Origin of the sequence: Collinsella aerofaciens, assembly GCF_001405375.1 — a bacterium.
GTDB classification, from domain to species: domain Bacteria; phylum Actinomycetota; class Coriobacteriia; order Coriobacteriales; family Coriobacteriaceae; genus Collinsella; species Collinsella aerofaciens_F.
In genome coordinates, this window is the sequence record NZ_CYYP01000010.1 from 1 (window position 1) to 57,313 (window position 57,313).

Genomic DNA, 57,313 nt, shown 5'->3' on the forward strand with positions numbered 1-57,313 from the left:
GCCACCACGGCCACCACGATCGCCAAAGCCGCCGCGACCGCCACGGTCGCCGCCACGGCCACCGCGATCGTCACGACCGCCGCGAGGACCGCGATCCTCGTCCAGACCCATGGCGACGAGCGGAGCGATAACCTTATCGAGAGCGGCCATCAGCTCGGTGGCCTCCTCGTAAGAAAGCTCGGGCAGGAGCTTCTCCTTCTTGTTGGCAAGCTCAACCAGGCCCTCAGCGGCATCCTCGGCGGCGAAGACAACAATCTTGCGCATATCGCCCTCGGCGTCGTCGATGCGGCCGACCAGATCGGCGGCCTCGGCCTCGGCCATCAGGCCATCGAGCTCACGAAGGCGCATGCCCAGCAGGTCGGACATTTCCTTCTGCTCCATCTTGGGCTTGAGGTCAAGAAGCTTGATGGCGCGCTCGATGTTCGCCATGCGCTCGGCCTTGGCCTCCTCCTCCTTGGAAATAGCAAAGCGACGGCTACGCAGCAGACGGGCGGCCTTCTGCATCTTGTCCATCAGCTCTTCGTCATCGTAATCAACGGCGGCCTCGACAACCTCGGCCTCCTCCTCGGCGGAAACCTCGTCAGCAGCCTCAACCTCGGCAGCTTCGGTCTCCACGGTCTCGACTGCCTCGACCTCGGCAGTCATGGTCTCGTTCTCGGTCTCGTTCATGATCTCTTCGTTCTCGGACATGAGACTCCTTCTTGGCCCTCTCGGGCATCATCGCCCCATTCGCGGGGCCCGTCGCGCACTCTTTGCGCTTTAAACATTCATGCCTCTCGGCAAAACGTCCATTAGTTTATGGTGTCGCCATCCAATCTAGCTGCAGAATCTATGTGCACACATTAATGCGACATGTCGCGGTATCATGGCCTGAACCAAACGTGTCCACCTTAAGGAGCCCGCCATGATTAAGCCCATCATGAAATCCGAGTTCTTTTTACGCCTGCCTTCCGAAGACGCGGGACCCGACGATGCCGCGACCGGGCAGGACCTCCTGGATACGCTCCACGAGCATGAGCACGAGTGCGTGGGCCTCGCCGCCAACATGATCGGCGTGCGCAAACGCATCATCTGCGTAAAGGACGGCAACAGGACACTCCTGATGTACAACCCGCAAATTCTTGAGCAGGTCAATGCCTATCAGACGAGCGAAGGATGCCTCTCGCTGATCGGCGAGCGTCCCTGTACCCGCTATCGCCGCATTAAGGTTGAGTATTTGGACGAGAACTTCGTCCACCGCATCAAAAACTTCTCGGGCTACACCGCCGAGATCATCCAACACGAAATCGACCACTGCAACGGCATCGTGATCTAGTTCCGCGAACCAAGGAAAATGATCTGTTTTCCTCCGTCCCTAATGGACCATGGTAACGCCGCAGGCTGAGCACACGACAGACACTATGACCCAATCCGAGGGCACGGAAACGACAGGAGCCCCCGCTCGTGACCGCGGGTCGGGGCTGCGACAATGTTGTTGAAGTGCCAGAGGCGCAGCCGCGCCGCAACGAGGTTGGGAGGCTCCCGTGCCTAGATATTCTACCGCCTTCGGAATGGACGTACACCTCAGGTCCACCACCGTCTGCGCGCTCGACGCGAAGACGGGCGAGGCCGTGGCGAGGAGGTTCCGCGGCAACCCGTGGGGCGAGGTCGCGGAGTGGATGTCGGGCTTCCCGGGCCCGTCGCTCGCCGCCTACGAGAGCGGCTACCTCGGCTTCGCGCCGCAGAGGGAGCTGTCGGCCCTCGGCGTCGACTGCGTCGTCGCGGCCGTCTCCAAGGTCCCGAGGTCGGCGGCAGACCTCTCGTCCAAGAACGACCGCAACGACGCGGCCAGGATGGCCAAGGCGATACTGTCGCACGACGTCACCCCGGTATGGGTGCCGTCCCCCGAGATCGAGGGGCTCAGGGACCTCGCCGCCGCCCACGACGCCGCGACCGCCAGGCTCGCGGCGGCGAAGCAGCGGCTCCTGGCGTTCCTGGCCCGCCGCGGCTACGTCTACGGAGGCACGACGCCGGCCGGCAACCCCCGGAAGTACTGGACGTACGGCTTCCTCAGGTGGCTCGACGGCATACGCCCCGCCGACGACGGCGGCATCCGGGCGCTCGCGGCGCTGAGGAACGAGGTCGAGGCGGCCGACGAGACGAGGGAGGCCGTCCTCGCCGAATACAGGGCCGCCGTCGCGGCGGGCCCCCTCTCGGCCGAGGTCGAGGCGCTCCAGTCCATCAAGGGGTGCGGGTTCGTGCTCGCCGCCGCCTTCGCGGCCGAGGTCGGCGACTTCTCGAGGTTCCGCTCCGGCAGGCAGGTGACGGCCTACTTCGGCCTCGCCCCGAAGCAGAGGTCGAGCGCCGACTCCGTGCGACTCGGCGGGATCAGCGGGGCCGGCAACGCGCTCGTCAGGAGGCTGGCGGTCGAGGGGTCCTGGCGCTACGCCCAGGCCGGGCACCAGCCCAAGCTGATGCCCAAGGGCTCCGGAGTCCCGCTCGAGATAAGGATGCACGGGAGGAAGGGGTCCGAGCGCCTGCTCCGGCGACGCGAGGAGATGCTCGAGAGGGGCATGCCCCAGGCGAAGGCGAACGCCGCCACCGCCGCCGAGCTCGTGAGGTGGCTGTGGGCCCTCGGCATGATGTGCCGGGAGGCCGGCGAATAGACATAGCCCCCGTCCCGGCGAGCCGGGCAGCCTTCGGGGATACCCCCGTTCTCGCTGTGCGCGCGGCGGTCGCCGCATTCGCGTCGACAGACTTGGGGAACCCCCGCCGAAGGAGAGGATTGCGGGCCGCCAGAGCGGTATCCGCGGATATGAGACTGAGCCGAAGGCGTCGACGACATGCCGGGGGCGGACCGGGACGGGTTCAACGGCAGGCCCCGCCGACCGATTGCAAGCGGTCGGCGGGGCCATTGTGGCTCTTGACAGCGGATTGGGTCATATGAGCGAGCGAGCCGCATTTGCGCCAAGGTGACGTGAAATGAGAGGGCGCTGACCTTCTGGTCGCGCCCTCGAAATTGAACGTCAGATTGGCGTGAATGCGGCTCGCGCAGCGTCAAGCGGTCCGCCGTTCGGTAGAACGGCGGAACTAATTAGCTCTGGCGGTAATGGTCGAAGAAGTCGGCGAGATCTTCGAGCGACTCTTTGAGCACTTCCATGCGCGGCAGGTACACGATGCGGAAGTGGTCGGGCTCAGCCCAGTTAAAGCCGCCGCCGCGCGTGATGAGGATCTTCTTCTCGTGCAGCAGGTCAAGGGCAAACTGCTCGTCATCGGTGATGTTGAACTTCTTCACATCCATCTTGGGGAAGATATAGAACGCCGCACGCGGCTTGACCACCGAGATGCCATCGATCTTGCTGAGCGCCTCATACACAAAGTTGCGCTGCTCGTAGACACGACCGCCGGGGCGGATGTAGTCGTTAACCGACTGATGGCCGCCGAGCGCCGTCTGGACGATCGACTGAGCCGGCACGTTGGAGCACAGGCGCATGTTAGAGAGCATGTTGATGCCCATGATGAAGTCGCTCATGCAGCGCTGGTTGCCCGAAAGCACCATCCAGCCAATACGATAGCCCGCAATCATGTGCGACTTGGACAGACCGCTAAAGGTAACGCAGGGCAGGTCGGGGGCGAGCGAGGCAATCGAGACGTGCTCGTAGCCGTCCATGCACAGGCGGTCGTAGATCTCATCGGCAAAGATCATCAGCTGATGCCTGCGTGCAATCTCGACGATGCCCTCGAGCACCTCGCGCGGATAGACAGAACCCGTGGGGTTGTTGGGGTTGATGATGACGAGGGCTTTGGTCGCGCTCGTAATCTTGGACTCCATATCCTCCAGGTCGGGATACCAATCCGCCTGCTCATCGCACAGATAATGTACGGGATGACCGCCAGCAAGGGTTGCGCACGCCGTCCAGAGCGGATAGTCGGGGCTGGGGATCAGAATCTCGTCGCCATTGTCGAGCAGCGCGTTCATCGAAAGCTGAATGAGCTCGGACACGCCGTTGCCCGTGTAGATATGCTCCATCTGAACGTTGGGCAGGCCCTTGATCTGCGAATACTGCATGATCGCCTTGCGCGCGGAGAACAGGCCACGCGAGTTGGAATAGCCTTCGCAGTCGGGCAGCTGCTGGCGCATGTCCTTGATGACCTCATCGGGCGTGCGGAAACCGAAGGGCGCCGGATTGCCGATATTGAGCTTGAGGATGCGCTCGCCCTCGTCCTCCATGCGGGCAGCCTCGTCGACGACGGGACCGCGCACGTCATACAGGACGTTATCAAGCTTGGTGGATTTAGAAAAAGTACGCATGGTGGTGCTCCTTGGAATTTGAGCTGAGGGATGGGGTTCGGGCTTGGAATCGTTGCGAGGCGATGATGTCTCGCCTTGATCGGCGTCACCGGCAAGCAGCCAGGAAACATCGACCTCCAAAATGCGGGCGAGCAGCTCTGCCACATCGCGCCGCGGAATCGTCTTGCCACTCACATATTGGCTCATCTGACTCTTGCCGAGTTTTTTGCCGAGCATCTCCGATGCGCGGATTACGTCCGACTGGCGAACGTCGCGATCGGACATGGTCTGTCGCAGGCGATCGCTAAACGTCTCTTGGGCCACAGGAACCTCCTTGCTGGCAAAGTTCAATTTATAGAACACGAATTGAACCAAGGTTCAATTTAGCAAGCAGTATAGCGCGGCGCATTATCTGGAAGTTCAATTTCACAAGAAAATGTACCGAACCCCGAGAATCGTCCCGAGGTGGACAACGGGCACGCGCTTTTAGAGATATTCGAGGAAACGAGCCGCCGCGAGCGAAACGTCGGCGGTGCGGTATATGGCGTTGATCTGCCGATGAGGATGTCCCTCGAGCGGGCGCACGGCAACATCGAACTGGCAGCGGCGCAAGATGAGCGCGGGAAGAATGCTCACGCCCAGGCCGTCCTCGACCATGGCCATAATCGCATAGTCATCCCAGGTCGACAGCTTGGAGCGCACCGTCAGCCCCGCCCGACGGAACAGCGGCGTAATCTCGTCGTCGCTACCGCGTTCCAGCAGAATAAACTGCTCGTTGGCCAAATCGGCAAGGGAAACGACCTCCGCGGTGGCAAGCGAGGAGCCCGCTGGCACCACGGCCATCAGCTCGTCTTGTACCAACGGCCGCGACGCCATGCCGGCGCCGCGTGGCTCGCGCGGAATAAAGCCCAGGTCGCAGCGGCCTTCCGCCACCCATTGCTCAATCTCGGAGTAATCGCCCATCAGCAACTCATAATCGACGTCCGGATGATCGGCGCGAAACCGCGCGATCACCGGCGGCAGTACATGGGTCGCCACACTCGAAAACGTACCGATACAGATCTTGCCACGCATGAGCCCTCGCATCTCGTCCACGCGTCGCTGCAGGCGGCCAAACTCTTCGCATAACGCCTCGACTGCCGGCATGACCTGCCGCCCGTCGGCAGAAAGCACCACGCCCTCGCGGCTGCGATCAAGCACCTTAAAACCCCAGTCTGCCTCAAGGTCGCCCACCATGCGGCTCACGCCCGACTGCGAATAGCTCAGCCGCTCTGCAGCACGCGTAAAGCTGCCGGCACGCACCGTCTCAAGCAGCACTTGCATCTTTTGGATATTGGTCTCCACGGCACGTCCCCACCCTTGCATGAGTTTTTGTCATGTTTGCCATGCATTATATTCGCTTTTCTTCTAAAGCCAGTTCACCCATAGTGAACATGTTCGGATATAGAGGGGATGTCAGCGCATGAACAACGGACTGTTTACGTACTTAGCAGCATTGCTATTGTTTGGCTCAAACGGCATCATCGCCGCTGCCATCGCGCTGCCGAGCTCTGATATCGTGCTCCTGCGCACGTTTTTGGGCGCACTCTCGCTTGTCACCATCCTCGCCATCACTCAACGCCATAAACTGCAGGCGCCATCTCGCCCCCGCGAAGCCGCAGCCCTTCTCCTCTCGGGAGCCGCGCTGGGCGCCAGCTGGATTTTTCTGTTCCGCGCCTACCAGACGATCGGCGTCGGCGTATCCTCGCTGCTGTATTACTGCGGTCCCATCATCGTTATGGCCCTCTCCCCGCTCATTTTTGGCGAGAAGCTGACCGGCGGTAAAATTACCGGCTTCATAGCCGTCGCCTGCGGCGCCTTCCTCATCGCAGCCCAAGGTCTCGGCGGCAATATGCCCATCGCGGGCATCGTGTGCGGCATCGCCTCGGCCTTCTGCTACGCGTTGATGGTCATTGCCAGCAAGGGAGCGCCACATATCGAAGGTCTCGAGAACTCCACGCTCCAGGTGAGCGCCGCCTTTGTAACCGCGTTGATCCTTACGCTCTTCACGCAAGGTGCCCCCTCGTTCCTCTCCCCCAGCATTGCCGCTGGCATCGATTGGCGCGCCGTTGCCATGCTCGGCATTGTCAACACCGGACTCGGTTGCCTGCTCTACTTTAGCGCCGTCGCCAAACTGCCCGTGCAGACCGTCGCCGTCGTCGGCTACCTTGAGCCGCTTTCGGCCGTCGTGTTCTCGGCCGTCCTTTTGGGCGAAGCCATAACACCGGTCCGCCTGATGGGTGCCGCGCTTATCATCGGCGGCGCGATTTTTTGCGAACTCGCCGGCAAACGCGCAAGCGCCAAGGCTGGCATAGCCCAGACAGCACGTGCTTAAAAGCCCCTGTTTTGAAATGCTACCTCCGTACATAAATAATCCCCAGCTGGGGATTATTGTCTAAAATAACCTGATGTGCCAAACTGCTCTTGTATGTATAAAGACGGCATAAAGATTATCTGTCCTAGACAGATAACCGGATGTCTAAGGGAGTCCACGTGGCACACAACAAACTGGAGGCAAGCCCCCAAGACCAGCGTGGTCAAGGCGGGCACGGAGCCATCCCCCTCTCCGCTGGCATGCTGCTCGTAACGCTCGGCGTCGTCTATGGCGACATCGGCACGAGCCCCATGTACACCATGAAATCAATCGTCGCCAACAACGGCGGCATCGGTACCGTCAGCGAGGACATGATTCTGGGCGCGCTTTCGCTCGTCATCTGGACCATGACGCTCGTGACCACGGTCAAGTACGTGGTAATCGCCATGAAGGCCGACAACCACAACGAAGGCGGCATCTTCGCCCTGTTTAGCCTGGTGCGAAAAGTGGCACCATGGCTGATCCTACCTGCCATGATCGGCGGCGCGGCGCTGCTCGCCGACGGCATCCTCACCCCCGCGGTCACGGTCACCACAGCCATCGAGGGCCTGCGTACCATCGAGTGGGGCCACGCGCTGCTGGGCGACGGCCAGACCAACGTCATCATCATCACCATCATCATTATCTGCGGCCTATTTGCCATGCAGCGCGCCGGTACCTCGTCGATCGGTAAGCTGTTCGGCCCGCTCATGACGTTGTGGTTCCTGTTCCTGGCAGGCGCCGGCCTGTTCAACATGCTCGGCAACCTGTCCATCCTGCGCGCGCTCAACCCCATCCGCGGCATCATGTTCCTGTTCTCGCCCATCAACCACTCGGGCATCATGGTGCTCGGCTTTGTCTTTCTGTCGACAACCGGTGCCGAGGCGCTCTACTCGGACATGGGCCACGTGGGCAAGGCAAACATCTATGCATCCTGGCCGTTTGTTAAAGCGGCCCTCATCCTCAACTATCTGGGTCAAGGCGCTTGGCTGCTCGCCAATAACTCCAACCCCCAGATGCTCGCAATGGATATCGTCAACCCGTTCTATATGATGCTCCCCGAGCCCCTGCGCCCCTTTGCCATCGTGCTTTCGGCCGTGGCGGCCATCATCGCCTCGCAGGCGCTCATCACCGGCTCGTTCTCGCTGGTATCCGAGGCAACGCGCCTCAACCTTATGCCGCACCTGCGCATCCACTACCCCAGCGACACCAAGGGCCAGCTCTATATTCCGCTCGTCAACAACATCATGTGGGTCGGCTGCATCTTCATCGTGCTGCTATTCCAAAACTCTGAGCGCATGGAAAGCGCCTATGGCCTCGCCATCACCGTGACCATGCTCATGACCACCACACTGCTGACGAGCTATATCGCCGGCATCCTCAAGCACAAGCTGGGTGCCTGCGTCTTCGCCCTGCTCTTTGGTGCCATTGAGCTGTGCTTCTTCGCCTCGTGCCTCACTATGTTCTTTGACGGCGGCTACGTCATGATCTTCCTGGCCGCGCTGCTGTTCGGCCTTATGTATGTGTGGCGCCGCGGCACCGCCATCGAGCGCACGCAAACGATCCTGCTGCCCGTCTCCAAGTACATCGATCAGCTCAACCGCCTGCGCAACGACGAGACCTATCCCGTGCTCGCCGACAATCTGGTATTTCTCACCAACAGCCCCGACCCGCTCACGCTCGACCGCGACGTGCTTTATTCCATCCTGGACAAGCACCCCAAGCGCGCCAAGGCATATTGGTTCATCAACGTGCACGTTACCGACGAGCCCTATACGCATGAGTATTCCGTTGAGACCTTTGGCACAGACTTCCTGTTCCGCGTGCGCTTGGACCTGGGCTTTAAGGTCAACCAGCGCATCAACGCCTACCTGCGCCAGATCGTCGGCGACCTGATGGCATCGGGTGAGTTGCCGCCGCAGCATCACACCTACTCTATCTACGAGACACGCGGCAACGTGGGCGACTTCCGTTTTTGCATGCTGCGCAAGATGCTTGCCCCCGAAACGGACATCAACCGCAACGACCACCGTGTGATGGCCATCAAGTACGCCGTCCGCCGCGCCTGCGGAAGCCCGGCGCGCTGGTACGGTCTCGAGAACTCTGCCATCATCATCGAGTACGTGCCGTTGTTTGCCCGCATGCGCCCGGCCGTTAAGCTCGTGCGCACCCAGGTGCCGCTCGAGGTTCAGATTGAAGAGGCCGAGGAAATGGAAGTCGACATCTTCTCGGACGACCTGGTCAACGGCAACGAGGCCGGCAAGAGCATGAACGTCGATCCCACCGAGCTGCTCGAGAGCGTCGCCGATACGCCCGAGCAACAGCAACTCGACGGACTCGAGAGCACCCAGTTCAACGACGCCAACTTCTAACACGCCACCAGCCATTGACGACAACGGCCTCGCATCTCATAAGAGGTGCGAGGCCGTTTTATGTCGCAACGGACCAGTGAGCTACGAACGGCGCGGCTCGGGAACCACGAGCCTATCGGGGCTCGCGCCCTCGGCATCCATCAGGCTCACGTAGCGAATCGACGGATCCCCATACATCGCGTAGTAATAATTGCCCGTGCGCGCGCTAAAGCATCCGGTGTAGATAGTCTTCTCGAACTTGCCATCGCCCATCCTGGACGCCCCCTCGATCATCACCACGCCCTCGAGCGAGCGGAACATGCGAACGACGTTTTCGGTCTCGCTCTCCTTTTGCGGGTAATTGGCATTGAGGTACGCCGCCTTTACAAAACGGCTCGGAGAATAACAATCGCCCGGAATGCCGCGCATGCCGGCACCGGCTCCATAGGGCTTGAGCTCGGCGCCACGCCACGTCGCCGTTTGCGGAAAATCGCTTGTGGCGGTGATATAGGTGCGTAGGTTTTCCATATGCCACGGGAAGGTCGGCTGATTGGCAAGGGTGTCGACCGGATCGTCGTATACATGCAGGCCGTCAGCCATCATCTCGACCACGATGCTGCGCTGGCTGTCGCCGATAATCCAATGGAGCAGCGACACGCCCAGCCCCTCTCCGGCAGATTTGGCGACAATCACCGTATCGCGCAGCGCAGCCTCGACCTCGTCGACCGTCGAGAACGTCGCTGCCACCCACAGGGGAAACTCATAGGCCGCGATATTGGTCTTGCCGTCGACAGGGTCCTCGGCATACTCGGCATAACCTGGGAAATTGAGACCCGCCACAGCCAGACCTGCATCGTTGCCGCAGTCGAAAAACATGGGATAGTTCTCGTAATCGATGCACATGCCGATTACCGCGTGTGCTGCCGACGCATCGTCGATAAACGAATACGGAATGTGGAACCCGCGAGGCATCACGCGAACCTGTTGGCCGTAGTCAAAGCTCCAGTCGAGGTTGCGGCCTAGATACATGTGGCCAGAATTATCGGTAAATCGAATACTCGTACACATAGCGCCTCCTAGCTTTACGTTCTTGCTAATTTCATTGTCTCCAAACAAAAAGGCGCTAAACACAAAAGCCCGGACATGACAACAATGTCACGCCCGGACCAAAAGAGACGAAGTGCGGTGCTTTGGTCCCCTTAGACCAACTTTCCAAGACAGTGATCGATCATATGCTGGATCATCTGTGCCTCAAAGCCCACGTAGTCGCGGCGGCACTCCTTCATCTTGCCGTCGACGATCTGGTCAAAGGCAACCTTGCACTTGATATAGCGCGTGGACTTGGTGATCTCGTCGTGCGTCAGGCAGCTCTCCTCCATCTTGCTGGCGCCCAGACCAAACACCAGACGGGGGTTGTAGAGCACGTGGGGCTCGCCGGCGTCGTCCAGGTAGACGCAGACCTTCTTGGTGACACCGATCTGGTTGGCGGCCAAGCAGCCGGCATCATCGAGCGACTTGATGGTATCAATCAGATCCTGAGCGACCGACTCGTCCTCGACAGTCGCAACCTCGCAACGCTGAGACAGGATAGCCTCGTCGCGGCAGAGCTCTTTAATCATACGTTCCTCCATAGGGGTCGTTGTAGCCGCTTAAGTATACGGTACCCACACATTTTCATGCGAAAAATACCGTCCGTCTGCTACAAAGCGCCGAACATCAACATGCGAGGAACATCAACCTTTCAAAGGCGATATAGTAGTTGAGTTCGTGTCAATCGGCCTAAACTCGGGGCCGAACAAGGAAAGGGTATGCATGGACGAACTTTTTCACGTCAGTGAGCGCAAGTCCACAATCGGGACCGAACTTCGCGCTGGACTGACAACATTCCTGGCGATGGCCTACATCATCGCCGTCAACCCTGCGGTGCTCTCGGGCGCCGGCATCGATGCGGGAGCGCTCGCCTGCGCCACCTGCCTGGGCGCCGGCATCATGACCATCTGCATGGGCATCTTCGCCAACCGCCCGCTCGCCTGCGCGTCGGGCTTAGGCGTCAACGCGATGATCGCTGGAATCACCACCACCGTCTGCGGCGGTGACTGGCACGTGGCCATGAGCGTCATCTTCCTTGAGGGCGTCGTCATCTTGCTGCTCGTGCTTTGTGGCCTGCGCGAGGCCATCATGGACGCCATCCCGGTTGTCCTGCGTCACGCTATCTCGGTGGGTCTGGGCCTGTTCATCGCCATGATTGGCCTGTGCGATGCCGGCATTATCACCGCTGGCGCCGGTACACTCGTCGGTCTGGGCGACATCACCTCCCCCACCTTCATCGTCGGCATCATCTCCATCCTGGTGACGGTCTCCCTCGCCTGCCGCAACGTCCCCGGCTCGCTGCTCATCGGCATCGTCGTCGCCGTCATCGCCGGTATCCCCCTAGGTGTGACCCAGGCTCCGACCGGTATCATCGCCCCGCTCGATTTCTCGAGCATCGGTGGCCCCATCGCCGACGCCGGCGGCGTGCCTGCCATCGTCAAGGTCCTTACCGACCCCGCGCTCCTCGTCATCTCGTTCTCGCTGCTCATGAGTGACTTCTTCGACACCATGGGCACCGCGATGGCCGTGGCCAAGCAGGGCGAGTTCCTCACCGACGACGGCAACGTCGAGAATATCAAGGAGATTCTGATCGTCGACTCCGCCGCCGCTGCTGTGGGCGGTTTCATGGGCGTCTCCTCCATCACCACCTTCGTCGAGTCCACCTCTGGTGCTGCCGACGGTGGCCGCACGGGCCTCACCTCCGTCACCACCGGCGTGCTGTTCATTCTCGCCGCGTTCTTCTCCCCCATCGTCACCATCGTTTCCAGCGCCGCCACCTGCGGTGCTCTGGTCTACGTCGGCTACCTCATGATGAGCGAGGCCTCCGAGATTGACTGGTCCGACGTGTCGCAGGGTTTCCCGGCGTTCATGATTGTCGCCGGCGTGCCCTTCACCTACTCCATCTCTGCCGGCATCGGTCTGGGCTTTATCGCCTACGTAGTCGTCGCGCTCTTTAAGGGCGAGGCTTCCAAGATCAAGCCGCTCATGTGGATCGCAGCCCTCGCCTTCCTCGTCTACTTCTTTGTAGCGTAGCGGCATAGTCTGCTAAAGCAAAACAACAAGGCGCGGAATCGCATCGAGCGGCTCCGCGCCTTTCTTTTAGCGTCTGTCCCCGTGCCAGCGTGCGACAATTGAGGCTGTCAATATCACAACACCGAGAGAAGCCTGCCTTGGAAGCGCATCATAAGCAGATAACCGTTTATTCAGAGTGTGTGGAAGGCGCGCCCGTCATCTACCTCCCCGTGGTTATGGGCGACGGTAGTGAAGTCTACGAGCGCTGCCGAGAGCTCGACTGCCCGCCATTCACCCTTGTCGCCATTGGAGGGCTCGATTGGAATCGCGAGCTGAGCCCCTGGGAATGTGAGGGAACTATACGAGATGCCGAGTCCTTTGGCGGACAGGCGTCTGAGTTTCTCGATGAACTGCTGAATCAGATAATCCCAGAGGCCGAATCATCACTTCCCTGCCCGCCCACCTGGCGCGGCATTGCCGGCTACTCGTTGGCGGGTCTTTTTTCCCTGTGGGCACTTTGGCAAACAGATGTCTTTGAGCGCGCGGCAAGTGCATCGGGGTCGCTGTGGTTCCCCGGCTTTATCGACTACGCGCGAGAGCGCACGATGACAGCCACGCCCGACGCCGCCTATCTGTCGCTCGGTAAAAAGGAAACCAAGACGCCCAACCGCATGATGCGGCACGTACTCGACGATACGCGTGCGATGGAAGAGCTGTTTATCGAGCATGACATTCCAACAACGCTGGAGCTCAACCCCGGCAATCACTTTGCCCAAACTGACCTGCGCATGGCGCGCGGCATCCACTGGATACTGACGCATTAAAAATGGCGTCCACGCGTACATACGCATGGACGCCATTTTTAATTTGGCTGAACGCAGCTACTATTCGGCAGTCTCCTCGAGTTCAGATACGGCGGGCGTCGAGGATTGGGACATGGATGTCCTTTCATGATGGAAGGGCGATCAGGCATATCGGATAACCTGCCCGAACGATACGATCCGAACCATTGTACGTGATACGCCATGTCTCGCACGCGCCGTCACCTGCGAACGGTAACGTTACTTCCAAACGCGCTCGGCAATGCGCTTGACCAGCGCGATCTTTGCCCACTGCTCGTCCTCGGTCAGCTTGTTGCCAATCTCGCAGCTGGCAAAGCCGCACTGGGGCGACAGGTACAGATTCTCGAGCGGCACGTACTTTGCGGCTTCGCGGATGCGCTCGACGATAACATCCTCGTTCTCGAGCTCTGCCGCCTTGGTGGTTACCAAGCCCAGCACGACCTTCTTGCCGGGAGCAACATACTTGAGCGGCTCAAAGCCACCGGCGCGCGGCGTATCGAACTCAAGGTAGAACGCGTCGACATCCTCGTGCGCAAACAGGTACGGTGCAATGGGATCGTAACCACCCTCGAAGGCATACGTGGAGTGATAGTTGCCGCGGCACACGTGCGTGTTGATGACCAGATCGTCGGGCTTGCCCTCGATGGCGGCGTTGTTGAGTGCCACGCCCAGCTCGCTTACCTTTTGCAGGTCGACCGGGCTCATGCCGGTTTTGGCGACAAAATCGGTATCGCAGTAGATGCCCCAGGTGCAGTCATCAAACTGGATGTTGCGGCAGCCTGCTGCGTACAGGTCGGCGATCACCGTGCGATAAGCGGCTGCAATGGCGTCGGCAAGTTCCTCGTCGGTCTTATAGACGGCACGCAGGCTCTCCTGCTGGCCGTCGCAGCGATCGAGCGTAACCTCAGAGAACGTCTGAATAGGCGCCGGGATGGTCTGGCGTGCAACGTGGCCCTCTCCCTCAAGCGCCTTGACGAACTTAAAATGCTCGACGAACGGGTGGTTCTCGCCGCTAATGGGACCGGTAACCACGGCGGTGTCCGCCGTCGTCTCCTCGTCATGGAACATATAACCCGTGCGTGAGGTGCGGCGCTCAATGCCGTTAAGGCCCCACATAAAATCGAGGTGCCAGTAGCTGCGGCGGAACTCGCCATCGGTGATCACCTGCAGGCCGGCGGCCTTCTGCTTGGCCACCAAATCGCGAATGGCATCGTCCTCGACGGCCTTAAGGCCGGAAGCGTCGAGTTTACCCGCGACATAGGCGGCACGGGCGTCCTTTACAGCCTGCGGACGAAGAAAGCTGCCGACGATATCGGCGCGAAACGGCGCGTTCGGTTGAATCGAAGTGCTCATAGATATCTCCCTTTGCATTGGTTGCTTTACTGGGACAGAGTATGAGCGCTCATATGACCATCGTAAAATATACGTTTATAACAGTTTGATATAGATGTTTCCTATATCAGTCTGGACTGTCATAAAGAGACTTGAACCGTGCGGAGCACAGCAGCCTAGATATGCTGACGAATCGCGTCGATATAGGCCCGACCGTAGCGCGTAAGCGTCGTGTTCTTGCGCGTGATGATGCCAATCTCCATGTACTCGTCCACGTCGAGCGGAATCGAGATAATGCCGGGGCCGTTGAGCTCGTGGCTGATCACGCCCGAGCATACCGTGTAGCCGTTGAGGCCCATGGCCAAATTGAACAACGTCGCACGGTCGCGCACGCGGATATTTTTGCGACGCTCGAACGTCGAGGTCAGCTCCTCGGAATAGTAAAACGAGTTGTAGCTGCCCTGCTCGTAGGACAGGAACGGGTAGTCTTCCAGATCCTCGAGCGTCACGCTGGAGCGGTCCGCCAGCGGATGGTCGGCGCAGACGAAGACATGCGGCGTGGCGCAGAAGAGTCCTTCGAACACGAGCTCGTTGGCCACCAGCATGCGCTCGATGACCTCGCGGTTGTGCTCGGACAGATATAGGATGCCCAGCTCGCTTTTCATGTGCGCGACATCCTCGATAATCTCGTGGGTCTGTTCCTCGCGCAGGGTAAAGTCGTAGCGCGCGGCATCGAACTCGCGGATCACGTCGACAAACGCGTTGACGGCAAAGGAATAATGCTGGCAGCTCACACTAAAGTGCGGCACCTGCTCGGATGCGCCCTTGTACTTGCCCTCGAGCAGGTCGGCCTGGTCGAGTACCTGGCGCGCATAGCCCAAGAAGGTCTCGCCTTCCTCGGACACAATGACGCCCTTGTTGGTGCGCTCAAAGATGTGCACACCCATCTCGTTTTCGAGATCGCGAATCGACGCGGTAATCGAAGGCTGCGACACAAAGAGCCGGCGCGAGGCCTCGGTAATGCTGCCGCATTCGGCAACTTTGACGACATATCTGAGCTGCTGGAGCTTCATGGCTGTCTCCTTAGCTGTTAGTGAGATTCGCGTCGGCAGTACCCGGCAGGCGCATAAACGGCGGCATCTCCCCCGTCGCGGCGCAGGCGGCAATCTGATGCAGGACTCCGGCGACCGCATCATCCACCGCGGCGCCGATATGCCAGCGCGCGGCAGCCGTGACGGCCTCGTTGGCATTGGCGACTGCAACGGAGTTGGGAACGGCATCGATCATGGGCAGATCGTTATCGGAATCGCCAAATACGGCCACCTCGTCGGGCGTCAGGCTCAAGGCGCGCGCCAGCTCCAGCGCAGCGCAGCCCTTGTCCCAACCATCCGGAAGGATGTCGAACAGGCGCACTCGGTTGTTGGGAAACACAAGCGAGAGTTCCGGCACCTCAACGGCAACGCGCTCGCGTAGCTCCGCGAGCTCCTCACGCGAACGGGCACTCCAGATATTCGCCTTAAACACCGGCGCGCCATCGACGACGGGACGACACGGGGCCTCTTCGCCTTTGAGCCACGCATTGCCGCCCGACTCCATAGCGCGACGCACACGCTCGGGATTGCTCGTCACGCAATAGGCATCGTTGCCCCAAAAGTCATCGCCCAGGCTGTAGACTTTTAGAAATGTATCGTCGGTCTCTTGCTCCAGATAGTCAGCCAAACGCATCAGAGCATCGTTGTCGATTGCGCGCGAAGCGACTACTTCGCCGTCGACAAACATCACCTGGCCGTTACAGAACGCACCGGTCGAAAAACACTCGGAACGGTTTTTGAACATCCAGCCCATCGCGGACGGCTGACGACCCGAAACCGGCCCAAAGTGCAGACCCGCCGCCTGCATGGCATGAATACCCTCAATGGCGTAGTCGCTGGCGCCGTCATGCCCGGCTGGAATCAGCGTATCGTCCATATCGGTCAGCACAAGTTTAATCATAAGGCCCCCATTCGTATCGGTCCTACCTATTGTAACGACCTGCCAAAATAAACCTGTCCCTTTTTGGCAGGTGCGCTAGTATAGGGAACAACAGATTCGATGCGGGAGTGCCGGCGGTGCAAACCACAAGGCTGAGAGGGCATGGGGCCCAATCCTTTGAACCTGTCAGTTAATGCTGGCGTAGGGAGCATGCCGCCTTTACAGGGGCGCTGTCTATGCACAGCGCCCCTTTTCTATGCCAAGGAGGCATGTGCAGTGATTGATTCGGAACAGCTTAAGCAACATATGGTCAAGGCCGTAGAGGAAATTCGCGCCACCAATCCGATGGCCGGCTCCATCACCAACACGGTGACGATCGACTTTGTCGCCAACGCACAGCTCGCCGTGGGCGGATCGGCCGCCATGGTCTATCTGCCCGACGAGGGCGAAGCGCTCGTTGCCGGCGGCGGCGCCATCTATCTCAACATGGGCACGCTCTTCCCCATCTACGAGCAGACAATTCCCCGCGCGGCCAAGGCGGCACACGACGCCGGCAAGCCCTGGGTGCTCGATCCGGTGGGCCTGGGCATCGGCAGCCTGCGCACCCAGCTGGTAAACGAGCTCAAGCAGTACAAGCCCGCCATCGTACGCGGCAACGCCTCCGAGATCATCGCGCTCGCCGGCCTGTGGGGCCTTGAGGGCGAGGCGGCTGATCTGAGCCGCGTGCGCGGTGTCGATACCACCGACACGGTCGACGCCGCCCGCGATGCTGCCGTGGCGCTCGCTCGCTACACCGGCGGCGCCGTAGTGGTTTCGGGCGAAGTCGACCTGATCACCGACGGCACGACGGTGGCCAAGTCCCACGGCGGCAGCCCGCTTATGTCCAAGATCACCGGCTGCGGTTGTTCGCAGGGCGGCGTGCTGGCCGTGTACGCCTGCGTCACCGATCCGTTTACGGCGGCAGTCTGCGGCACCGCGGTCTACAACGTTGCCGGCACGCGTGCCGCCGCTGTCGCCGATGCCCCGGCAAGCTTTAAGGTCGCCTTTATCGACGAGCTCTACCGCGCGACCGCCCAAGACATCGCCGATAACCAACTCGAGCTCGAGGAGGCATAAGCCATGTCCGAGCCTGCAACCAATACCGGCATGAACACGCTCGTCGCTGTGGCCATCGCCCCGTGCGGCACCGGCGATGAGCTGTCCGCCGAGGTCGCCGAGGTCGTGCGCGTCATTCGCGAGAGCGGCCTTCCCAACCGCACCACCTCGATGTTCACCGAGATCGAGGGCGACTGGGACGAGGTCATGCAGGTCGTGCGCGACGCAACCTTTGTGTTGGCGAGCAAGGGCATCCGCACCGAAGTCGTGCTCAAAGCCGATATTCGGCCCGGATTTACCGACACCATGACCGGCAAGCTCGAGCGCATGGAAGCGCAGATCAAAAAGCAGGAGGAAGCACGATGAGCATCCGCGACAACCTTGATATCTCGGCCTATCTGGTACTCGGCCCCGAAAACACGCTGGGGCGCCCCGTGGGCGATGTGGTGGCCCAGGCGCTCGACGCAGGCTTTACCTGCATTCAGGTGCGCTCCAAGGTGGCAAGCGCCCGCGAGATCATCGCGCTGACTGGCGACGCCGCGCAGGCAATCGCACAGGCCGGCAAGACCGGTCAGGTCGCCTTGCTGATCGACGACCGCCTGGACTGCGTACTCGCCGCGCGCGAGCAGGGCATTGCCGTCGACGGCGTGCACGTAGGCCAGAGCGACATTCCCGTCGAGGTCTGCCGCAAGCTGCTGGGCCCCGATGCCATTGTGGGCCTTTCGGCCCGTTGCGAGGAGATGCTCGAGTACGTCAAGACCGCCGACATGAGCCTGGTCGACTACCTGGGCATCGGCCCGCTCCACGAGACCGAGACCAAGCGCGACTGCGGACGCGCGGCCGACGGCTCTATCATCACCAAGAGCTTTGAGGACCTGGACGCACTCCACGCGGCAAGCCCCGTGCCCATCGTGGTGGGCGGCGGCGTCAAGACGGCCGACCTGCCGCAGCTTAAGGCCACCGGTGTCGACGGCTTCTTTGTGGTGAGTGCCGTCTGCAGCGCCGATGACCCCTACGCCGCGGCCAAGGAGCTCGTCGACACTTGGCAGCAGGCATAGGCATAAGCCGAGCAGCTGATCCGCAGCCTCACATCTTCAGCAATGGAAAGCGCATCCCAGTTTGGACCTCCATTCCGGGATGCGCTTTCCGCCGAGATGGCGGCAGCGGCCTCTACCCTGCCAGATATGTCTCCAGTGCCGGCAAGGTCGCCTCAGCATCGCGACGACCAATCTGATAGATGCGCTCGAGCTCATCGGGCTCGCGGCACAGCGACGGCACTTTCACCGATTCGCTCGGACGCACCACAAAGATATCGCCGGCGGCCTCACGACGTGCCAAATCATCGAGCGTGGCATTGTAGACCTCATGCCGATGCTCAAGCGCTGCGACAAACTCCGGATAGTGACGGAACACGCGACGCAGCATAGGCATCACGCTGTTGGGCTGCTTCACAAAGCCCGCCGGCTGCGTGAGCACCACGATATTGCGGTCATACCCCTGCGCAAACAGCCATGCACTGGGAATAGAATCAGCCACGCCGCCATCCAGGTACTTGCGGCCCTCAATGGCGACAGGACGCGTCGCCACGGGAATTGCCGACGACGCCCGGATCCACTCGATATCGCGCTCGTCGCCATACGGCAGATCGTGATAGACAGCCTTGCCCGTCTCGATATCGGTACACACGCACGTAAATCGCATGGGGCAGGCGCGATACGCCTCCAAGTCGATGGGATCGCGCTCGATAGGCACCTCGTGATAAGCAAAGTCGGCATTGAACATATCGCCGGTTCGCAGCCAGCTGGTCACGCTCGCATAGCGCTTGTCGGCGCAATAGGCCTTGTTATAGCGAATGGCGCGGCCGATCTGGCGCGATTTAAAGTTGTAGCCAAATGCCGCGCCCGCCGAGACGCCCACCATATGGTCGCAGGTCAAACCGTGCTCCATCCAAACGTCGAGCACGCCCGCCGTATACATACCGCGGTAGCCGCCTCCCTCGAGCGCCAGCCCCACCGTGCGCGTCATATTTGACTGTGCCATGCGACCATCTCCGTTCCTGCGTTTTAAACCGGGACAAGTATACCCGTCAACATATATCGTCCCAGTCGCATTTTTATCGAACATCGCATCGTCGCGCTACCGCCTGTCGAATAATAGCCGCCCACAGCATGTGCACCCATATCCCCGCACTCGAGGAAAGCGGCTTTATGGTGACGCTCGACAAGCACATTTGGCAGATTGCGCCCGTCGACGGCGATCATGGCCGCAGCACGCAAATCATTTCATCAATGCTCGAGATGGCGCATTCGCTCCATCTGCCCGTCGTGGTCGAAGGCGTCGAGACAAATGAGCAGGCGAACATGCTGCGCCACATGGGCGCCCGATACGCTCAGGGCTTCCTCTACTACCGCCCCATGCCGGCGAAGGATTTTGAGGCATTGCTCGATGGTGACAATAACAACTGATACGCTCGCGCGCAAAACGCCACCGTCGAAGGGGTCATTTGTCTCCATTAGCTAACTTATATCCCCAATTCAAACCGAATTGGGGATATAATACAAACCGCTGTTCCGCCCAAGGAGGTTATCCATCACGAACGAATCATATCGCCTGGGCGAGCAATCGATTATTGCCTATCTTCAGCGACTTGCGAATGGCATCTCGACCGCCGAACTCGATGTTGCCGCGCTGCCTGCTGAGCTACGCGCCGTTGGCGAGCAACTGCAAAAAACGCACGCCATCCTGCAGCAAGAGCGCCGGCTGCTTGAGAGCAACGCCTATATCGACCCGCTCACCAACTTGGGCAACCGCAACGGATTCGACCGTCACGTCGAGCAACTCTGGCACAAAGGTGACCCCTTCACCTGCGCCTATATTGACATCGACCATCTCAAACATTGCAATGATAGGTTTGGCCACGCCGAAGGCAATCGCTATATTCTGGGCATCTGCCGCACGCTCTCCGAAACCATGGAGCACGATGAGATGCTGTTCCGTATCGGTGGAGACGAGTTTGTGCTTATCTCGCTCTCCGCAAACGAGACTGAACTCGAGCAGCGCTTGGAGCAGGTACGTGCCGGGCTGATCGAGGCGAGCTCAGGTGGCAAGGCGCCCATGATCGGCAGCTTTAGCTTTGGCTGCTCGCGCGTCGATCCACTTGCCGGCGACACGCGTCGCCAGATGACGATGGATGCCGATCGCAAGATGTATCGCTATAAGCTTATGCATCGTGTGCAGCAACCGAAAGACGATGACGCGCCGCAACGCCCAATCGTCGATCAGCTTCCCTGCAACGACCGGGTGTTCCAAGCGATCTCCATGAGCTCCGAGACGCGCTATCCGTTTATCCTCAATCTCGATACGGGCGAATCGCAATGGTCGGTTAACGCCGTGCGCGATTTTGACCTGCCCTCCCAGCACCCTTTTAACTCACTCGGCATGTGGCTCGCCCGCGTTCATCCCGAGGACCGCGACAACGTACGTGCCGAGCTCGACATGGTGATAAACGGCACGTGGCACTTCCACTACATGCAGTATCGCGTAATGGATGCCACCGGAAAATACGTGCTTTGCGACTGCACGGGCTACCGCTTGGACGGCACCGATACCGAGCCCAGCATGTATGTGGGCATTATCATCAACCGAAGCCTAGCGGATACGACCGACTCGGTAACGGGCCTGGGCGATATCCACGCGCTGGTCAACGCTATTGGAGAGATGCGCCGCGTGGCGCGCGAGGCAGGCTTTATTGCCATTAAGGTCGACGGTATCGCCGAGGTCAATGCCCGCTTTGGATTCGATGCAGGCGACCGCGTGCTCGCCGAAAGCGCCGCCTGCCTCATGGATTGTTCGCGCGGCAAGGGCCGCCTGTTCCGCTCGACGGGACCAACGTTCGTGGCACTCTTCGATGAGCTCGGCCCCGAGGCAATCGACGAGATCGCAAACGACATCGAACGGTTCCTGGGCTCTCCCGTGCTCATCGGCTCACTTGAATATCAGCCGCCCATTCGCGTGGCCACGCTCCATCTGGACGGCGTCGACCGTCAGCCCGTTTCCATTTTGAACGAGCTCAAAGCGTTGCTCGGGAAAGCCGTGCAGGTGCCAGGTACCAAACTGGATTAACGCCGCGCCCGCGCCGCCTCCCCCATCGTGCGATAATCCTCTGCAGAAGTCACCGAAAGCAGAGGGAGTTTGTGATGAAGGTTCTTTTGGTCAATGGCAGCCCCAAGGCAAACGGCAACACCGCTCGCGCGCTTGCCGAAGTCGCCGAGCAATTGCATGCCGAGGGTATCGATACCGAGGTGTTCCAGCTGGGCGCCAAGCCCATTCGCGACTGCATTGGCTGTGGTCAGTGCGGCAAGCTCGATTGCCGCTGCACCTTTGACGACGACGTGGTCAACGAGCTCATCGCTGCAGCCGAGCAGGCAGATGGCTTTGTCTTTGGCTCGCCTGTCTACTACGCGCACCCCAGCGGCCGCATTCTCTCGGCACTCGATCGCGCATTCTATGCCGGTAGCAAGGCTTTTGAACACAAGCCGGGCGCTGCCGTCGCCGTCGCCCGTCGCGGCGGTACGTCGACGACCTTCGACGTGCTCAATAAGTACTTCACCATCAACCAGATGCCTGTGGTAGCGTCCACGTACTGGAACAACGTGTTTGGTGCCATGCCGGGCGAGGCCACCCAGGACGCCGAGGGCCTGGCCACCATGCGAAACATCGGCAAGAACATGGCCTGGCTCCTTCGCTGTATCGAGGCAGGACAGGCCGCCGGCATCGAAGCCCCCGAAGCCGATCGCGAGCGCACCAACTTTATCAGGTAGAACGGCGGAACATACTATGAACGTGCAAATCTTCGGCACCAAAAAGTCGTTCGACACCAAGAAGGCCCAGCGCTATTTTAAGGAGCGCCGCATTAAGGTGCAGTTTATTGACCTTAAGGAAAAGGAGATGAGCAAGGGCGAGCTCACGAGCGTGATGCAGGCGGTCGGCGGCATCGACAAGTTGCTCAACCCCAAAGCCAAGGACGAGGAGACGCTCGCACTCATCCAGCACCTCACCCCCAGTCAGCGCTTCGACAAGCTGCTCGAGAACCAGCAGGTCTTGGCCGAGCCCATCGTGCGTAACGGCAAAAAAGCCACCGTCGGTTATTGCCCCGATGTATGGGGAGCCTGGGAGTAGCTTGTGTTATTTGCCGGCGCGCGGGTATAAGAGCAGGCGTTTGGCATAAGATTCAACTGTAAGCCATGTCTAACAAAGGAGGGCACATGCCCAACAAACCCGTGAAGATCATCATGCTTACCGGCTACCTCGGTGCCGGCAAGACCACGCTGCTCAACCACATCCTCGCTAACGACGGCGGCATCCGCGCCGCCGTGATCGTCAACGATATCGGCGAGATCAACGTCGACGCCAGCCTTATCGCCGACGGCGGCCTTTCCGAGACCGACGACCTCATCCCGCTCACCAACGGCTGCATCTGCTGCACGCTTTCGGATGACCTGGCCAACCAGCTGCAGGGCATCGCCGATTCGGGCAAGTTCGACTACATCATCATCGAGGCATCGGGTATTTGTGAGCCTATCCCCATCGCCTACACCATCTCGAGCTTCTGCGACGAGGCCAAGGTGGGCGGCGAGCCCAAGCTCGCGCTCGACAACATCGTGGCCGTGGTCGACTGCGCCCGCATGTACGACGAGTTCAACGGCGGCCGCGACCTGCTGGCTGAGGATATCGACGAGGACGACATCGAGAGCCTGCTCATCCAGCAGATTGAGTTTTGCTCCACGCTGATCCTCAACAAGACCGATACCGTGAGCCCCGAGCAGATCGCCGAGCTCAAGGCCATCGTGCGCAGCCTGCAGAAAGACGCCGTGATCGTCGAGGCCCAAAACGGCGAGGTCCCCATGGAGGAGCTGCTCGATACCGACCGCTTCGACTTTATGCGCGCCTACAACTCCGCCGCCTGGATCGAGGCCATGGAGCATCCCGAAGAGCACGACGACCCCGAGGTGCTCGAGTACGACATCGAGACCTTTGTGTACTCGCGCCGCAAGCCGTTTGACCTGCAGAAGTTCACCGATTTTGTTGAGCAGGAGTGGCCCGACGAGGTCATCCGCGTCAAGGGTCCGCTGTGGCAGACCGGCAATCCGGACATGTGTTACATGTTTGAGCAGGCGGGCCACCAGATGCGCCTGATGGAGAACGGCCTGTTTGTCGATTCGGCGCCCGAGGGCGAGAAGCAGAAGATCATCGACGAGAACCCCGAGATCATGCAGATTTGGGACGACGAGACGGGCGACCGCATGACGAGCCTGTGCATCATCGGCCGTCACATGGACAAGGATGCACTCATCGCCTCCCTTGATGCCTGTCTGACCGACTGGCACCGCGCCTAGGTTTATCCAAGCGGGCATTTTTCCGCCTACGTAACCGCCAAACCACCACGAAGGTGCCCTTCGTGGTGGTTTTTCGTTCTGAGCCAAGGAGATTCATGTTCAACATCGTGCTGTACGCGCCCGAGATTCCGGCCAATACGGGCAATATCGGCCGCACCTGCGTGGTTACCGGTGCCCGCCTGCATCTGGTGGAGCCCCTGGGCTTTTCGCTCGACGACAAGACAGTGCGCCGCGCCGGCCTGGGCTACTGGCAAAACTTGGACGTGACGACTTATGCCGGCTGGGAGGATTTTCTTGCGCGCAACGACCTCTCCCCTGCCGATGGTAGCCTGCATCTGCTGACCAAAAAGGCACGCCGCACCTATGCGCAGAGTACCTACCGCGATGGAGACTACTTGGTCTTTGGCAGCGAGAGCTCGGGCATTCCCGAGCCACTGCTTGCCGCGGCGTCCGAGCGTTGCGAGCGCATCCCGATGCTGCGCGATTGCGACTCACTCGATAACGCCGAGGCCTGGGAAGCCCACGAGGAATCGCTGGGGCATATCGAGGACGGCCATGAGGCCATCCTTCGGCAGGATATCTGCGGCAACTTCGTCAATCCGGACGACTACCGCATCAGCGCACTCAACCTCTCCAACAGCGCCGCCATCGTCCTCTACGAGGCCCTACGCCAAACAGGCTTTCCGGGAATGTGACAAAGGAACTGCCCCTTTGTCACATTCAGGCGCCACGCCGATGGCACACACGCCCAATTGATGCTCTAGATAAAGAGCCTCACTTTTAATCAGAATTAACTAAAGTAAAATGAAGTTAAACGGCGGTGTGAAAGGAGAGCCTTGTGGAATATCTCGAGAACCCGTTTACCCCCAGTTTTGGTGAGGTTCCCGCCCATCTCGCTGGCAGACAACAGATTATTCGGGATTTGGACCGTGCCTTCTTGAGCCAGCGCAGGCGCCCAGAATTGACCTCGATCTTCTCAGGCGCGCGTGGAACCGGTAAAACCGCTCTCATGTCGTCGCTCGCGACAAGGGCGGAATCCCACGGCTGGATAGCCGTAAAGACGACCGCGCTCCCGGGAATGCTTGAGGAACTCGAGTTCGGGGCGAAACGCGCCGCAGCCCATCTCATCGACCCGTCCAACCACTTCGAAGTCACCGGCCTCGGAATTGCACCGCTCGGCAGCATCGAGGTCAATCGTGTCCACGATGCCTCAACCTGGCGTTATCGCATGAGCGACATCATCGACCAGCTCAACGAGGCGGGCACCGGTCTGCTCGTCACGGTTGACGAGGTGGACCCGACACTCGACGAGATGATTCAGCTCGCAGCGACGTATCAGCACTTTGTGACCGATGGGAAACGCGTCGCCCTGCTCATGGCGGGACTTCCCAACAACGTCTCGACGTTGCTGAACCACAAGACGGTCTCGTTCCTTCGCCGCGCCCAACAATATCATCTGGGTCGCATTGCCGACTATGACGTACGCGAGGCCTTGATTCGCACGATCCAGGAAAACGATCGCTTGGCAGATGCCGAGGGAATCGATAGAGCCGTTCGCTCGATCTCTGGTTTTCCCTTCCTATTGCAACTCGTAGGCTACCGTGCCTGGGATCTCACAAGCGATTCGAAGGAGATCTCGTCACGCGACTTTGACCTGGGAATCAAAATCGCGCGCGACGAGATGGACGACCGAATCCTCGCGGCAACCTATCGGGAACTCACTGCAGAGGACAAGCGATTCCTCATCGCCATGCTCGATGACGAGGAAGAGTCCACCACCGCTGACCTTGTCGAGCGCCTTAGGCGTTCGCCGCAGCAGGTCTCCCGCTACCGACGCCGCATGATAGACGCCGGCATCATCGGGGAGCGAGGACGAGGGCTCGTCGCATTTGAATTGCCATTCTTCCGCGACTATCTCTCCGCTCAGTGCGTGAAATAGGCATCAATGAGGCAAAGGGACTGTCCCTTTGCCTCATTGTCTATAGGTAGCGGCCGGTGATGCTTGCGGAGCAAACTGCGATGTCGCCCGGAGTGCCGGCGCAGACGATTTGCCCGCCGGCGTCGCCACCGCCCGGGCCCATGTCGATCACGTAATCGGCGTTGCGGATAAGGTCGAGGTCATGCTCGATCACGACAACTGTGGCGCCCTTGGCAACGAGTCCGTCGAACACACTCAGCAACACCTGAACATCGAGCGGATGTAGTCCGATCGTGGGCTCGTCAAATACGAATACGGCATCATCCTGCACGCGGCCCATCTCACTCGCGAGCTTAAGGCGCTGTGCCTCACCGCCCGAAAGCGCCGGTGTGGGCTCGCCAAGCGTGAGATAACCCAGGCCCAGGTCGTGCAAGGTCTGCAAGCGCACCTGAACTTTCTTGAGTCCCACCGTAGCGTCGAGTGCCTCGTCCACGCTCATATCCATAAGCTGCGGCAACGTAAGCAGACTGCCATCCTTGCCTTCGCGATGGATATGCGAGGCGGCCTCGGCGTAGCGCGAGCCACGGCATGCCGGGCAGACGATCTCGACGTCGGGCAGAAACTGCACGTCAAGCGATATCGAGCCCGTGCCGTCGCACGTAGGGCAGCGCAGGGCACCGGTGTTGTAGCTAAAGGCGCCCGCCTTATATCCCGCCGCCTTGGCCTCGGGCGTACGTGCAAAGGCGCGGCGCAGCTCGTCATGAATGTCGGCATAGGTCGCTACCGTCGAGCGCACGTTGGCACCGATGGGCGTGGCGTCAATCAGGTTGGCACGGGCAATGCCCTCGGCATCGACCCAACGCACGTGCCCCGGCAAGCGTTCGCCGGCTGCCTGCGCCTTGAGCGCCGGGATGAGCGTCTCGAGCACCAACGTCGTCTTGCCCGAACCCGAAACGCCCGTCACCGCGACAAGGCGGCCGCGCGGGATATCGACTTCGAGCGGTTTGACGGTATGGATGGCCTCGGTTGCCATGCGGATATGGCCCTGGTCGAACATTTCCTCATCAGTCACCTGCGGACGCAAGCGCTTGGACTCTGAGCGCAAAAACGGCGCGATGCGACTGCCCTGCGATTGCTCGACCTCGTCTACCGTACCAGCGGCGATCACATTGCCGCCGCCTGCTCCGGCAACGGGACCCATCTCGACCAGATAGTCGGCATCCGCCAGTACGCGCGTATCGTGGTCGACAACAACCACGGTGTTACCGTCATCCACCAGATCTCGCATCACGCCTACCAGGCCGTCGACATTGGCAGGATGCAAGCCGATCGAAGGCTCGTCCAGCACATAAAGCACGCCCGTCGATCGGTTGCGCACCACACGGGCGAGCTGCACACGCTGGCGCTCACCCGTGGAGAGCGTGGCACCGGCGCGGTCGAGTGAAAGGTAATCGAGACCCAGGTCGACCAGACGACGGGCCGTGCTCAAAAATGAATCGCAGATATCCGCTGCCATGGGCTGCATCTCGGCCGGCAAGGACATAGGCACCCCACGCACCCACTCAATCGCCTCGCCCAGCGTCATAGCCGCCGCCTGTGCCAGATTGATACCGCGCACCTGGGGCTGGCGCGCAGCCTCGGAAAGACGCGTGCCACCACAGTCACGGCATGGCCCCTCGCGCAAAAAGCGTGCAACGCGTTTGAGGCCCTTATCGTCTTTGACCTTGGCGAGCGCATTCTCAACGGTATAGACGGCGTTGTAATAGGTAAAGTCGAGCGGCGTGGCGCCCTCCCCGTTTTTGGGAACGTAGAGAATGTGCTTCTTAACCGCCGGGCCGTGGAACACGATGTCGCGCTCTTGAGGCGTGAGCTGGTTAAACGGCACGTCGGTACGCACGCCCATCTCGCCTGCCACCTGCTTCATCAGATCCCACATGAGCGTGCCCCAGGGAAGGACCGCGCCCTCGTTGATAGTCTTTGACTCGTCGGGTACCAGGCTCGCTTCGTCCACCTCGCGCATGACACCGGTGCCGCCGCAGGTGGGGCATGCACCGCCGCTGTTAAAGGCAAGGTCCTCGGCACTCGGCGCGTAGAACTCGCGGCCGCATGTCGGACACGTGAGCGACAGGCCCGCAGCCACGTTAAGGCTCGGCTCCACGCGTGCCCCGCAATGCGGGCACACGTGATGGGCGCAACGGCTAAAGAGCAGACGCAGGCTGTTGTTGAGCTCGGTCATGGTACCAAAGGTCGAACGCACGCCCGGCACGCTGGGGCGCTGATGCAATGCGAGCGCCGCCGGCACGTGCAGCACCTCGTCCACCTGGGCGTGTTCGGCCTGCGTCAGGCGACGTCGAGTATAGGTGCTGAGTGCTTCCAAGTAGCGACGCGAGCCCTCGGCATAAAGAACCCCCAGCGCCAGCGAACTCTTGCCCGAACCCGATACGCCGGCAATGCCCACGAGCCTTCCCAGCGGAATATCGATATCGATGTCCTTGAGGTTATGGACGCGCGCACCGCGCACCTCGATAGCCTGCGGGCCCATCTTCTGTTCCGTCACCTTTATCACCCTACTCATGCCATAAAACACGATCGCGAATGTACGCGCCCAGCATGGGCACGGTAAACCGGACGAGGCCGTATCCGGCAGCCTCGATGATGCGCTCGCGAATCAGGCTTGCGCGATATTTACTCGCCCAGCTCTGGGTACGCTCGCAACGCTCAATGATGTCCGCCATGCGCGTCGGCTTGCCCCCGTCAGCCGCCATGGCCTCGATAAATAGGCGCTGCGGACTGCGCAACCCGTAATACAAGGGAGCGTCAACTGCTTCATAGAACTCGGAGACGGCATCCGCATGGCCATCCTCGACATCGCACCTTTCAATGACCTGCGAGTTACGTCGGACAGCAGAGCGCCACATGTAATAGCCCACCAGCTGGACCATATAGGGATGCCCCATGCTCCTGCGCGCCGCAAGGTCCGCCGTCTCCGCATCAATGTAAAGACCAGCGTCTTTGACCGTCTGGACATACGAATCGCGCACCTTGGGCAAAGATATCGCTCCCAACGTACGCTGCTGGGCACGCCGCAAAAACGTTACGCTCGGCTCTTCGAGCAAATCGTCAACCATGCTGGGTAAGCCGGCGAACACCAGCGCAAGACCGCGCTGGTCGCTATCGGGCAAGCCCGTGGCATCCTGATCTCCGAGCACTTGCTGGTAGAGAACGGCAAGAGCCGCCAGTTCCTCGATAGACGCCGATTGTGCCTCGTCAATCGCAAACAGCATGCCTTTGCCTGGATCGAGCTTCTTAAGGCGCTCGTTGACCAGCCCGCGCAGCGTTTCACCCTTTGCACGCGCCGCCTCGACCGACATGCGCCCGAATGATGGACTGAGTTCCATTGACGTCACAACGGGTTTATTCGAGCGAAGTGCATCGGCCAAGCGGTCGCATAAGCCAAGCGAAGCGGAATCGGAGACAACCGCCCATCCGCGTTCGTTGGCCAGACGTTGCAGCTCCCGCAGGAGAACCGTCTTGCCGCAGCCGCGGTTTCCCGTAATGAGCATGAGCCTACCCGGCGCTCCGGCGCCGTTATCGAACCCTTCCTCGAAATCTTCGATGACCGACTCGCGGCCGATGAGTATCGGGGGCCGCTTGCCAGCCGTGGGCTTAAAGGGATTTGGATTCATGTCGGCCTCCTCGGATTGGCAAACCCTGCCTATAGTTATACCAACTTATACCGAGTTATACCAACAGCAGGTAACAAAAGGGCCGCCCTTCTATCACCTACGGCAGAAAAACTCCGCGTCTGCTGCTCGCCAGGGGCGGAAGGTGGCGGGATCGACCTTTACGTGCGCCGCGGCGGGGACGTCGTACCATTTGACCGTGTAACCGGCGCCGTGAGAGCAAAAGACCGAATCGGGCGTGTTGGGCAGATCGGCCTCGGGCTCATAGGCGGCCGTCTCGATTACGCGCTCGGCATCATGGCAAGCCGCATAGCCGGCGAACTCCAGGTACAGATGCCCGCGACCGCTCGTGTAGGCAGCTACCTCCAGGGCATAGTCCTGCACCTCGGATGCCGGCACGCGACCCACAAGCTTCGCCCGGTCTCCCGCCATCGTCGGCGGCTCGTACTCGGCACCCATGCGCGTAGCATCCGAGAGCGCCCGACCCACGCACTCCCCCGGCACCTCGAGCTCAAAGCGATACCACGGCTCCAGCAGCACCGCCGCGCCGGCCTCGCGCGCCTGCATGAGCCCCTGGCGAATCGCGCGGTACGCGGCCTGGCGAAAATCGCCGCCCTCGGTGTGTTTGGCATGCGCACGGCCGCCCGTGAGCGTAATGCGCACATCGGTGATGGGCGAGCCGGTCAGCACGCCCAGGTGATCGCGCTCCATAGCGTTGGTGAGCGCCAGACGCTGCCAGTTAAGATCGAGCTCGTCGGTCGAGGTCACGGTCCCAAACTGCACGCCCGAACCCGCTGGCAACGGCTCCAAGCGCAGATGCACCTCGGCATAGTGGCGCAATGGCTCAAAGTGCCCCACGCCCTCGACCGGCTGCGAAATGGTCTCCTTATAGAGAATGCCGCCGGGCTCAAACGCAATCGAAAGGCCAAAGCGATCGGCCAACACCCGCTGCACGACCTCGAGTTGCACGGCGCCCATCAACTGCAAATGAATCTGCTCAAGATGCGTATTCCAGCTTACGTCGAGCATGGGGTCTTCGTCCGCCAGCTCAGTCAGTGCTTTGAACACCGCGTGGATATCGTGTTCACCCGGAAGCACCGTATAGGTGAGAACTGGCGCAATGACGGGCGCATCGCCCGCGGGCTCCGCGCCTAGGGCGTCCCCTGGGCGAACGTGTGCAAGACCCGTCACGGCACAAATACCGCCAGCAGCAACTTCTTGGGCAAGCTCATACTTTTCGCCGTTATAGATGCGTACCTGATCGACCTTCTGTTCCCACGCCTCGGCACCGGAACGTCCGTCAATCATCTGCTTGGCATGCAGCGTGCCGCCGGTCACTTTAACCCATGCCAAGCGCTCGCCGCGATCTCCGCGGCTCACGCGGTAGACGCGCGCGGCAAACTCCGGGCGCCATGCCTGTTCGCGCATCAGCGCACATATGCCATCCAGCAGCTCGTCCACGCCTTGGTCCTTGAGCGCCGAGCCGGCAAAGCAGGGAAACAACTTTCGCTCTGCGACCAGCCGCGAAAGCGTGGCAGTCGAAAGCTCCCCTGCGTCGAGAAACTCCTCGAGCGCCGCCTCGTCCAACGCAGCAGCGTCCTCCTGAACGGCGCCGCCCGCCAGCAGTTCGTTGGCATCCAGGCAGCCTTCGGAAAGGCGCTGCCCGAGCTGTGCCAGCAAAACATCGCGGCCGGGATTCTCCAAATCGATTTTGTTGATATAGATGAACGTCGGGATGTCATAGCGCGCAAGCAGGCGCCACAGGGTTTCGGTGTGCCCCTGCACGCCGTCGTTGGCGCCCACAACCAAAATCGCGTAGTCGAGCGCGCGCAATGTGCGCTCCGCCTCGGCAGAAAAATCGACATGCCCCGGCGCGTCCACGAGCATGACATGGGTATCGCCATGGTCGAGCACGGCCTGCGACGAGAAAATCGTGATGCCACGCTCGCGCTCGATCGCGTTAGTGTCCAGATGCGAATCGCCATCGTCCACGCGGCCGCGCTTGCGAATGCGACCCGCGTTGAATAGCATGGCCTCGGCCAACGTGGTCTTGCCGGCATCGACATGCGCCAAGATTCCAACGACCGCTTGCTTCGACATGGCTCTCCTCTTATTGCAAGCCCATCGCACACGGCAACGGGCATCCTCGTCCCACACTGGATGATACAATTTACGGGCCGGCGGGCGAAGCGGGCCCTATCCCCCGACCGAGCTCATCGCCCCGCGTTGCCACGCAGCGATTTTCGTAGGTTCGCGCCTTGCGAAAGCCGGCTTGCAAATCAGCGCAGCGAACGAAAATGACCCCACCTGGGCCAGTTTCGTTCGCATGAATTATTGATATGAGGCGTCGCTCTTACGCCTCACGCAGCCAGTCAAACGCAACACGCGGTGTACCGTCGGACACATACACGATGCCGGCGCGCTCAAACCCCGCCTTGAGGCTCGCGCCCTGCATGGGCAGGTTGTCCTGATGCGTGTCGATGCGCAGGTGATCGGCACGCTCCTTGGCAAAGGCAAACATCGCAGCCGCGATACCGTGCACGGTGCCGTCGGATGCCACACGGTGCAGCACGGCGTACGGAGTGTCGCTACGCCATTGACCGTCCTCAATTACGTCATAGCACTCGTCCGGGCCCTGTAAAAATGCAAACGTCGCCACCACGCGGCCGTCGACTTCACACACATAGCTGCCACCGGCGGCGATATCGGCAGCCAGCTGCTCGGCAGAAGGCGTGCCCTCGGGCCACTGCGTGGCGTTGCCATGCGCGCGCATAAAGGCGCGGGCCGCGTCATAGACAGCCATGACGGCGGGAATGTCGGTATCGAGGGTTTTTCTGATCATCACGCGGCGACCTCACGTTTATTGGTATCACTTTGATTGAGCAATGATACCAACGTTTGGAGAGGGGCGCGAAGCAGATGGGGAGCAAAAAGCGAGCCGCCTGGTCAAAGGCCAAAAGCGAGTTTTTGGGCGCTGCTACCGGCGGCGATATGAGCGACCTGTTTGCGCGCGAGGATGAGCGCCGCGACGCCCTGGACGCCGAGCGCGATGAAGCCTGGCGCTACAAGTCGTGCGAACGCAAAAACCGTTACGACACGCGTGCCGAGGCCGAGGCAGTCATGGCCGACTGCGAAAACCATGGGCGGCGTGGTTTGGCCTGCTACAAATGCGAATACTGCGGCGGCTGGCACCTGACGTCGCACCCTTGGAAATAGGCGCCGCATCGGTACGGCACTGACGGAGTGCCAGCCATCGCACGCAAGCTACGGGCGCGGCGGCACTAAAACATCGTAACGAACTGCCTTGCCCGCAAGTTGATAGCTCGGCTTAACGCCGGCAAGCAGCGGCCCCTTCACCGGCCGCTTGATAACGACCTTGCGCGGATGCACCGCAAGCGCAGCTTCGACCAGCGTCTCCTCATCGGCGCACGGCTGTTCCAGATGATGTAGGAGCTGGAACTTCTTTTTGACCGCCGCACTTTTAGTACGCTCGGGAAACATGGGGTCCAGATACACCACGTCGGGAGCCGCGAGCTCGCCCTGCCCGATCAGCTCAGCTGTATGGCGAAGGCCGGTAATACTGTCCTCGCCCGCATGTAAGCGCATGCGCGCCACGGCTGTCGCAAGCGCCGGATCATCTGCCGCGCGATCCAAAGCATCCTTGAGGAGTGCCGCGATCACGCAATCCTGCTCATACAGATCGACGGTAAAGCCCGCGGCCGCCAACAGCAGCGAATCCTCGCCAAAGCCTGCCGTGGCATCAATCGCCCATGGGCGCTCGATACCTTTTGTGCGCGCAGCCTTTACCAGCAGCTCTTGCTGCAAACGGCCCTGCTTGAGCCGCGGATGCATGCGGGTGAAATCGGCGCGCAGCTCCATCGTGCCGTCGGTGAGCGTGAGTCCCTCGGACTTCCCGGTCAGCTCAAGCCCCGCGGCCCGAGCAACAGAAAAGGGATCGACTACGCCCATGAGTACTCCTTAGCAAGCAAAACGAATACGTGAGCGCCGTTTGTGTCGGCACCCCACCGTCCGCTATTGTCCCACATGCGACATGGCCCACAGCATCCCAATGCAAAGCACCGCCATCAATCCCGTGCACACGGCAGCGATCACGGAATCACTCATGCGCCTTCCCAACGACCGCGGCTCACGCACTTGCCCTGCTCCGTACATCATGGCTTCTCCTTCGGTCCAGCTCTTACCATGGCCCCATCATCACAGCGCCGCGCATACGCTGCCATCGATTTGACTTACGCCCAGCTTTCTTTTTTGAAAGGTTGGACCGTGCGGGCAAGAGACGCTTTCAAACGCATGCATCGCCGCGTTGAACTACAATGTGCTTCACCATATGTGCAGTACATTGGGTGCGCCAAGTTGGCGTACTCGTATCGAAAGGACCAGCCATGAGCTTCACTCGCAAGACTCTCAAAATCCTTGCTCTCATCTACTTTGTTTTGGGCATCGCCAGCCTCGTCACCGCCGGCGTCGGTATCGCCACGGGCGGTCTCGATTCCACGTACGGTTCGTACGCCACGCTCGCAGCGGTCGTGCTTATCGCCAAGGGTCTCGTCGACCTTGCCGCAGGCGTCGCCGGTATCAAGGGCGCCAACAAGCCTTCGCAGGTGGACGGCGCGTTTAAGCTCGGTATTGTTGCCGCGGTCGCCACGCTTGCCCAAGCGGTGCTCACGCTTCCCGCGTTTGGCGGCGACGCCATCAACTTTGGCGCCTTTGTCATCGTGGTGTACGACCTGTTCTTTGTTCAGCAGGCACACGCCGTTAAGGCCGAGAACAAGGACCGCCTATAAGCGCTCGCTTCTCATAACCTCTGCAGCCAAGCAACTAAAAAGGGCCGATCGCGCATCTCCGCGGTCGGCCCTTTACGTTTGCCCAGATAAAACCTACCAAAATAAACCTGTCCCTTTTTGGCAGGTTGTTAGCTGTGGCGGTACTCGGCGATGATGAAGTCGATGTCAGTCTGAAGGGTATCGAGGTTTGCCAGGCGCTCTTTGTCGGCGGGGCGCGTGCGGTAGTAGTACGGCGTCATCTGGAACACCGCCTCGATGTCCGCCTGGGTCTGAAGCGTAATATTCGCAGACACCCGCTGCGTTCCGACCAACTCGAGCTCGGTGGTCTTCGGCAGCTTCTCATCGTTAAGGTACGGCGTGTCGTAGAGTACCTCCTTGAGCCCAAAGAGGTGACGAGCACCCGGCACCACGGTATAGAGTGAGCCCTCTGGCGCCAGCACGCGGGCAAACTCACGCTCGTTAAAGGGAGCGAAGAGCTCGGTCACCATATCGAAGGCGCCGTCCGCCACGGGGATGTCCTTCATGTTGGCCACGAAATAGGTCGCATCGCCGCGCTTGGCGGCCAGGCGCACCATCTCTTTGCCCAAGTCGAACCCGTAAGCGCCCACGCCCGGCACCGCGCCCATGGCGCTGGTGTAGTAGCCCTCGCCGCAGCAAATATCGAGCAGCGTCATGGGGCCGTTCGCAGATGCTGCACGCCCAGACACCCGCTCGCGCACGAGCTCGACCATCGCATCGCGCAACGGCGCATAGTAACCACGGTTCAAAAAGTCACGACGGCTGCGTGCCTGCGACTTGGGATCGCCCATGGAGTCGCCGCTCTTGGACGAGCGCAGTAGATATAGATAGCCCTCGCGAGCACGGTCAAACCGGTGTCCGCCCGCGCATGCAGCACCGCGCTCATTGTCCACCAAAGGCTCATGGCAAACGGGACACAACAACATGGCAACTCCTTAGCGCGAACAACACAACGCCCACCATTGTCGCACGCCTTCCCCACCTAGTCATTGGGGACGTTCTTGAATGACTAGTTAGAAGAGACGTTCTTGAATGACTAGTTAGAAGAGATAAGGAGTGTCCCCAGCTGCCGGCAGAAAAGGAACGTCCCTAAGTGCCGACTGGTTGCATTAGGAGTATCATCGTCTGCGCAAATAAGCACGATATAGCATGTTAGAGATTGAGAGCGTATGGCTGATACCGCATCTAAGCACATCGATATGACCACCGGCTCGCTGTGGCGCAATATTCCCCTGTTCGCCTTCCCCGTGGCCGCCACGAGCATCTTGGAGCAGCTGTCGAACCTCATCGCCACGGTCATTATCGGCAACTTCTCGGGCGACCAGGGAACCCTCGCCATGGCGGCGGTCGGCTCCAATGTTCCGCTTACCAGCCTTATGCTCAACCTGTTTATTGGCATGTCGCTTGGCTCCAACGTGGTCATCGCCAACGCTATCGGCCGCGACGATCAGAGCATGGTCAAACGCGCCGTCCATACCTCGATTTTAATGGCGCTCGTGGGCTTTATCGTCATCGCGCTGGGCGAGATCTTTGCCGAGCCCATGCTCGCCGCCCTCAACGTTCCCGCCGAAACCATGCCGCTCGCTTCGCTCTACCTGCGCGTCTTTTTGCTGAGCATGCCCTCGATCTTGCTCTACAACTTTGAGGCTGCGATCTTCCGCTCCGTCGGCATCACCCGCATGCCGCTGCAGGCGCTTGCCGTGTCCACCGTCCTCAACATTGGCCTGGACCTCATCTTTGTCCCCGTACTCCACTGGGGTGTCGCGGGCGTCGCCATCGCCACCGCCATCGCCTACACCGTCAGCGCCGCCACACTCTTTATCCGCCTGCTCAAGACCGACTCCGTCGTCCGCGTCACCCCACGCGACCTGGCTATCGACCCCGTCGCCCTCAAGCGCATCGTCAAGATCGGCCTGCCAGCCGGCATCCAAAGCGCCGTCTTTGCCGTAGCCAACATCATCATCCAGTCCGCCATCAACAGCCTGGGCACCGAGGTCATGGCGGCATCGAGCGCCGCCATGAGCTTGGAGTACGTATGCTACAACCTGCTCAACAGCTTTAGCCAGGCGTGCACCACCTTTGTGGGACAAAACCACGGTGCCCGCCAGATCGACCGCTGCACCAAAACGCTCAAGGTCTGCCTGGTCGAAGGCGGTATCGTCGCGCTCACCACGATCATCGTTATTGTCGGCCTGGGGCGCGAGATCTTGTCGCTGTTCAACAGCGATCCCAACATCGTCTCGATCGGCTATATCCGCGTGTGCTCGATCTTCCCGGCGTACGCCTTTAGCATGTTCTACGAAAACATGTCAGGCTACCTGCGCGGCTTTGGCATCTCGCTCACACCCGCCCTCATCACCATGATCTGCGTCTGCGGCATCCGCTTCTACTGGGTGTTCTGCGTGTTCCCGCACTTCCGCACCTTTGCGAACATCATGATGGTCTACCCCATCAGCCTGGGCACCACGGCGTTCTTTATGGTCGTGGCGGTACTACTTTGCCACCCGGCACGCACCTATCGCGCCACCCAAGCCAAAGCGACAGCCCGCTAAACACCGCACTCAACGCCACGACAGTCATTAATTGACAATATGCGAGCTCATATAGTCGATAAAGCGCCTCGTGGCGATGGGCATGGTGTCCCAGCTGCGCCAGGCGGCCACCACGTCGCGCGAGGGGGCATGCACGATAGGCCGCACACGGATATCGGCTTGCACGCCCTCAACGGTACGGCGATAAAGCATACTCACGCCTAGGCCCTCCTCGACCATCGCCATGATGGTGTAGTCGTCGGTCACCTCACTCGTCACGTGCGGCGACAGCCCATGCGCCGCAAATGCATCGAGCACCAGGCTCTGTTCGCCCTCATCCAGCAACACAAACGGCTCGGACGCCAGGTCGGCGAGCGTCACCTTCTCCTTTGCCGCCAGCGGATGCGCGGCCGGAAGCAGTGCCACCAACTCGTCGTGATAGACCACGCGCTTCTCGAGCCCCGCGGTAAACCCGCGTGCCGTAAAGCAAAAATCGACCACGCCATCGTGCACCCACTGGGCGTTGCGCGTGTAATCGCCCTGCTTGAGGGTAAAGTGCACGCCCGGGTGCAGGGCTCCAAAGTCGCGGATTACGCGCGGCAACACGGTACGGCTCACGTTGGTAAACGTCGCAATGCGAATATCAGTCGAGGAGAGCCCCAGCAGCTCCTGGCGTTTGCCCTCGAGCTCGGCCTCGGCGGTCACGATCTGGCGCAGGTACGGCAGATATTGTTTACCGTCGCGCGTAAGCGAAACGCCCTGCTTACCGCGCTCGATAAGCGTGGTACCCAGCTCACGCTCGAGCGCCTTGACGGCCTGGCTCACCGCACTTTGCGTATAGCCCAGCTCGTCCGCCGCGCCCTTAAGACTGCCGCGATCGACCACCATACACACAATCTGATACCGCGATGCCATCGCGCCTCCACATCAATGCAGCCGTAAAACGTTTTGCCAGGGCTTTTTCTGCCAACATTAGTATTTCTTAATCATACTGAAGATACATTCGCTTTACTACATCCACATCTGGGAGCAGAATCCTTTTTGCGAAACCGTTCTGTAACAAAAGGAGTCCCATGGATCGCAAAAAAGCAATCGCGCTCTCATTTTCCGTTCCCGTCGCATGGGGCTTTTCGTATCCCCTCATGAAGATCGGCATGGACAGCATGAACGCCACGAGCATCGTCGCGCTACGCTGCATCATCGCCTTTGTGGTCTGCCTGCTGCTCTTCCACAAGCACGCGTTGCGCATCAACCGCGACCTTATGGTCCGTGCCGCCATCATCGGTGCCATCATGGCAACCGAGCTCACCTGCATGTGCCTGGGCTCCAGCCTTACGTCCGCCTCCACCGCTGGCTTTTTGCAGAGCCTGACGGTCGTGATCGTGCCGTTTGCCAACGCCGCCCTGCTGCGTCGCGCCCCCGAGCGCAAGGTGCTCGTCGGCACCGCCATCGTCACCTGCGGCATGCTGCTGCTCTCGGGCGCCGACTTTACCAGCCTGAACCCGGGCGCGCTCATCATGCTGCTCTCGGCCTTTATCTATGCCAGCCATATTATCGTGGCCAAGCGCTTTGTCGAAGAAGTCAATCCGCTGTCCCTGGGCGTTTGGCAGCTGGGCTTTGGCGGCCTGTTCTCGGGCATTGCCGCATGCGTCTTTGGCGGTTTCACACTTCCCAGTACGCCCAGCGAGATCGTGGTCGTCGTCGCGCTCGCACTCATCTGCTCTGCCTACGGCTTTATCACCCAGACGCTCGTGCAGCCCCACGTGCCCGCCGAGACCACCGGCTTCGCCTTCTCGCTTGAGCCGGTCTGCTCCGCCGTCTTTTCGTTCTTCTTGGTTGGCGAGGTCCTGAACCCCATCGCCTTCTTTGGCGCCGCTCTCATCCTCACCGGCGTCATAGTGGCAACCGTGCAGCTTCCGCGACTTCATGCGCATGCTCACGACCACACCCACATGGCAGGAACGCCCGAGCGCGTCTCGTAGACCCCACTCCTCATGCAGCCGCGACATAAAGGTCTCCGGACGCCTTTACAATAGATGCGAACAGAGCATCTGCCATAAAGGAGCCCCATGGACACCGCAACTCGCGACCGCAACATAGCAACTTGGTTGGGCGATGCGCCGCAGCCGGTACGTGACACTACGAACCAGCTGCTCAAGCGCATCGCCCTTTTGCGTACCGAGCAGACTATCTACCCGGCACAAGACGACATCCTCAATGCCCTCGCCTACACGCCGGCCGACCAGGTCAAGGTTGTCATCTTGGGTCAAGACCCCTATCACGGACCCAACCAGGCCATGGGGCTGTCGTTCTCGGTCCCCGCGACGCAAACCAAGCTGCCGCCGAGCCTGCGCAACATCTACAAGGAACTCAATGCCGATCTGGGCTACCCCATTCCCGCCACAGGAGACCTAACCCCATGGGCACAACAAGGCGTCCTGCTCCTCAACACCACGCTCACCGTGCGCGAGCACGCCGCGAACTCGCACGCCAAGCTGGGCTGGAGTACCCTGACCGACTATGTTATCGAACGCTGCTGCCAGCTGCCCCAACCGGTAGTCTTTTTGGCATGGGGCCGCTTTGCCCAGCAGATGGTTGAGGGTAAGCTCGCCGCGATCGGCGCGGGCAAGGCAACCGACAAGTTCTGCCTGGCGTCCACGCATCCCTCGCCGCTTTCGGCCAACCGTGCCACGGCAGAACTCCCCGCTTTTATAGGGTCGCGCCCCTTCTCGGCAGCCAATCGGCTACTCGAACAGCACGGCTTGACCCCCGTCAACTGGACTTGCCTCGGCTAAAAATCGATGCATCAAAAACGCGCCCGACGGCTTTCCATCGGGCGCGTTTCCTATTCGGGCCAAATAAATTGTGTGCGACCGGCCTCGCCGCCATCAATCAGCAGACTCTGCCCTGTCATAAACCGGTTGGTCACGCCCACAAAGTAGATCCACTCGGCGATCTCTTGGGCGGTGGCCCAGCGCTTAAGCGGCGTGAGCTCCATAATCTGGTTCCACAGGTGTTCGTCTTCCATCACGCAACGGTTGAGCGGCGTGATAACGCCGCCTGGGTCCACACTGTTGGCGATGGCCTGCGGTGCCAGGCGGTTTGCAAGGTTCTTGGTGTAGGCGATAACGCCGCCCTTGCTGGCGGCATAGGCGGGAAACTCCGAACCCGTATGGCCGCTCGCCGAGCCCACATTGACCACGGAGCGAATTGTCGGCGCCGGCTTGACGGCAAGCCCCTCCCCCACAAAGGCATAGCGCTCGGTCACGTTGATGGTGCCACACAGGTTGGCGGCGATATCGTCGGCCGAATCCTGCGTACCGGCAACGTTTACGATTACCTGTGGTTCAAGGTCGCCTGGAAACGAGCCCGGCTCGCGGACATCAACAATCAGATGGCGGTAGCGCTCGTGTTCGATCGCCGCCGGCAGCAGATCAAAGCCCACGACCTCGTGGCCCTCGTCCAAAAAGCGCTGCACGCATGCGGCTCCGATACCGCCCGAAGCGCCCGTGATCAAAACCCGCATACTTGCTCCTTAGGCGGTTGCGTGGCGCTCGAGGTACTCGGAGCCCACATTCTCGCGCTCCCAGCCGCGCACGACCTTGTAGCCAACGGGGCTTAGGAAGACCTCACACAGCAGCTCGGCGATGGCACCCGTCAGCGAGCACATAAGGACCTGCACCCAGGTCCAACCAAAGAACGTGTGGCTCACCACAATGGCAAAGACCAGGTTGTCGATAAACTGGCCAACACCCGTAGACACATAGGAGCGGAAGGCAAAGCTCGCAAAGTTATTCTTTTTGAGCATGCGGCCGAGCGACTGGTTGAGCGTGGAGTTAACCACGGCAGAAACAAGCATTGCCAGCGAAGAGCCCAGCACCACGTACCAGGTGCCGCCGATGGTGGCGTTAAGGGCAGTGTTGACCTCGATCATGCCCGTGTCGTAGTAGGCGCCCCACATGCCGGGCGTGAGCGAGCATACCCAAAAACACAGGCTCACGGCCAGGTTGACCAGCAGCGCGAGGATAGAGATTTTGATGGATGCCTTAGCGCCAAAGCGCTTGCAGATCATGTCCTGGCACAAAAAAGAAACCCAGCTCACCACAAAGCCGCAATCGAGTGCCAGATACGGCAGGCTAATAAGCTCTTTGTTGGCCAGCAGGTTCATCATGATGACGCTCACGAAAAACAGCGAAACCGTTGCCGCGGGAATGCTCCGCAACAGGACCTTGTAGTCCTCCATGACCTTCTTGATCATTATGTACTCCTTTGGTTTTAGGTTTAACGAGCAGGATATCGGACCCGAACTGCTCGGACGTCTCGGTCTTGAGGCGACGGTGGGTATGATAGCCGCTCACACGGCATCAGGCAAGCAAACGGCGCGGCAGCCCCGCAGGGCCACCGCGCCGATGCGTTAAAACGCTACGTTGCCAAACTCCGACAGGATAAGGTCGGGGTTGTGGTCAGTCGCCCAATCCACGTTCCACGGGCTCGTGAACAGCAACAGCTTGCCGCCGCGCATGTCCTCGACGCGCAGCGTGTCGCGCGTGAGCGAAAGGCCCGGGATATCGATGGTGTCGGGGTCGTTCTGGATCCAGCGGATATCCGTATAGGGCAGCGGCTGGCGACGAACCTCGACACGGTACTCGGCCTTGAGACGGCGCTCGAGCACCTCAAACTGCAGCACGCCGACCACGCCCACGATGACGCTCTCCATGCCGGCACCCAGCTCGCGGAAGATCTGGATAGCACCCTCCTGGGCAAGCTCCTCCATACCCTTGACGAACTGCTTGCGCTTGAGCGTGTCGACCTGCGTAATGCGAGCGAACATCTCGGGGGCAAACGTCGGGATCTGCGGATACTGCACGTGGCGCTTGCCGGAGCACACGGTGTCGCCGATGCTAAAGATACCCGGGTCGAAGAGGCCCACGATATCGCCCGCGTACGCCTCGTCCACGATGGCGCGATCGTCGGCCATCATCGACGTGCCCGTGGCGAGCTTAAGCTTGCGGTTGCCCTGCACGTGAAAGGCATCCATGCCGCGCTCGAACTTACCCGAGCAAATGCGCACAAAGGCGATGCGGTCACGGTGGTTCTTGTCCATGTTGGCCTGAATCTTAAACACAAAGCCGCTAAAGTCGTCGCGGCAAGGATCGACCGGCTCACTGGTGAGCGTATCGGTATAGGCGCGCGGCGTCGGGGCCAGACGCAGGAACTCCTTGAGGAAGGGCTCCACGCCAAAGTTAGTGAGCGCCGAGCCAAAGAACGCCGGGCTCAGCTTGCCGCAGGCCACGGCATCCAAGTCGAGCTCGTCGCCGGCGCCATCGAGCAGCTCGATGTCGTCCATCAGGTTCTTATGGTTCTCTTCGCCAATAAGCTCGTCCATGGAGGGGTCGCCCAGCTCAGCCTCGACCTCGGCGACCTTCTTGGTGGCGTTGGCGTGACCGTCGCCCTCAAAGGCGATAACGCGACGGGTCTGACGATCGAACACGCCGCGGAAGTTGCGGCCGCTGCCGATCGGCCAGTTCATGGGATAGGTGTTGATGCCCAGGACGTTCTCGATCTCTTCCATGAGCTCAAACGGATCGCGAGCCTCGTGGTCGAGCTTGTTCACAAAGGTGAAGATGGGAATATGGCGCAGCGTGCAGACCTTAAAGAGCTTTTTGGTCTGGGCCTCGACGCCCTTGGCGCCATCGATGACCATGACCGCGGCGTCGGCGGCCATAAGGGTACGGTAGGTATCCTCCGAGAAGTCCTGGTGGCCGGGGGTATCGAGGATATTGACGCAGGCGCCGTTATAGGTGAACTGCAGCACCGAGGAGGTAACGGAGATACCGCGCTCCTTCTCGATGTCCATCCAGTCCGAGACGGCATGCTTGGCCGAACTCTTGCCCTTGACCGAGCCGGCAGTCTGGATGCTGCCGGTATAGAGCAGCAGCTTCTCGGTAAGCGTGGTCTTACCGGCGTCCGGGTGGCTGATGATCGCGAATGTGCGGCGCGACGAGATTTCATCCGACAGGCTTGCCATGCGGATCCTTTCTTGCATTGAGTGCATTACGTCGTTGTAACCGCACTATTGTAGCCGCGAAATCTCGCTCTAGGGCGCCTATCAGGACAAATTCATCAGTTGGGGCCTAGGCAGCCGGCCCAATCCGTATTTGCCTCTTGCATAACTGTGCATAGTGTATATATACTGTGCTTACCGGTTATATACACGTGTAGCCCAACAGCTAAGGAGCCGCTGTGGACATCATCCTATCCAATTCGAGCGACAAACCCATCTACGAGCAAATAGCCTCGCAAGTCAAAGCTCAGATCCTTTCGGGCACGCTCGCCGCGGGAGCAAAGCTCCCCAGCATCCGTGCGCTCGCGAGCGATCTTGGCGTGAGCGTCATCACCACCAAGCGCGCCTACGCCGACCTGGAGCAGCTCGGGTTTATCTGCACCGTGCAGGGCAAGGGCTGTTTTGTCGCCGAGGGCAACCAGGAGCTCTTACGTGAAAACCAGCTCTGCCATATCGAAGAGCTGCTTGCGAAAGCGGCAAGCCAAGCCGAAGCCTTGGGCGTCACGCGCGACAAGCTGCACGAAATGCTTGACCTGGTAGCCCCCGAAACCATGCAGTAGCCATCTGCAAGAAAGGCTATACCATGCAAAACTTGCTTGACCTCAAAGGCATCTCACGCACTGTAAGCGACCGCTTTTCGCTGCGCGACGTCACGCTTGCCGTGGAGCCTGGCCAGATCGTCGGCTTTGTTGGTGCCAACGGCGCCGGCAAAACAACGACCATTCGAGCCGCTCTCGGACTTATCAAACTCGATACCGGCGAGGTGCACCTGTTTGGGCAGCGCTGTGGCGCCGGCGCGCCCGATGAAGCGCAGCGCTGCTTGCGCACTCGTGTCGGCCTCGTGCTGGACACATGCCCCTTCCCTTCCACACTCAAGGTGACCGAAGTTGAGGCACTCGTAAGCCCGGCGTACCCCACCTGGAGCCACGACACCTTCGCCAGCCTCATCGACCGATTTGGCCTCGATCCCAAGACAAAGGTCAAGGACCTCTCCCGCGGCATGGGCATGAAACTTCAGCTTACCTGCGCACTCAGCCACAAGGCCAAGCTGCTCGTTTTGGACGAAGCCACCGCAGGCCTCGACCCCATGGCACGTGAGGAGCTGCTCGATGAGCTACTCGCCTTTGTTTCTGACGGTCAGCGCAGCGTGCTGCTCTCGAGCCACATTACGTCCGACCTCGATCGCGCCGCCGACCGCGTCGTCTGCATCGATAATGGCTCGATTATTTTTGACCTGCCGCGCGAGGACATTACCGACCGCGCCGGCATCGCCCACTGTACCCAAGCACAGGCCGCCGAGCTTATGGCTTGCGTCGAAGGCGCCCGTGCCGTCCACCACGCCTATAGCGTGGACGTGCTCGTGCCCAACCGTCGCGAAACGCTCGAGGCCTTTCCCGAGATTCCCTGCGATCGGGCAACCATTGATGACTATCTGCGCCTCATGCTGAAAGGGGCTTCGAAATGAAACGCGCCTTTATGTCCGAGCTCGCCATCGTTCGCACGCTCACCCCGAGCATCGCGGGCGTCGGCCTGTTCATCTTCGTCGTGCTAACCCTTGCCAACGCGTCGGATGGCGATTCCGGCATGAGCGCCGGCGCCTGCGCGGTCAGCGCCATGTCGCCCATCATGGTCATGAACTCGCTGGCCGGCTTCGACAATCAAAACGGATGGGAGCGTTATCGGGCAACGCTGCCTCTCACGCGCAAAGACATTATTTGCGCACGCTACCTGTGCATCGTTGTCTTCTCGGCCATCATGGCCTGCGCCGCCGTGCTTTTGAACATCATCGCCCTTCCGTTCTTCAACAGCGTGGGCGTGGCCTCGACAGGACAAACCATCTTTGAGATCGCAATTGCCTCGGCAGCATCGATGCTCATCTCCCTCATGATGGTGTTCTTGGCACAGCCGCTGTTCTTCCGATTTGGACACATGGAGGCACTGCGCCTATCCGTTGGCCTGTTTGCCCTGCTCTGGTGCCTTGCCATTGCCACGTTGAGCTCCTCCAACCCCATCAGCAACTGGCTCATGTCGATTGCCGGAGCGAATCCCGATCCTGCCGTCCTTGGCTGTCTGTGTGCAGGAATTGCCGTACTGGCGCTCGCACTATGCGCAATCAGCTGCACCGTCAGCACCAAGGTTTATCGAGTACGCGACCTGTAATCGACAGCTAATAAGCTTAGGTGGTACCCCGCTTATTTTTTCAATGAAACAAGGCGGCATAGCGTCACCACCGCCCCTCACAACAGGCCGTCTAGTTCTTAGCAACCAAAAAGACACCGTCAGCATATCGAAGGTGAATACCTTTCCGAGAAGTGAACGAGTAAAAACAGTGCCCTGTAGCATCGACATTTTTAAGGACTCAATTCCTGCGGTTTTGTCTAAGAATCCTGCAGTTTTGTTCGAAAAAAGTGTGCATGTTCCAGGGGTCCAGATTTACTCGTTCACTTCGCGGAAAACCATTCACCTATGATTCGAGCCTTAACCAAATGCCCTCTTGAACTATGGCCCCTGTCTCACCACAGCGATATCAAAGCTTCATGGCGGGACGGTATCATCGGACGAGCGCCGTAAATCTGGCGCGGTTGTTCTTTGGGGAGGCATTTCACCCGTGTCGTGGGTCGTCGCAGCATTTGCGTCAGCATTCTTTGCCGGCATCACATCCATCTTGGCCAAATGCGGCATCAAGCAGACCGACTCCGATGTCGCGACGGCCATTCGCACCTGCGTGGTGCTCGTTTTCGCCTGGGCAATGGCGGGCATTTCTGGATCCATTGGAACCATTGGCAGCATCGAACCCAGATCCTGGCTCTTTCTCGTCCTCTCGGGACTCGCTACCGGCGCTTCGTGGATCTGTTACTTTAAGGCGTTGAGCATCGGAGACGTCAATAAGGTCGTACCGGTCGACAAGATGAGCACCGTGCTCGCCGTGCTGATCGCCATCGTGCTTTTTGGCGAGACGAGCAACCTTGCGGTTAAGCTCGTGGGAACCGCCGTCATTACCCTCGGCACGTTTTTAATGACCGAGAAGCAGCAATCCGCCGGACCCGAGCAGCAGCAAGACCGGACCTGGCTCGCTTACGCCCTCGGCGCCGCCATGTTCGCAGCACTCACCTCCGTCCTCGCTAAGATCGGCATCGAAGGCGTCGAGTCAAATCTGGCCACGGCAATCCGCACCTGCGTGGTACTGGTTATGGCATGGGCAATCGTGGCAGCTAAAGGCAAGATGGGCCAAGCCGTGCACGTAGACCGCTACGAGCTCGTATTTCTCGCGGCATCGGGCATCGCGACCGGAGCATCGTGGCTGCTCTATTACTATGCCATCGCCGCAGGCCAGGTGAGCGTCGTGGTGCAGATCGACAAACTATCGATTGTCGTATCGGTACTATTTGCGCGCTTGGCATTCAACGAAAAGGTCTCGCGGCGCAGCGCCATCGGTCTCGCCCTCATCGTACTGGGCACTGCGGCGCTCGCGGTTTGGAAGTAGCGCGGCCAGCAGCCGCTACATCCTCACACCTGGCTTGGGATGCCTGTACTGACCGTGGGATGCCGTGCGCTTACCGTGCGAGATGGCAAATTTGGGACAACGGTGCAGGCAACGAAGGCAGGCTGCGCACTCCGGCTTTGTCCAGACGGGAAGGCCGTCGCGCATCTCAATCGCCGCCATGGGACAGCGCTTAGCGCAGAGGCCACACCCGACGCAGCGGCCAGCATCGACGGCAAACTTGCTCGTCTGCTGCATACGCGGCAGTCCAAACGCGTGATACGCGCATGATGCAAACAGGGGCACGCGATGGCGCATCATATTGCCCGTGCACCGCTCCCGCACCGCATCGATCACGGCATCGATCTGCGCCTCGGCAGTTCTGTTGATGCCCTCAACCTTTTGATGATCAGATAAATCGAACAGAGGCGTCCAAGTGTCAGGCATTTTGACGCTCATCGCCGCATGCAGCTCGAGCCCACGCTCGTGCAGCAGGTCGCGGGCAAACTTGGCCGATTGGCCGGTCGTCGAACCGTACGTCGAAACATAGAACGTATAGGGGCGCTCGCCGCCCTTTGCACCGGCAGCAATCGACAGGTCGGCAGTCTTCAAAAACTCGATCATCGGTATCGGCAGACCCCAGGCATACACCGGAGCAACAAATCCCAGCTGGCAGGGGCCTTCCGTCGCAACAAGGCGAAGGGCCTCGACATCAAAACGCTCAATCGACACAACCTTGTCGTCTGTCGCCGCCGCAATGCGACGCGCCACATGTTCGCTGTTCCCCGTCGCGCTAAAGTACAGGATCATCTCGTACCCCTCTGGAGTTGACTCGCGATTAACCGCGCTACTTGCGCAGCGGCTTGGGCAGTGGAATGCCGGCGGCGATGACGGCCGCGATGATCATGCAGACGATACCCTTGAGTGGGAAGCACATGAGCAGCAGGCCCACGACCATGACCGGCTGGCGCATGACCGCACCCATCGTCGATGCCGTGCAGACGGCGACGCAAAAGACCGGATCGGCGCCGGTGAGGATGGCAAGGCCGTAGCCCAGGCTCACACCCGAGAAGATAACCGGGAAGAAGTGGCCGCCACGCCAACCAAGGTTGATGAGGGCGGGCGTCAGCATGGCCTTAACAAGACCGGTCGCGATAAGCACGCCAGCGGGAATGGTCAGGTAGGTTTCCATGAGCACGTCGGCCTGGGTCTCGCCGGCAAACATGGTGTAGGGCAGAACCGTGCCACAGATGGCGAGCGCCAGACCGGCTAGCATGGCCTTGACGACAGGACGCTCCCCTATTGCGTGAGACAGTGCCTCGCTCGCATGCTCAGAGACAAAGTACAGCCATCCGCAGACGGTGCCGATCAACGACAGAGGGACGAGCCAGGTAAGCTCTAGGTTGCCCACCTCGGCGGACTCGAACCTGGGCATGCCCATGCCGCCGCCCACAAGCTGTCCAAGCAGCAGGTAGGTGCCCAGACCGCCGGCAATCGCAATACCGTAGACCACCGTCTTTTGCGCCTTGGGCAGCTTGATGGTGATCTCGCCGGACGCGGACTCATCGTCGGCGTCTTCACCCTGGCCGTCGGTGCTACCGGCAAGCGGCGCCACAAAGCCAAAGACGGGCGCGGTAAAGAGCGCCGTCAGGGCAGCCTGGGTGCCCAGCAACGTGAGCTCCCTAAACTCGGCGCCAAAGCGACGCATGCGGTCGCCGACCCAGCTGCACAGACCGGCGATAACGCCGGTCAGGCCGGCCTCCGGTCCAATGCTTCCGCCAAACAGCAGCGGCAGCAATGCCGCGAGCGAAAGCTTGCCCAGGTTGTCGTACGGGTAGCGCCCGTCTTGCTTAACCTTAGCCATCACCTGGTTGAGGTCATCGGTCTTGGTGCCTGTCATCTTTTCGTACAGACCGATTAACAGGCCGCCCAGCAGGCAGACAAAAAACGGGTACGGCAGAAAGCCAAACGGGCCGCTGGCAAGCTCGGGCGAAGCGACGCCCAGCGCGTGCGGAATCTCGGTCCATAGATAGTCGATACCGTGCTCCATCGCAAAAAAGAACAGCCAGACTGCGGCACCCGCGAGTGCACCGGTCACGGCAACGCTGACCAAAAACAGCGCTCGGTTCGTGGGTTTGGCAAGGTTATCCATCGGGTCCTCCCGCGGTCAAAGTCGACATAGATACGTTTTATTGTAGAGCGAGCGTTGCCCGAACGAGCCAACCACCTGCGCCGCAAACGGCACCATTGGGAGCCATAGTGGGGCAGGCTCAAGACTTATCCGTTGATAATCGAGGCAATCTCGCGCAAATCGTCGGCAAAGTAGATGCCGTGCTGGCGCCTCGGGCTCGAAAGCCCCTTATCAATCATGTGCCCGAGCAACGCCTTGAGGTCGTTGTAGTAACCGTCCAGGTTATACAGGATGCACGGAGAGCTCAGGTGCCCCAACGACACCGCGGACATAACCTCGGCAATCTCCTCGAGCGTGCCCGTGCCGCCCGGAAATGCGATGAACGCATCGCCGAGCTCGATCATCTTGGCCTTGCGCTCCGCCATATCGCTCGTCACGATAAGGTCGTCGATTCCGTCGTGTTGAAACTCTGCCTCGATAAAAAAGCTCGGCTCCACACCCGTCACATGTCCGCCTGCCTCGAGTACGCTATCGGCGAGCGCGCCCATCAGTCCCGATTTGGACCCGCCGTATACGAGCGCGTGTCCGTTGGCGCCAATCCAATTGCCCAGCTCCTGCACTGCGGGCAGAAACGCCGGGTCGTTGCCGACGCTCGCGCCCAGGTAGACGGTGATGTTCATATGCAATCCCCCTCGTCGTGACGCGCGGCACCCGTTCTATCGTTGCCGGCGACGGTATTCGCGCACGCGGCGCGACAAATCGGCGAGCTCATCGCGGTCGAGTTCTTCCAAATGCTCAAGATCGTCCATAAAGCGCGCCATGGTGTCCTTTTGGCGCATCTTGATAAGCGTATTGCAGTAGTTCACCGCCACGCCCGTAAGCATGGCGATATAGAAGATACTGATGACGCTTAGGATAACGGTAATGCCGCGGGCAACCGGCGTTTCAGCGGGGATATCGCCAAAGCCAATCGTCGAGACCGTCTCAAAGCTAAACCAGAGACCATCGCCAAACGTGAGGGTCGTGGGCTCGGACAGCCAGACAGCCGTCGAGCAAAGCAGATAGAAAATAAGAAACAGGCCCGTAATGCGTGCAAAGCCAGCCTGTCGCAGCACATCGGCAAGCGTCCTGAGCTTTTTCATCGCGACCCCTTCCACGGACAACCAATCACGTTCGCTCGGTATTGTCCCACGCCTCCCCAGCAAACGGAACTAGTCATTGGGGACGTTCTTAAATGACCAGTCAAACAAGAACGTCCCCAATGACTAGTCGTTTAAGAACGTCCCCGATGACTGCCGGGCGGGAGCGTTTAGCGGTACAGCTGCCGACTGGGCAGGCTGAGCTGGTATCCTTATGCGGTATTGTCTCGATTCGTTAGGATTGCATGTGAGAGCTGCCACTGTCCTTCGTTCAGTTATATGTCGCGCCCTGGCCATTGTGCTTGCCGCGCTTGCCGCACTGAGTTCCATCGCGCCTGTCCAGGCTTTTGCCGATGACTCTAGTCAGCCAGTCAAGACGGTCCGCGTCGGCTGGCTCGTCAACAACGAGGGCTTCCAGAACGGCACCCCCGGCGAGCGTCTCTCGGGATGGGGTTACGAGTACCTCCAGACCCTGTCGTACTACACGCCCGGCTGGCGGTACGAATACGTCTCCGGCACCTTCACCGAGCTTATGGACATGCTCGAGGCAGGCGAGATCGACCTCATGCCCAACATCTCCTACTCCGAGGAACGCGCCCAAAAGCTGCTCTTTTCCTCGAACCCCGAGGGCACCGAGCGCTACTACATCTACGCCAGGCCCGACCGTGACGACCTGGCCAAGGGTGACCCTCAAGCACTCCAGGGTCTCACCATCGGTTACAACTCCGGTGTTATGCAAACCATCGTCGGCCAGCAGTGGCTCGCCAACGAGGGAATCGCCTGCACATACAGGGAGTATGACGGAGGCTCCGTTCTCTTTGACGCGCTCGCAAACGGCGAGGTCGACGCCATCATCATGAACGACACCATTTCGTCGCCCGAGGCGTCGCCCATGTTCTACGTCGGTTCGAGCGACTACTACTTTGCCGTTCCCAAAAGCCGCCCCGACCTGATGGACAACATCAACTCCGCAATGGCGGCAATCAACCGCGTCAACCCCCGCTATAACGACGAGGTCAAATCGAACTATTCAGCGCAAAACAGCGGATCATCCTCGCTCACCGGCGATGAGCGCGCCTGGCTCAAGGCGAACAACAACACCATCACGCTCGGCTACATTACGGGCAAACTCCCCTACTGCAACGAAGACGAAGACGGCAAAATGGAAGGCTCGCTCGCATCGCTTGCGACGACGCTACACGATAAATTTGGCATTACGGTCAAAACCGTCGCCTTTGATAGCTACAAGATGATGTCAAAGGCCCTGTCAGAGGGAAGCATAGACGTTGCGCTGCCGGCATACCGAGATTACTGGTTTGCCGAGCAATCAGGCGTTGTGCAGTCGGTATCGTTGGGGACCATGTCCCTCACCGCCATCCACACCGGCAGTAACCTGAAAAAAGACCTTCAGAACATCGCCTGTACCAAATCATCGTTTGTCAACCGAAATGCACTTGAAAGTCTATTCCCCACAGCGACCGTAACCGAATACCAATCCGACGATGAAGCGTTCGACGCCCTCAGGAAGGGAACGGCGCGCTGCATCGTCGCTCCCAGTTCACGCGTAAAAACCATCGGTGACCGTTATGATCTCGAGGACTGCGAGACGGTCGAGCTCCCTGACACCTGTGACCTCGCGTGCTTGATGTCGCGCGGCAAGCCCGAACTGCTGGGAATCATCAACAAGGGCATCATCAATGCCGGAGAATCGCTCTCCGCAAGTAATTACTCCTCCACGTCGTACACGGCCCAGGAATCCAACACGCTTCAATTCCTTTATCGCAACCGCACCGCCATTGCAGCTACCCTCATCGGTATGTTGTCGGTCGGCATCGTCCTGCTCATCTGGGCGCTCGTGCGCGCTCGAACCGAGCGCAAAAAAGCCGATGCTGCCAACGCCGCTAAGACGGCATTCCTCACGCGCATGAGCCACGACATCCGTACGCCGCTCAACGGTATCCTGGGCCTTATCGAAATTGAAGAATTGAAGGAAGGCGATATGCAAGTCGCCCGCGAGAGCCGTGCCAAGGCGCGCGTTGCCGCCAATCACCTGCTCTCGCTGATCAACGACATCCTCGAGATGGGAAAAATCGAAGACCGCAAGCTAACACTGGAACATGCGCCTTTTAACCTCAAAGAGCTTTGTGATGATACGCTGGTGCTGTGCAAGCTCCGCGCGTCCAGTAACGGCATCACAATGCAGGACAATAGTCTGCCGTACGCCACGGGGCCATACGTAATCGGCAGTCCCACCCATATCCGACAGGTCATGATCAACCTGTTAGACAACAGCATTAAGTACAACAAGCACGGCGGCTCCGTCACCTTTAGTTCACAGACCAAGCCACTCGATAACGGGCGCGCGCTCTTTTGCTTTAGCGTTTCGGATACCGGCATTGGCATGGCTCCCGAGTTTTTAAAGCATATCTATGAGCCGTTTGCCCAAGAAGGTGACGATGCGCGCAGCAAGTTCCAAGGAACCGGCATGGGCATGCCAATCGTCAAGTCGCTTATTGAACTGATGGGCGGCACCATCGAAGTCACCAGCGAACTCCATGTGGGCACCACGTTCTACGTGGAAATTCCGCTCGATATCGACAAGAACCCCCGGGCGCGGGCGAATACGGTCGAGAGGGCGCTCGACTGCTCGCTCGCCGACATGAACGTACTGCTCGCCGAAGACAACGAATTGAATGCCGAGATTGCCCAGGCGCTGCTAGAATCCGAGGGCGTCGTGGTCACCCGCGCCGCCAACGGCAACGAAGTCGTCGATCTGTACCTATCGCATCCCGCCGGCAGCTTCGATGCGATCCTGATGGACATTATGATGCCGGACATGGACGGTTACGAGGCAACCCGCGCGATTCGCCTGAGCGAGAAGGTCGATGCAGCCGATATCCCCATCATCGCGCTCACAGCCAATGCCTTTGCCGAGGACGCCAAGGCGGCACACGACGCCGGCATGAACGCCCATCTATCCAAACCGCTCGACTTTAACAAGCTCAAAAACATACTCGCCCGCATCAAGAAAAACGGATCCGTTTCGCTATAGTTTGTGCTCAACCACCACGCACGACCAGAAAGGAAGCCAACGATGTTTAGACCCTTACGTCGAAAGAAACGCGCCATCACTGACGAGGAAGCGCGCGAACTGCTCGCTACCTGCAAGCGCGGCGTCTTTGCCGTCAACGGCGACGATGGCTACCCGTACGCCATTCCCGTCAACTACTTCTTTGACGCCGAGCACGACAAGATCTATTTCCATGGCGCCAAAGCCGGCCACAAGGTCGACGCACTCAAGCGCGATGACAAGGTCTGCTTTACCGTATATGGCAACGAGTGGTACCAGGACGGTGACTGGGCTCCCTACGTTATGAGCACCGTCGTCTTTGGCCGTTGTCGCCTGGCGAATGACACCCCCGCGTTTATCGAGGACAAAGTCCGCCAGCTCGCCCTTAAGTACTACCCTTCTGCCGAAGAAGTCGAAGAGGAAATCGCCAAGGACATCAAGGGCGTCCAGCTCTACGAGATTTCGATTGAGCATCTCTGCGGCAAGCAGATTCAGGAAAAGTAAGCCCCTCAGCAGGCCTCATCAATAACAATATGGCCTGGTTCCAACCCACCTTGGAACCAGGCCATATGCTTATAGAGCGTCGGCGGCTATGTGCGCAAGCGCCTCAATGAGCTCCTGCGAGCTCACGGGTTTACTCAGGTGCGCGTTCATGCCCGCCTCACGCGAAAGCCTGCGGTCGTCGGCAAAGGCGTTGGCGCTCACGGCGATAATCGGCGTGGTCGCGGCATCCTCGCGATCGAGTGCTCGAATCTGACGTGTGGCCTCAAGGCCATCGATGCCCGGCATCATGATGTCCATCAACACCACGTCGTACTCGTGCGGTGCGCTCGCGGTAAACATCTCGACGGCAGACTCACCATCCTTGGCATGCGTCACGACGGCACCGGCACGGCTGAGCGTAAACTGCGCGATCTCGGCATTCAGATCGTTATCCTCTACGAGTAAAACGCGCAAGCCCTGGAGCGCATCGCCATCGCCCCCATCCACGCGAACTGCCTGAGGAATCTCGGAACGCTTGCATTTCTCGAACGGCAGGCGGATGGTAAACGTCGTCCCCTGCCCCAAGACGCTCGTAAAGCTCATGGTTCCGCCCATAAGCTCGACCAACTGTTTTGCGATGGGCGCGCCCAGGCCAGTTCCCGATGAAGCGCCTTCCACCTGCTGCTCCTCGCGGCAAAACGGCTCGTAGAGGTGCTGCTGGAACTCCTCGCTCATGCCAATACCGTTGTCGGCGATCGTGTATTCATAGACGGGGACGCCATCCGCTGGCTCCACCTCGCGGCACACCAGGCGAACATAGCCTCCCTGGCGGTTGTACTTGACAGCATTGCCGGCAATATTGAGCAACAAGCGCTTGAGGTGCGTCACGCTCACCCGCACATAGGGATGATTAAGCGTCTGCTGGTCGCAGATAATTGTCACCAGGCGCTCCTCGGCCTGGCGCTCAAGAATATCGCGCACCTCGTGGTTGAGGGTCGCCAAGTTTGTGGGAACAAGCTCCAGGTCGACCTGCCCGCTCTCCAGGCGACTCATATCCAGCGCCTCGTTGGCAAGGTCGAGCAGCAGTCCCGATGCCGTCCAGATCTTCGAGCGGCACTCGGTCTGCTTTTGCAGATCGTCCGCATTGGCATCGCCGACCTCGACCATGCCGCGAATGCCGTTGATGGGCGTGCGCAGATCGTGGCTCATGCGGCGCAAAAACTCCGTCTTTGCCGAGTTGGCAGACGAGGCCTCACGCGCCGCCTTTGCCAGCTTGTCGCCATAGTCGCGCTCCTGCTGCAGCAAGTCCGTCAAACGTCGACGATCAGCGCGGCGGCGCGCCATCACAACAACGGCCATAACACCGCTGTAGAGCACCAGCACGCCGGCAGCAACAGCCGCGACGACCTCAAAGTAACGCCGCGCCGAGGCATAGGTGTACACGTAGAACCCGCGCACCTTTCCAAATGTGCCCAAATACCACTCGCCGTTGGCGTTAACCAATCTGACCTTACCAGCCGGGCATCGATCCTTTATACCGTCGACAATGAAGACATCCGTCGCAGGCAGATCAAACACGCCCAATATGGTGGGTTCAACGGCATTGGTCGCAACGACCTTGCCGTCGCTTTCGATCACGATATTGCCGCTGTCGATGGTCTCATAACCACCGAGCAAGCTCTGCAGTTTGAGCGTATTGCTCGCGACCGCCTTGGCGCTCTGGTGTCTCACTGCGGCAACGATGCCCTCGCCATCCTGCCTAGTCACGCAGCCAATGTCTGCGACCGAATCATCCGCAAGCGTGATACGGGCGGTATAGGACTTAAGCGGATGGGCCGCCACCTCCAACACGGGCGCTTCCTTGAGATACGTAGCGAGCGACTCGTAGCCCACGTCATCCGTCGAGCACTCGGACACCAAGCTGCCCGATGCGTCCGTTACGATCAGTGCACTCACGTTGAACTGGTCGGCATATTGCTCCAGCGTGGCGTTATCCACCGAGCGGTCGCGCTCCATATCGCGCGCTGCCTCTCCGGCAATCTCCATAACACGAATCAGGTTTTTGGTCGTATAGGCGCTGTTGAACGCATCGTAGGAAAGGCTCTGCGTCGCCACGTAATCGACAACGTCGGCAAAGCGCTGCTCGGCTTGGGCCGTCGTGTAACCGTAGCTCATCATGCCGGCAACAACCGAGAGCGCTATCCCCAGCAGGGCGACAAGGAGCCATGCCCCTGCCGAACGATTGCCCCGCTCCTGAGCGGCGTGGTCGGGCGCATCAATCATGACAGGCCCTCCATATTCAAAAATGGCGAAGGGTCATCAAAGTACTTTGACACCAGGCGTTCCATGGTGCCATCGGCAAGCATTTCTTGGTAGGCACGGGTGAGCTTAACGTCGATGCCGCGCGTATCGTTGATGTCGAAAGCAGTGCCCAAACCAACTTCTAGCAGCGGCTCATCCAAAATGCGATACGTTACGCCATAGTCTTTTTCGTAGGTGAGCAACGACGACTCATGTGCGGCGATGGCGTCGACCAGGCCCTCGACGAGCGCCGGATTCAGGTATGAACGGTCCGAAAAACTGTAGAGCTCTTTGATCTGCGGAACGTTTTCATTTGTACGATTGAGCAAAATGTCCTCGGGCTTGGTGGTGGATTGAACCGCCACGACCTTATCCTCAAGATCAGCAAGCGTGTAGATATCGCTCTGGGGATCGACCGCGACCACCTGGCGGCTCGCAAGGTACGGGCCGGCCCAACGATACTCGTTTTCGCGACCCGTCATGCTAAAGCTGCCCATGACACAATCGAGCTCGCCGCTCGCCAGCAGCTCTTTCTTCTTTTCCCAATCGATCAGCTGATACTTTGACTTGTAACCAATGCGGGCCAAAGCCTCGGTTAGTATCTCGACATCCAGGCCAACGATATCGCCGTACTCGTCGGTATACACAAACGGTGGATAGAGGTCGCTGCCGACGTTGAGCGTCTTCAGGTCGTCGTCCTTTACCTGCGTGGCGTCCGGGGCTTTTGATGCTGGCGTCGAGGCTTCGTCATTGTGCCCGGAACAGCCAGCTATCGCTACGACAAAGGCACTCGCTACCGCAAGCGCAACAAACAACGATATGGCAACCGAGCGACGGGGTCTTTTCATCGAGCTCCATACGATCCTGTTTACAGACTTAAATGGTTAAAGATAATAGCAAACAAAACCACACGAGTGCCCAATTGTTACAGGCGCTTTACCGTGTGGGACCTTCCAGCCGACTTGGCAGAAGGCCCCGCATGCAGTGCTCACTTACCGTGCATTAAAAACGTAGCGGTCCAGGCGGTCGCACGCCTCCCTTACGCGCGAAAGCGGCAGCGCCAGATTCACGCGAATGTGGCAGGGTCCGTGGAACGGGCGGCCGTCCTGATACCCCACGCCCACGCGTGCCCCCTCATCGAGCAACCACTGAATATCGCGGCCATGCTCTCGGCACCACTCGGTGCAGTCCAGAAACACCATGTACGTGCCCTGCGGACGTGAATAGGACACGCCCTCAAAATGCTCGTCCACGTAATTGCAGAAGTACTCGATATTGCCGGCAAGCACCTGATTGAGCTCGTCCACCCACTCATAGCCCTGCGGCTGGTAGGCACCGATAAGCGCATGCATGGAGAGGACGTTCATCTCGTTGTAGTGGGTCTTGTTGGACACGGCGCAGATGCGGTCACGCAGCGTCTCGTTGTAGACAATGTGGTAGCTGCCAACAAGGCCCGCCAGGTTAAACGTCTTGCTAGGCGCGTAGAGGGCAACCGTGCGCATGCGGGCATCCTCGCTCACCGACTGCGTCGGGATGTGCTTGTGCCCCGGCAGGATGATATCGGACCAAATCTCGTCCGAAATCACCACGCAATCGTGCTGGCGATAGATGTCCATGGCGCGCTCGATTTCGTCGCGCTCCCATACGCGGCCGCAGGGATTGTGCGGCGAGCAGAACACCGCGGCATGGATGTGGTTTTGGGCGAGTTTGCACTCCATGTCCTCAAAGTCCATGCGCCACACGCCCTGGTCGTCGAGTTTAAGCGGGCTGTGGACAATGCGATAGCCCGCGGCTTCGATAGACTTGGTAAAGCCAATGTAGGTGGGGCTGTGGACCAGCACCGCATCGCCCGGCTGGACATACGCGCGCAACGTCGACACGACGCCGCCTAGCACGCCATTTTCGTAGCCGATATGTTCAGGGCTCAAACCTTCGACGC

Annotated in this window: 53 protein-coding genes and 1 riboswitch (1 of these 54 cut by a window edge); of the genes, 27 read left to right on the forward strand and 26 right to left on the reverse strand. The window is 59.9% G+C overall.

What is annotated here, in order from left to right:
- A partial coding sequence (locus ARB25_RS10235) for a hypothetical protein (protein ID WP_055286614.1) occupies positions 1 to 690 on the reverse strand: 690 nt, incomplete at its 3' end.
- 214 nt (positions 691 to 904) lie between these two features.
- On the opposite strand from ARB25_RS10235, the gene ARB25_RS06035 reads away from it, so the two are divergent.
- Together ARB25_RS06035 and ARB25_RS06040 are read left to right on the forward strand one after the other, a co-directional pair.
- Positions 905 to 1,315: a peptide deformylase gene (locus ARB25_RS06035; RefSeq protein ID WP_055286616.1), complete on the forward strand. Its 411-nt coding sequence runs from the start codon at positions 905 to 907 to the stop codon at positions 1,313 to 1,315.
- A 208-nt stretch (positions 1,316 to 1,523) separates the two neighbouring features.
- Positions 1,524 to 2,645: an IS110 family RNA-guided transposase gene (locus ARB25_RS06040; RefSeq protein ID WP_156327697.1), complete on the forward strand. Its 1,122-nt coding sequence runs from the start codon at positions 1,524 to 1,526 to the stop codon at positions 2,643 to 2,645.
- A gap of 428 nt (positions 2,646 to 3,073) precedes the next feature.
- Here ARB25_RS06040 and ARB25_RS06045 read toward each other — a convergent pair whose 3' ends face one another.
- Positions 3,074 to 4,555, reverse strand: a complete 1,482-nt coding sequence (locus tag ARB25_RS06045; RefSeq protein WP_082421912.1) for an aminotransferase class I/II-fold pyridoxal phosphate-dependent enzyme — start codon at positions 4,553 to 4,555, stop codon at positions 3,074 to 3,076.
- Positions 4,556 to 4,756: 201 nt separating this feature from the next.
- Positions 4,757 to 5,614 (reverse strand): LysR family transcriptional regulator, encoded by an 858-nt coding sequence (locus ARB25_RS06050; RefSeq protein ID WP_070100750.1) that lies wholly within the window; start codon positions 5,612 to 5,614, stop codon positions 4,757 to 4,759.
- Positions 5,615 to 5,732: 118 nt separating this feature from the next.
- Here ARB25_RS06050 and ARB25_RS06055 point away from each other — a divergent pair, with 118 nt between their 5' ends.
- Both ARB25_RS06055 and ARB25_RS06060 read left to right on the forward strand, forming a co-directional pair.
- Positions 5,733 to 6,644 (forward strand): DMT family transporter, encoded by a 912-nt coding sequence (locus tag ARB25_RS06055; protein ID WP_055286621.1) that lies wholly within the window; start codon positions 5,733 to 5,735, stop codon positions 6,642 to 6,644.
- A 140-nt stretch (positions 6,645 to 6,784) separates the two neighbouring features.
- Positions 6,785 to 9,034, forward strand: coding sequence for a KUP/HAK/KT family potassium transporter (locus tag ARB25_RS06060; protein ID WP_055286622.1), 2,250 nt, complete (start codon positions 6,785 to 6,787; stop codon positions 9,032 to 9,034).
- 81 nt (positions 9,035 to 9,115) lie between these two features.
- Here the strand turns inward: ARB25_RS06060 and bsh are convergent, their stop codons facing one another.
- Both bsh and ARB25_RS06070 read right to left on the reverse strand, forming a co-directional pair.
- Positions 9,116 to 10,081, reverse strand: a complete 966-nt coding sequence (gene bsh / locus ARB25_RS06065; protein WP_055286624.1) for a choloylglycine hydrolase — start codon at positions 10,079 to 10,081, stop codon at positions 9,116 to 9,118.
- A gap of 131 nt (positions 10,082 to 10,212) precedes the next feature.
- Complete coding sequence (locus ARB25_RS06070) at positions 10,213 to 10,632, reverse strand: peptide deformylase (RefSeq protein ID WP_055286626.1); 420 nt, start codon at positions 10,630 to 10,632, stop codon at positions 10,213 to 10,215.
- A 193-nt stretch (positions 10,633 to 10,825) separates the two neighbouring features.
- Between ARB25_RS06070 and ARB25_RS06075 the strand changes: the two genes are divergently transcribed.
- Positions 10,826 to 12,136: an NCS2 family permease gene (locus ARB25_RS06075; RefSeq protein ID WP_055286627.1), complete on the forward strand. Its 1,311-nt coding sequence runs from the start codon at positions 10,826 to 10,828 to the stop codon at positions 12,134 to 12,136.
- Positions 12,137 to 12,273: 137 nt separating this feature from the next.
- The gene (locus tag ARB25_RS06080; RefSeq protein WP_055286629.1) at positions 12,274 to 12,939 is read left to right on the forward strand and encodes an alpha/beta hydrolase; all 666 of its coding nucleotides are present in this window, start codon (positions 12,274 to 12,276) and stop codon (positions 12,937 to 12,939) included.
- Positions 12,940 to 13,176: 237 nt separating this feature from the next.
- Here ARB25_RS06080 and ARB25_RS06085 read toward each other — a convergent pair whose 3' ends face one another.
- The 3 genes from ARB25_RS06085 to ARB25_RS06095 form a co-directional block, all read right to left on the reverse strand.
- Positions 13,177 to 14,310: a 5-methyltetrahydropteroyltriglutamate--homocysteine S-methyltransferase gene (locus tag ARB25_RS06085; RefSeq protein ID WP_055286631.1), complete on the reverse strand. Its 1,134-nt coding sequence runs from the start codon at positions 14,308 to 14,310 to the stop codon at positions 13,177 to 13,179.
- Between the two features lie 155 nt (positions 14,311 to 14,465).
- Positions 14,466 to 15,362 (reverse strand): LysR family transcriptional regulator, encoded by an 897-nt coding sequence (locus ARB25_RS06090; RefSeq protein WP_055286633.1) that lies wholly within the window; start codon positions 15,360 to 15,362, stop codon positions 14,466 to 14,468.
- Positions 15,363 to 15,372: 10 nt separating this feature from the next.
- Positions 15,373 to 16,281 carry an HAD-IIB family hydrolase gene (locus ARB25_RS06095; RefSeq protein WP_055286635.1) on the reverse strand — a complete coding sequence of 303 codons (909 nt, stop codon included), beginning with the start codon at positions 16,279 to 16,281 and terminating at the stop codon, positions 15,373 to 15,375.
- 93 nt (positions 16,282 to 16,374) lie between these two features.
- Positions 16,375 to 16,485, forward strand: a riboswitch (TPP riboswitch).
- Positions 16,486 to 16,536: 51 nt separating this feature from the next.
- Between ARB25_RS06095 and thiM the strand changes: the two genes are divergently transcribed.
- From thiM to ARB25_RS06110, 3 genes are read left to right on the forward strand one after another with little or no spacing between them, the layout of a single operon-like run.
- Positions 16,537 to 17,376, forward strand: a complete 840-nt coding sequence (gene thiM / locus ARB25_RS06100) for a hydroxyethylthiazole kinase (protein WP_055286637.1) — start codon at positions 16,537 to 16,539, stop codon at positions 17,374 to 17,376.
- 3 nt (positions 17,377 to 17,379) lie between these two features.
- Positions 17,380 to 17,721 (forward strand): thiamine-binding protein, encoded by a 342-nt coding sequence (locus ARB25_RS06105; RefSeq protein ID WP_022093950.1) that lies wholly within the window; start codon positions 17,380 to 17,382, stop codon positions 17,719 to 17,721.
- The gene (locus ARB25_RS06110) at positions 17,718 to 18,413 is read left to right on the forward strand and encodes a thiamine phosphate synthase (RefSeq protein WP_055286639.1); all 696 of its coding nucleotides are present in this window, start codon (positions 17,718 to 17,720) and stop codon (positions 18,411 to 18,413) included. The genes ARB25_RS06105 and ARB25_RS06110 overlap by 4 nt, the downstream gene beginning before the upstream one ends.
- Positions 18,414 to 18,525: 112 nt before the next feature.
- Here ARB25_RS06110 and ARB25_RS06115 read toward each other — a convergent pair whose 3' ends face one another.
- Positions 18,526 to 19,395 carry a patatin-like phospholipase family protein gene (locus ARB25_RS06115; RefSeq protein WP_082421904.1) on the reverse strand — a complete coding sequence of 290 codons (870 nt, stop codon included), beginning with the start codon at positions 19,393 to 19,395 and terminating at the stop codon, positions 18,526 to 18,528.
- 128 nt (positions 19,396 to 19,523) lie between these two features.
- Between ARB25_RS06115 and ARB25_RS06120 the strand changes: the two genes are divergently transcribed.
- The 7 genes from ARB25_RS06120 to ARB25_RS06155 all read left to right on the forward strand — a co-directional run bounded on the left by ARB25_RS06120 (position 19,524) and on the right by ARB25_RS06155 (position 25,689).
- Positions 19,524 to 19,820, forward strand: a complete 297-nt coding sequence (locus tag ARB25_RS06120) for an EAL domain-containing protein (protein WP_082421905.1) — start codon at positions 19,524 to 19,526, stop codon at positions 19,818 to 19,820.
- Positions 19,821 to 20,154: 334 nt separating this feature from the next.
- On the forward strand, positions 20,155 to 21,477 hold the full coding sequence (locus ARB25_RS06130; protein ID WP_082421906.1) for a diguanylate cyclase domain-containing protein: 1,323 nt from the start codon (positions 20,155 to 20,157) through the stop codon (positions 21,475 to 21,477).
- A 74-nt stretch (positions 21,478 to 21,551) separates the two neighbouring features.
- On the forward strand, positions 21,552 to 22,175 hold the full coding sequence (locus ARB25_RS06135; RefSeq protein ID WP_055286646.1) for a flavodoxin family protein: 624 nt from the start codon (positions 21,552 to 21,554) through the stop codon (positions 22,173 to 22,175).
- A gap of 16 nt (positions 22,176 to 22,191) precedes the next feature.
- Entirely contained in the window at positions 22,192 to 22,533 is a 342-nt protein-coding gene (locus ARB25_RS06140; protein WP_055252194.1) for an arsenate reductase family protein, read from the forward strand.
- Between the two features lie 86 nt (positions 22,534 to 22,619).
- Positions 22,620 to 23,750, forward strand: a complete 1,131-nt coding sequence (locus ARB25_RS06145) for a GTP-binding protein (protein WP_055286648.1) — start codon at positions 22,620 to 22,622, stop codon at positions 23,748 to 23,750.
- 95 nt (positions 23,751 to 23,845) lie between these two features.
- Positions 23,846 to 24,445, forward strand: a complete 600-nt coding sequence (locus ARB25_RS06150; RefSeq protein ID WP_055286650.1) for a tRNA (cytidine(34)-2'-O)-methyltransferase — start codon at positions 23,846 to 23,848, stop codon at positions 24,443 to 24,445.
- 143 nt (positions 24,446 to 24,588) lie between these two features.
- Positions 24,589 to 25,689 (forward strand): DUF8462 domain-containing protein, encoded by a 1,101-nt coding sequence (locus tag ARB25_RS06155; RefSeq protein WP_055286652.1) that lies wholly within the window; start codon positions 24,589 to 24,591, stop codon positions 25,687 to 25,689.
- Positions 25,690 to 25,729: 40 nt separating this feature from the next.
- On the opposite strand, the gene ARB25_RS06160 is transcribed toward ARB25_RS06155, so the two are convergent.
- From ARB25_RS06160 to ARB25_RS06175, 4 genes are all read right to left on the reverse strand, one after another.
- Positions 25,730 to 28,243, reverse strand: a complete 2,514-nt coding sequence (locus tag ARB25_RS06160; protein ID WP_082421907.1) for an excinuclease ABC subunit UvrA — start codon at positions 28,241 to 28,243, stop codon at positions 25,730 to 25,732.
- Complete coding sequence (locus ARB25_RS06165; protein WP_055286655.1) at positions 28,236 to 29,354, reverse strand: DUF8462 domain-containing protein; 1,119 nt, start codon at positions 29,352 to 29,354, stop codon at positions 28,236 to 28,238. Before ARB25_RS06165 ends, ARB25_RS06160 begins: the two co-directional genes overlap by 8 nt.
- A gap of 93 nt (positions 29,355 to 29,447) precedes the next feature.
- Entirely contained in the window at positions 29,448 to 31,451 is a 2,004-nt protein-coding gene (locus tag ARB25_RS06170) for a GTP-binding protein (protein ID WP_055286657.1), read from the reverse strand.
- A 253-nt stretch (positions 31,452 to 31,704) separates the two neighbouring features.
- Positions 31,705 to 32,193, reverse strand: a complete 489-nt coding sequence (locus ARB25_RS06175) for a GNAT family N-acetyltransferase (RefSeq protein WP_082421908.1) — start codon at positions 32,191 to 32,193, stop codon at positions 31,705 to 31,707.
- Positions 32,194 to 32,270: 77 nt separating this feature from the next.
- Between ARB25_RS06175 and ARB25_RS06180 the strand changes: the two genes are divergently transcribed.
- On the forward strand, positions 32,271 to 32,567 hold the full coding sequence (locus ARB25_RS06180; protein WP_055286660.1) for a hypothetical protein: 297 nt from the start codon (positions 32,271 to 32,273) through the stop codon (positions 32,565 to 32,567).
- 48 nt (positions 32,568 to 32,615) lie between these two features.
- Here the strand turns inward: ARB25_RS06180 and ARB25_RS06185 are convergent, their stop codons facing one another.
- Positions 32,616 to 33,320, reverse strand: coding sequence for a class I SAM-dependent methyltransferase (locus ARB25_RS06185; protein ID WP_055286662.1), 705 nt, complete (start codon positions 33,318 to 33,320; stop codon positions 32,616 to 32,618).
- A 434-nt stretch (positions 33,321 to 33,754) separates the two neighbouring features.
- Here ARB25_RS06185 and ARB25_RS06190 point away from each other — a divergent pair, with 434 nt between their 5' ends.
- Entirely contained in the window at positions 33,755 to 34,156 is a 402-nt protein-coding gene (locus ARB25_RS06190) for a hypothetical protein (protein ID WP_055286664.1), read from the forward strand.
- A gap of 128 nt (positions 34,157 to 34,284) precedes the next feature.
- Here the strand turns inward: ARB25_RS06190 and ARB25_RS06195 are convergent, their stop codons facing one another.
- Positions 34,285 to 35,100, reverse strand: a complete 816-nt coding sequence (locus ARB25_RS06195; RefSeq protein ID WP_055286666.1) for a putative RNA methyltransferase — start codon at positions 35,098 to 35,100, stop codon at positions 34,285 to 34,287.
- Between the two features lie 243 nt (positions 35,101 to 35,343).
- Here ARB25_RS06195 and ARB25_RS06200 point away from each other — a divergent pair, with 243 nt between their 5' ends.
- Complete coding sequence (locus tag ARB25_RS06200) at positions 35,344 to 36,726, forward strand: MATE family efflux transporter (RefSeq protein ID WP_055286667.1); 1,383 nt, start codon at positions 35,344 to 35,346, stop codon at positions 36,724 to 36,726.
- 27 nt (positions 36,727 to 36,753) lie between these two features.
- On the opposite strand, the gene ARB25_RS06205 is transcribed toward ARB25_RS06200, so the two are convergent.
- Positions 36,754 to 37,620: a LysR family transcriptional regulator gene (locus ARB25_RS06205; protein WP_055286669.1), complete on the reverse strand. Its 867-nt coding sequence runs from the start codon at positions 37,618 to 37,620 to the stop codon at positions 36,754 to 36,756.
- 158 nt (positions 37,621 to 37,778) lie between these two features.
- On the opposite strand from ARB25_RS06205, the gene ARB25_RS06210 reads away from it, so the two are divergent.
- Together ARB25_RS06210 and ARB25_RS06215 are read left to right on the forward strand one after the other, a co-directional pair.
- Positions 37,779 to 38,687: a DMT family transporter gene (locus ARB25_RS06210; protein WP_055286671.1), complete on the forward strand. Its 909-nt coding sequence runs from the start codon at positions 37,779 to 37,781 to the stop codon at positions 38,685 to 38,687.
- Positions 38,688 to 38,774: 87 nt separating this feature from the next.
- Complete coding sequence (locus ARB25_RS06215) at positions 38,775 to 39,500, forward strand: uracil-DNA glycosylase (protein WP_055286673.1); 726 nt, start codon at positions 38,775 to 38,777, stop codon at positions 39,498 to 39,500.
- Between the two features lie 50 nt (positions 39,501 to 39,550).
- Here the strand turns inward: ARB25_RS06215 and ARB25_RS06220 are convergent, their stop codons facing one another.
- From ARB25_RS06220 to ARB25_RS06230, 3 genes are all read right to left on the reverse strand, one after another.
- Positions 39,551 to 40,231, reverse strand: a complete 681-nt coding sequence (locus ARB25_RS06220) for an SDR family NAD(P)-dependent oxidoreductase (RefSeq protein ID WP_055286675.1) — start codon at positions 40,229 to 40,231, stop codon at positions 39,551 to 39,553.
- A 9-nt stretch (positions 40,232 to 40,240) separates the two neighbouring features.
- The gene (locus tag ARB25_RS06225) at positions 40,241 to 40,963 is read right to left on the reverse strand and encodes a VUT family protein (RefSeq protein ID WP_253276063.1); all 723 of its coding nucleotides are present in this window, start codon (positions 40,961 to 40,963) and stop codon (positions 40,241 to 40,243) included.
- A 156-nt stretch (positions 40,964 to 41,119) separates the two neighbouring features.
- On the reverse strand, positions 41,120 to 42,733 hold the full coding sequence (locus tag ARB25_RS06230; RefSeq protein WP_055286676.1) for a peptide chain release factor 3: 1,614 nt from the start codon (positions 42,731 to 42,733) through the stop codon (positions 41,120 to 41,122).
- Between the two features lie 215 nt (positions 42,734 to 42,948).
- Here ARB25_RS06230 and ARB25_RS06235 point away from each other — a divergent pair, with 215 nt between their 5' ends.
- The 4 genes from ARB25_RS06235 (at position 42,949) to ARB25_RS06250 (ending at position 46,253) form a co-directional block, all read left to right on the forward strand.
- Positions 42,949 to 43,329: a GntR family transcriptional regulator gene (locus ARB25_RS06235; RefSeq protein WP_055252216.1), complete on the forward strand. Its 381-nt coding sequence runs from the start codon at positions 42,949 to 42,951 to the stop codon at positions 43,327 to 43,329.
- 23 nt (positions 43,330 to 43,352) lie between these two features.
- The gene (locus ARB25_RS06240; RefSeq protein ID WP_055286678.1) at positions 43,353 to 44,234 is read left to right on the forward strand and encodes an ABC transporter ATP-binding protein; all 882 of its coding nucleotides are present in this window, start codon (positions 43,353 to 43,355) and stop codon (positions 44,232 to 44,234) included.
- Positions 44,231 to 44,929, forward strand: coding sequence for an ABC-2 transporter permease (locus ARB25_RS06245; RefSeq protein WP_055286680.1), 699 nt, complete (start codon positions 44,231 to 44,233; stop codon positions 44,927 to 44,929). Before ARB25_RS06240 ends, ARB25_RS06245 begins: the two co-directional genes overlap by 4 nt.
- 448 nt (positions 44,930 to 45,377) lie before the next feature.
- On the forward strand, positions 45,378 to 46,253 hold the full coding sequence (locus ARB25_RS06250; protein ID WP_055286682.1) for an EamA family transporter: 876 nt from the start codon (positions 45,378 to 45,380) through the stop codon (positions 46,251 to 46,253).
- Positions 46,254 to 46,268: 15 nt separating this feature from the next.
- Here ARB25_RS06250 and ARB25_RS06255 read toward each other — a convergent pair whose 3' ends face one another.
- From ARB25_RS06255 to ARB25_RS06270, 4 genes are all read right to left on the reverse strand, one after another.
- Positions 46,269 to 47,060: an EFR1 family ferrodoxin gene (locus ARB25_RS06255; protein WP_055286683.1), complete on the reverse strand. Its 792-nt coding sequence runs from the start codon at positions 47,058 to 47,060 to the stop codon at positions 46,269 to 46,271.
- Positions 47,061 to 47,097: 37 nt separating this feature from the next.
- Positions 47,098 to 48,402, reverse strand: coding sequence for a chloride channel protein (locus ARB25_RS06260; RefSeq protein WP_055286685.1), 1,305 nt, complete (start codon positions 48,400 to 48,402; stop codon positions 47,098 to 47,100).
- 125 nt (positions 48,403 to 48,527) lie between these two features.
- Positions 48,528 to 49,061 (reverse strand): LOG family protein, encoded by a 534-nt coding sequence (locus ARB25_RS06265; RefSeq protein ID WP_055286687.1) that lies wholly within the window; start codon positions 49,059 to 49,061, stop codon positions 48,528 to 48,530.
- A 36-nt stretch (positions 49,062 to 49,097) separates the two neighbouring features.
- Positions 49,098 to 49,523, reverse strand: a complete 426-nt coding sequence (locus ARB25_RS06270; RefSeq protein ID WP_055286689.1) for a potassium channel family protein — start codon at positions 49,521 to 49,523, stop codon at positions 49,098 to 49,100.
- Positions 49,524 to 49,767: 244 nt separating this feature from the next.
- Between ARB25_RS06270 and ARB25_RS06275 the strand changes: the two genes are divergently transcribed.
- Positions 49,768 to 52,572, forward strand: coding sequence for an ATP-binding protein (locus ARB25_RS06275; RefSeq protein WP_055286691.1), 2,805 nt, complete (start codon positions 49,768 to 49,770; stop codon positions 52,570 to 52,572).
- A gap of 42 nt (positions 52,573 to 52,614) precedes the next feature.
- Complete coding sequence (locus ARB25_RS06280) at positions 52,615 to 53,094, forward strand: pyridoxamine 5'-phosphate oxidase family protein (protein ID WP_055286693.1); 480 nt, start codon at positions 52,615 to 52,617, stop codon at positions 53,092 to 53,094.
- Positions 53,095 to 53,163: 69 nt separating this feature from the next.
- On the opposite strand, the gene ARB25_RS06285 is transcribed toward ARB25_RS06280, so the two are convergent.
- The 3 genes from ARB25_RS06285 to ARB25_RS06295 all read right to left on the reverse strand — a co-directional run.
- Positions 53,164 to 55,356, reverse strand: a complete 2,193-nt coding sequence (locus ARB25_RS06285) for a hybrid sensor histidine kinase/response regulator (protein ID WP_055286695.1) — start codon at positions 55,354 to 55,356, stop codon at positions 53,164 to 53,166.
- Positions 55,353 to 56,222: a substrate-binding periplasmic protein gene (locus ARB25_RS06290; protein WP_055286697.1), complete on the reverse strand. Its 870-nt coding sequence runs from the start codon at positions 56,220 to 56,222 to the stop codon at positions 55,353 to 55,355. The genes ARB25_RS06285 and ARB25_RS06290 overlap by 4 nt, the downstream gene beginning before the upstream one ends.
- A gap of 144 nt (positions 56,223 to 56,366) precedes the next feature.
- A protein-coding gene (locus ARB25_RS06295) for a MalY/PatB family protein (RefSeq protein WP_055286699.1) crosses the window boundary here: on the reverse strand, positions 56,367 to 57,313 show its 3' portion. 268 nt of this gene lie beyond the right edge of the window; only the last 947 of its 1,215 coding nucleotides appear in the window; its start codon lies beyond the right edge, outside the window — the gene reads right to left on this strand; its stop codon occupies positions 56,367 to 56,369.

Excerpts from the sequence above, each read along its gene's own strand:
- ARB25_RS06210 (WP_055286671.1), top strand. The coding sequence starts at position 37,779 with ATGGATCGCAAAAAAGCAATCGCGCTCTCATTTTCCGTTCCCGTCGCA.
- ARB25_RS06120 (WP_082421905.1), top strand. The coding sequence starts at position 19,524 with ATGTGCACCCATATCCCCGCACTCGAGGAAAGCGGCTTTATGGTGACG.
- ARB25_RS06220 (WP_055286675.1), bottom strand. The coding sequence starts at position 40,231 with ATGCGGGTTTTGATCACGGGCGCTTCGGGCGGTATCGGAGCCGCATGC.
- ARB25_RS06190 (WP_055286664.1), top strand. The coding sequence starts at position 33,755 with ATGAGCTTCACTCGCAAGACTCTCAAAATCCTTGCTCTCATCTACTTT.
- ARB25_RS06260 (WP_055286685.1), bottom strand. The coding sequence starts at position 48,402 with ATGGATAACCTTGCCAAACCCACGAACCGAGCGCTGTTTTTGGTCAGC.
- ARB25_RS06055 (WP_055286621.1), top strand. The coding sequence starts at position 5,733 with ATGAACAACGGACTGTTTACGTACTTAGCAGCATTGCTATTGTTTGGC.
- ARB25_RS06265 (WP_055286687.1), bottom strand. The coding sequence starts at position 49,061 with ATGAACATCACCGTCTACCTGGGCGCGAGCGTCGGCAACGACCCGGCG.
- ARB25_RS06165 (WP_055286655.1), bottom strand. The coding sequence starts at position 29,354 with ATGAATCCAAATCCCTTTAAGCCCACGGCTGGCAAGCGGCCCCCGATA.
- bsh (WP_055286624.1), bottom strand. The coding sequence starts at position 10,081 with ATGTGTACGAGTATTCGATTTACCGATAATTCTGGCCACATGTATCTA.
- ARB25_RS06105 (WP_022093950.1), top strand. The coding sequence starts at position 17,380 with ATGTCCGAGCCTGCAACCAATACCGGCATGAACACGCTCGTCGCTGTG.
- ARB25_RS06205 (WP_055286669.1), bottom strand. The coding sequence starts at position 37,620 with ATGGCATCGCGGTATCAGATTGTGTGTATGGTGGTCGATCGCGGCAGT.
- ARB25_RS06200 (WP_055286667.1), top strand. The coding sequence starts at position 35,344 with ATGGCTGATACCGCATCTAAGCACATCGATATGACCACCGGCTCGCTG.
- ARB25_RS06195 (WP_055286666.1), bottom strand. The coding sequence starts at position 35,100 with ATGTTGTTGTGTCCCGTTTGCCATGAGCCTTTGGTGGACAATGAGCGC.
- ARB25_RS06035 (WP_055286616.1), top strand. The coding sequence starts at position 905 with ATGATTAAGCCCATCATGAAATCCGAGTTCTTTTTACGCCTGCCTTCC.
- ARB25_RS06170 (WP_055286657.1), bottom strand. The coding sequence starts at position 31,451 with ATGTCGAAGCAAGCGGTCGTTGGAATCTTGGCGCATGTCGATGCCGGC.
- ARB25_RS06145 (WP_055286648.1), top strand. The coding sequence starts at position 22,620 with ATGCCCAACAAACCCGTGAAGATCATCATGCTTACCGGCTACCTCGGT.
- ARB25_RS06085 (WP_055286631.1), bottom strand. The coding sequence starts at position 14,310 with ATGAGCACTTCGATTCAACCGAACGCGCCGTTTCGCGCCGATATCGTC.
- ARB25_RS06090 (WP_055286633.1), bottom strand. The coding sequence starts at position 15,362 with ATGAAGCTCCAGCAGCTCAGATATGTCGTCAAAGTTGCCGAATGCGGC.
- ARB25_RS06140 (WP_055252194.1), top strand. The coding sequence starts at position 22,192 with ATGAACGTGCAAATCTTCGGCACCAAAAAGTCGTTCGACACCAAGAAG.
- ARB25_RS06255 (WP_055286683.1), bottom strand. The coding sequence starts at position 47,060 with ATGATCCTGTACTTTAGCGCGACGGGGAACAGCGAACATGTGGCGCGT.
- ARB25_RS06280 (WP_055286693.1), top strand. The coding sequence starts at position 52,615 with ATGTTTAGACCCTTACGTCGAAAGAAACGCGCCATCACTGACGAGGAA.
- ARB25_RS06135 (WP_055286646.1), top strand. The coding sequence starts at position 21,552 with ATGAAGGTTCTTTTGGTCAATGGCAGCCCCAAGGCAAACGGCAACACC.
- ARB25_RS06290 (WP_055286697.1), bottom strand. The coding sequence starts at position 56,222 with ATGAAAAGACCCCGTCGCTCGGTTGCCATATCGTTGTTTGTTGCGCTT.
- ARB25_RS06245 (WP_055286680.1), top strand. The coding sequence starts at position 44,231 with ATGAAACGCGCCTTTATGTCCGAGCTCGCCATCGTTCGCACGCTCACC.
- ARB25_RS06215 (WP_055286673.1), top strand. The coding sequence starts at position 38,775 with ATGGACACCGCAACTCGCGACCGCAACATAGCAACTTGGTTGGGCGAT.
- ARB25_RS06095 (WP_055286635.1), bottom strand. The coding sequence starts at position 16,281 with ATGATTAAACTTGTGCTGACCGATATGGACGATACGCTGATTCCAGCC.
- ARB25_RS06230 (WP_055286676.1), bottom strand. The coding sequence starts at position 42,733 with ATGGCAAGCCTGTCGGATGAAATCTCGTCGCGCCGCACATTCGCGATC.
- ARB25_RS06115 (WP_082421904.1), bottom strand. The coding sequence starts at position 19,395 with ATGGCACAGTCAAATATGACGCGCACGGTGGGGCTGGCGCTCGAGGGA.
- ARB25_RS06045 (WP_082421912.1), bottom strand. The coding sequence starts at position 4,555 with ATGTCCGATCGCGACGTTCGCCAGTCGGACGTAATCCGCGCATCGGAG.
- ARB25_RS06060 (WP_055286622.1), top strand. The coding sequence starts at position 6,785 with ATGTCTAAGGGAGTCCACGTGGCACACAACAAACTGGAGGCAAGCCCC.
- ARB25_RS06270 (WP_055286689.1), bottom strand. The coding sequence starts at position 49,523 with ATGAAAAAGCTCAGGACGCTTGCCGATGTGCTGCGACAGGCTGGCTTT.
- ARB25_RS06180 (WP_055286660.1), top strand. The coding sequence starts at position 32,271 with ATGGGGAGCAAAAAGCGAGCCGCCTGGTCAAAGGCCAAAAGCGAGTTT.
- ARB25_RS06150 (WP_055286650.1), top strand. The coding sequence starts at position 23,846 with ATGTTCAACATCGTGCTGTACGCGCCCGAGATTCCGGCCAATACGGGC.
- ARB25_RS06110 (WP_055286639.1), top strand. The coding sequence starts at position 17,718 with ATGAGCATCCGCGACAACCTTGATATCTCGGCCTATCTGGTACTCGGC.
- ARB25_RS06285 (WP_055286695.1), bottom strand. The coding sequence starts at position 55,356 with ATGATTGATGCGCCCGACCACGCCGCTCAGGAGCGGGGCAATCGTTCG.
- ARB25_RS06160 (WP_082421907.1), bottom strand. The coding sequence starts at position 28,243 with ATGAGTAGGGTGATAAAGGTGACGGAACAGAAGATGGGCCCGCAGGCT.
- ARB25_RS06175 (WP_082421908.1), bottom strand. The coding sequence starts at position 32,193 with ATGATCAGAAAAACCCTCGATACCGACATTCCCGCCGTCATGGCTGTC.
- ARB25_RS06075 (WP_055286627.1), top strand. The coding sequence starts at position 10,826 with ATGGACGAACTTTTTCACGTCAGTGAGCGCAAGTCCACAATCGGGACC.
- ARB25_RS06185 (WP_055286662.1), bottom strand. The coding sequence starts at position 33,320 with ATGGGCGTAGTCGATCCCTTTTCTGTTGCTCGGGCCGCGGGGCTTGAG.
- ARB25_RS06070 (WP_055286626.1), bottom strand. The coding sequence starts at position 10,632 with ATGATTAAAGAGCTCTGCCGCGACGAGGCTATCCTGTCTCAGCGTTGC.
- ARB25_RS06225 (WP_253276063.1), bottom strand. The coding sequence starts at position 40,963 with ATGATCAAGAAGGTCATGGAGGACTACAAGGTCCTGTTGCGGAGCATT.
- ARB25_RS06240 (WP_055286678.1), top strand. The coding sequence starts at position 43,353 with ATGCAAAACTTGCTTGACCTCAAAGGCATCTCACGCACTGTAAGCGAC.